The 49,225-nt window shown below is 36.1% G+C and carries 46 protein-coding genes and 1 pseudogene; 10 read left to right on the top strand and 37 right to left on the bottom strand.

From position 1 onward, the window contains the following. Positions 1 to 511: 511 nt before the first annotated feature. On the bottom strand, positions 512 to 1,819 hold the full coding sequence (serS, locus tag AAA915_RS04620) for a serine--tRNA ligase (RefSeq protein WP_338200239.1): 1,308 nt from the start codon (positions 1,817 to 1,819) through the stop codon (positions 512 to 514). Positions 1,820 to 1,880: 61 nt separating this feature from the next. Here serS and AAA915_RS04615 point away from each other — a divergent pair, with 61 nt between their 5' ends. Beyond that, on the top strand, positions 1,881 to 2,048 hold the full coding sequence (locus AAA915_RS04615) for a hypothetical protein (protein ID WP_338200237.1): 168 nt from the start codon (positions 1,881 to 1,883) through the stop codon (positions 2,046 to 2,048). Between the two features lie 94 nt (positions 2,049 to 2,142). Here the strand turns inward: AAA915_RS04615 and AAA915_RS04610 are convergent, their stop codons facing one another. After that, positions 2,143 to 2,685, bottom strand: a complete 543-nt coding sequence (locus AAA915_RS04610) for a GNAT family N-acetyltransferase (protein WP_338200235.1) — start codon at positions 2,683 to 2,685, stop codon at positions 2,143 to 2,145. After that, on the bottom strand, positions 2,685 to 3,290 hold the full coding sequence (locus AAA915_RS04605) for a TVP38/TMEM64 family protein (protein ID WP_338200233.1): 606 nt from the start codon (positions 3,288 to 3,290) through the stop codon (positions 2,685 to 2,687). Before AAA915_RS04605 ends, AAA915_RS04610 begins: the two co-directional genes overlap by 1 nt. A 195-nt stretch (positions 3,291 to 3,485) precedes the next feature. Between AAA915_RS04605 and AAA915_RS04600 the strand changes: the two genes are divergently transcribed. Next, positions 3,486 to 4,265: an alpha/beta hydrolase fold domain-containing protein gene (locus AAA915_RS04600; protein ID WP_338200231.1), complete on the top strand. Its 780-nt coding sequence runs from the start codon at positions 3,486 to 3,488 to the stop codon at positions 4,263 to 4,265. Positions 4,266 to 4,385: 120 nt separating this feature from the next. Beyond that, positions 4,386 to 5,762: an NAD-dependent succinate-semialdehyde dehydrogenase gene (locus tag AAA915_RS04595; protein ID WP_338200230.1), complete on the top strand. Its 1,377-nt coding sequence runs from the start codon at positions 4,386 to 4,388 to the stop codon at positions 5,760 to 5,762. Positions 5,763 to 5,845: 83 nt separating this feature from the next. Here the strand turns inward: AAA915_RS04595 and AAA915_RS04590 are convergent, their stop codons facing one another. The 18 genes from AAA915_RS04590 to AAA915_RS04505 form a co-directional block, all read right to left on the bottom strand. Beyond that, a complete protein-coding gene (locus tag AAA915_RS04590) occupies positions 5,846 to 6,856 on the bottom strand; it encodes a zinc ribbon domain-containing protein (protein ID WP_338200228.1) in 1,011 nt (336 codons plus the stop codon). 98 nt (positions 6,857 to 6,954) lie between these two features. Continuing rightward, positions 6,955 to 8,514: an ATP-binding cassette domain-containing protein gene (locus AAA915_RS04585; RefSeq protein WP_338200226.1), complete on the bottom strand. Its 1,560-nt coding sequence runs from the start codon at positions 8,512 to 8,514 to the stop codon at positions 6,955 to 6,957. Between the two features lie 305 nt (positions 8,515 to 8,819). Next, positions 8,820 to 11,852, bottom strand: coding sequence for an MMPL family transporter (locus AAA915_RS04580; protein ID WP_338200224.1), 3,033 nt, complete (start codon positions 11,850 to 11,852; stop codon positions 8,820 to 8,822). Beyond that, complete coding sequence (locus AAA915_RS04575) at positions 11,845 to 12,432, bottom strand: TetR/AcrR family transcriptional regulator (RefSeq protein ID WP_338200222.1); 588 nt, start codon at positions 12,430 to 12,432, stop codon at positions 11,845 to 11,847. Before AAA915_RS04575 ends, AAA915_RS04580 begins: the two co-directional genes overlap by 8 nt. Before the next feature lie 161 nt (positions 12,433 to 12,593). Then, positions 12,594 to 13,517 (bottom strand): serine hydrolase, encoded by a 924-nt coding sequence (locus AAA915_RS04570; RefSeq protein ID WP_338200220.1) that lies wholly within the window; start codon positions 13,515 to 13,517, stop codon positions 12,594 to 12,596. 14 nt (positions 13,518 to 13,531) lie between these two features. After that, positions 13,532 to 14,449: a magnesium transporter CorA family protein gene (locus tag AAA915_RS04565; protein WP_338200218.1), complete on the bottom strand. Its 918-nt coding sequence runs from the start codon at positions 14,447 to 14,449 to the stop codon at positions 13,532 to 13,534. 136 nt (positions 14,450 to 14,585) lie between these two features. Continuing rightward, complete coding sequence (locus AAA915_RS04560; RefSeq protein WP_338200216.1) at positions 14,586 to 15,890, bottom strand: extracellular solute-binding protein; 1,305 nt, start codon at positions 15,888 to 15,890, stop codon at positions 14,586 to 14,588. A 265-nt stretch (positions 15,891 to 16,155) separates the two neighbouring features. Continuing rightward, on the bottom strand, positions 16,156 to 17,466 hold the full coding sequence (locus tag AAA915_RS04555; protein WP_338200214.1) for an extracellular solute-binding protein: 1,311 nt from the start codon (positions 17,464 to 17,466) through the stop codon (positions 16,156 to 16,158). A gap of 50 nt (positions 17,467 to 17,516) precedes the next feature. After that, entirely contained in the window at positions 17,517 to 18,812 is a 1,296-nt protein-coding gene (locus AAA915_RS04550; RefSeq protein WP_338200212.1) for an MBL fold metallo-hydrolase, read from the bottom strand. Beyond that, positions 18,796 to 19,620 carry a carbohydrate ABC transporter permease gene (locus AAA915_RS04545; protein ID WP_174794921.1) on the bottom strand — a complete coding sequence of 275 codons (825 nt, stop codon included), beginning with the start codon at positions 19,618 to 19,620 and terminating at the stop codon, positions 18,796 to 18,798. Before AAA915_RS04545 ends, AAA915_RS04550 begins: the two co-directional genes overlap by 17 nt. Continuing rightward, a complete protein-coding gene (locus AAA915_RS04540; protein ID WP_338200209.1) occupies positions 19,621 to 20,487 on the bottom strand; it encodes a carbohydrate ABC transporter permease in 867 nt (288 codons plus the stop codon). Continuing rightward, entirely contained in the window at positions 20,487 to 21,572 is a 1,086-nt protein-coding gene (locus AAA915_RS04535) for an ABC transporter ATP-binding protein (protein WP_338200207.1), read from the bottom strand. The genes AAA915_RS04540 and AAA915_RS04535 overlap by 1 nt, the downstream gene beginning before the upstream one ends. A gap of 332 nt (positions 21,573 to 21,904) precedes the next feature. Then, positions 21,905 to 22,777 carry a DNA/RNA non-specific endonuclease gene (locus AAA915_RS04530; protein WP_338200205.1) on the bottom strand — a complete coding sequence of 291 codons (873 nt, stop codon included), beginning with the start codon at positions 22,775 to 22,777 and terminating at the stop codon, positions 21,905 to 21,907. 105 nt (positions 22,778 to 22,882) lie between these two features. After that, positions 22,883 to 23,836 (bottom strand): exonuclease domain-containing protein, encoded by a 954-nt coding sequence (locus AAA915_RS04525; RefSeq protein ID WP_338200203.1) that lies wholly within the window; start codon positions 23,834 to 23,836, stop codon positions 22,883 to 22,885. A 10-nt stretch (positions 23,837 to 23,846) separates the two neighbouring features. Further along, positions 23,847 to 24,668 carry an SIR2 family NAD-dependent protein deacylase gene (locus tag AAA915_RS04520; RefSeq protein WP_338200201.1) on the bottom strand — a complete coding sequence of 274 codons (822 nt, stop codon included), beginning with the start codon at positions 24,666 to 24,668 and terminating at the stop codon, positions 23,847 to 23,849. 13 nt (positions 24,669 to 24,681) lie between these two features. Beyond that, positions 24,682 to 25,317, bottom strand: coding sequence for a DUF421 domain-containing protein (locus AAA915_RS04515; RefSeq protein WP_294605815.1), 636 nt, complete (start codon positions 25,315 to 25,317; stop codon positions 24,682 to 24,684). A gap of 12 nt (positions 25,318 to 25,329) precedes the next feature. Continuing rightward, positions 25,330 to 25,779, bottom strand: coding sequence for a DUF3290 domain-containing protein (locus tag AAA915_RS04510; protein ID WP_338200198.1), 450 nt, complete (start codon positions 25,777 to 25,779; stop codon positions 25,330 to 25,332). A 225-nt stretch (positions 25,780 to 26,004) separates the two neighbouring features. After that, positions 26,005 to 26,754, bottom strand: coding sequence for a PAS domain-containing protein (locus AAA915_RS04505; protein ID WP_338200197.1), 750 nt, complete (start codon positions 26,752 to 26,754; stop codon positions 26,005 to 26,007). 161 nt (positions 26,755 to 26,915) lie between these two features. Here AAA915_RS04505 and AAA915_RS04500 point away from each other — a divergent pair, with 161 nt between their 5' ends. Both AAA915_RS04500 and AAA915_RS04495 read left to right on the top strand, forming a co-directional pair. Further along, complete coding sequence (locus AAA915_RS04500) at positions 26,916 to 27,830, top strand: proline-specific peptidase family protein (protein ID WP_338200195.1); 915 nt, start codon at positions 26,916 to 26,918, stop codon at positions 27,828 to 27,830. A 459-nt stretch (positions 27,831 to 28,289) separates the two neighbouring features. Further along, positions 28,290 to 29,537: a glycosyltransferase family 2 protein gene (locus tag AAA915_RS04495; RefSeq protein WP_338200193.1), complete on the top strand. Its 1,248-nt coding sequence runs from the start codon at positions 28,290 to 28,292 to the stop codon at positions 29,535 to 29,537. Between the two features lie 97 nt (positions 29,538 to 29,634). On the opposite strand, the gene AAA915_RS04490 is transcribed toward AAA915_RS04495, so the two are convergent. Together AAA915_RS04490 and AAA915_RS04485 are read right to left on the bottom strand one after the other, a co-directional pair. Beyond that, positions 29,635 to 30,870, bottom strand: a complete 1,236-nt coding sequence (locus AAA915_RS04490; RefSeq protein WP_338200191.1) for an MFS transporter — start codon at positions 30,868 to 30,870, stop codon at positions 29,635 to 29,637. 202 nt (positions 30,871 to 31,072) lie between these two features. Beyond that, complete coding sequence (locus AAA915_RS04485; protein ID WP_338200189.1) at positions 31,073 to 31,981, bottom strand: L-lactate dehydrogenase; 909 nt, start codon at positions 31,979 to 31,981, stop codon at positions 31,073 to 31,075. A 192-nt stretch (positions 31,982 to 32,173) separates the two neighbouring features. Here AAA915_RS04485 and AAA915_RS04480 point away from each other — a divergent pair, with 192 nt between their 5' ends. Further along, positions 32,174 to 33,115, top strand: coding sequence for an aldo/keto reductase (locus AAA915_RS04480; RefSeq protein ID WP_338200187.1), 942 nt, complete (start codon positions 32,174 to 32,176; stop codon positions 33,113 to 33,115). Between the two features lie 136 nt (positions 33,116 to 33,251). On the opposite strand, the gene rpoN is transcribed toward AAA915_RS04480, so the two are convergent. Then, complete coding sequence (rpoN, locus tag AAA915_RS04475) at positions 33,252 to 34,523, bottom strand: RNA polymerase factor sigma-54 (RefSeq protein WP_338200185.1); 1,272 nt, start codon at positions 34,521 to 34,523, stop codon at positions 33,252 to 33,254. A 524-nt stretch (positions 34,524 to 35,047) separates the two neighbouring features. On the opposite strand from rpoN, the gene AAA915_RS04470 reads away from it, so the two are divergent. From AAA915_RS04470 to AAA915_RS04455, 4 genes are all read left to right on the top strand, one after another. Further along, a complete protein-coding gene (locus AAA915_RS04470) occupies positions 35,048 to 35,971 on the top strand; it encodes an ABC transporter substrate binding protein (protein ID WP_420915110.1) in 924 nt (307 codons plus the stop codon). A gap of 460 nt (positions 35,972 to 36,431) precedes the next feature. Further along, the gene (locus AAA915_RS04465; protein ID WP_122037247.1) at positions 36,432 to 37,400 is read left to right on the top strand and encodes an ABC transporter substrate-binding protein; all 969 of its coding nucleotides are present in this window, start codon (positions 36,432 to 36,434) and stop codon (positions 37,398 to 37,400) included. Positions 37,401 to 37,430: 30 nt separating this feature from the next. Then, positions 37,431 to 38,348, top strand: a complete 918-nt coding sequence (locus AAA915_RS04460; protein WP_338200180.1) for an ABC transporter permease — start codon at positions 37,431 to 37,433, stop codon at positions 38,346 to 38,348. Further along, a complete protein-coding gene (locus AAA915_RS04455) occupies positions 38,326 to 39,129 on the top strand; it encodes an ABC transporter ATP-binding protein (protein ID WP_338200178.1) in 804 nt (267 codons plus the stop codon). The genes AAA915_RS04460 and AAA915_RS04455 overlap by 23 nt, the downstream gene beginning before the upstream one ends. 203 nt (positions 39,130 to 39,332) lie before the next feature. Here AAA915_RS04455 and AAA915_RS04450 read toward each other — a convergent pair whose 3' ends face one another. The 13 genes and pseudogenes from AAA915_RS04450 to AAA915_RS04395 form a co-directional block, all read right to left on the bottom strand. After that, entirely contained in the window at positions 39,333 to 39,602 is a 270-nt protein-coding gene (locus AAA915_RS04450) for a hypothetical protein (RefSeq protein WP_338200176.1), read from the bottom strand. A gap of 25 nt (positions 39,603 to 39,627) precedes the next feature. After that, positions 39,628 to 40,923 carry a PTS sugar transporter subunit IIC gene (locus AAA915_RS04445; protein WP_338200174.1) on the bottom strand — a complete coding sequence of 432 codons (1,296 nt, stop codon included), beginning with the start codon at positions 40,921 to 40,923 and terminating at the stop codon, positions 39,628 to 39,630. A 40-nt stretch (positions 40,924 to 40,963) separates the two neighbouring features. After that, positions 40,964 to 41,248 (bottom strand): annotated as a pseudogene (locus tag AAA915_RS09225) (DUF871 domain-containing protein); the annotation flags it as partial. Further along, positions 41,238 to 41,447, bottom strand: a complete 210-nt coding sequence (locus AAA915_RS09220; protein ID WP_420915109.1) for a MupG family TIM beta-alpha barrel fold protein — start codon at positions 41,445 to 41,447, stop codon at positions 41,238 to 41,240. The pseudogene AAA915_RS09225 and the gene AAA915_RS09220, both read right to left, overlap by 11 nt. Before the next feature lie 61 nt (positions 41,448 to 41,508). Continuing rightward, positions 41,509 to 42,249: a 2-dehydro-3-deoxy-phosphogluconate aldolase gene (gene dagF / locus AAA915_RS04435; protein WP_338200172.1), complete on the bottom strand. Its 741-nt coding sequence runs from the start codon at positions 42,247 to 42,249 to the stop codon at positions 41,509 to 41,511. Then, positions 42,250 to 43,347: a DgaE family pyridoxal phosphate-dependent ammonia lyase gene (locus tag AAA915_RS04430; RefSeq protein WP_338200170.1), complete on the bottom strand. Its 1,098-nt coding sequence runs from the start codon at positions 43,345 to 43,347 to the stop codon at positions 42,250 to 42,252. A gap of 1 nt (position 43,348) precedes the next feature. Next, positions 43,349 to 44,467, bottom strand: coding sequence for an amidohydrolase/deacetylase family metallohydrolase (locus AAA915_RS04425; protein WP_338200168.1), 1,119 nt, complete (start codon positions 44,465 to 44,467; stop codon positions 43,349 to 43,351). Positions 44,468 to 44,479: 12 nt separating this feature from the next. Then, a complete protein-coding gene (locus AAA915_RS04420) occupies positions 44,480 to 45,163 on the bottom strand; it encodes a DUF4310 family protein (RefSeq protein ID WP_338200166.1) in 684 nt (227 codons plus the stop codon). 25 nt (positions 45,164 to 45,188) lie between these two features. Beyond that, complete coding sequence (locus AAA915_RS04415) at positions 45,189 to 45,962, bottom strand: DUF4311 domain-containing protein (protein ID WP_338200164.1); 774 nt, start codon at positions 45,960 to 45,962, stop codon at positions 45,189 to 45,191. A 2-nt stretch (positions 45,963 to 45,964) separates the two neighbouring features. Further along, the gene (locus tag AAA915_RS04410; protein ID WP_338200162.1) at positions 45,965 to 46,315 is read right to left on the bottom strand and encodes a DUF4312 family protein; all 351 of its coding nucleotides are present in this window, start codon (positions 46,313 to 46,315) and stop codon (positions 45,965 to 45,967) included. 8 nt (positions 46,316 to 46,323) lie between these two features. Then, the gene (locus AAA915_RS04405) at positions 46,324 to 46,686 is read right to left on the bottom strand and encodes an SFCGS family glycine-rich protein (RefSeq protein WP_338200160.1); all 363 of its coding nucleotides are present in this window, start codon (positions 46,684 to 46,686) and stop codon (positions 46,324 to 46,326) included. 13 nt (positions 46,687 to 46,699) lie between these two features. Beyond that, a complete protein-coding gene (locus AAA915_RS04400; RefSeq protein WP_338200158.1) occupies positions 46,700 to 47,050 on the bottom strand; it encodes a PRD domain-containing protein in 351 nt (116 codons plus the stop codon). A gap of 16 nt (positions 47,051 to 47,066) precedes the next feature. Next, a complete protein-coding gene (locus AAA915_RS04395; RefSeq protein WP_338200156.1) occupies positions 47,067 to 48,926 on the bottom strand; it encodes a BglG family transcription antiterminator in 1,860 nt (619 codons plus the stop codon). Positions 48,927 to 49,225 lie beyond the last annotated feature (299 nt).

Below are 49,225 nucleotides of genomic sequence, written 5' to 3'. Positions count from 1 at the left end.
CTTGCGAAATTGACTTCGCTCTTTTGTTTTGGGTTCTTGATAACCCGCACATTTTTGCGAAAACATTGTTCAGTTTTCAAGGTACTACCTGCTGCTCTAAAGCAGCTTTTTTATTTTGCCAGATTCAAGCGCTTTTGTCAAGCACTTTTTTCTGACTCGTTTTGCCGTCTTACCGGACAGCGTTTATTATCTTACTAAAACATCTGACTTTTGTCAACTGCTTTTGCTTGATTTTGTTTTGAACTCGTTACTTGTCGTAACTCGCTCAAACACAAGTAATACCTTACTCTTTTTATCTTAATTCGTCAACTCAATCATTTTGTTCGTTATTTAAGTAAATTAGTAATCAAATTAGTTTTGTCTAATATCTGATACTGCAATTTTTCGCTTTTATGACTAGACCAATTTACTAATTATTCGTAATTTGATCATTTTTTCAAGTATTGCAGCAAAAAAATTTTCCCAAAAAAAGCGCAAGTTTATTAAACTCACGCAAAAAATAATTGTTTCTCTAAATTAGAGTTTCTTCTTTAGTAATTTTTGTCATTCCGTTCATATAAGGAACCAAAACTTCTGGTACAGTAACTGTGCCATCTTCATTTTGATAGTTTTCTAAAATTGCGGCAACAGTTCTACCAACAGCCAAACCTGAGCCATTAAGAGTATGTGCTAAATGCAATTTGCCACCTTCATCGCGGTAACGAATTTGTGCACGACGAGCCTGGAAGTCAGTACAGTTCGAGCAACTGGAAATTTCACGATATTTATCTTGTGCTGGCATCCAGACTTCCAAATCATAAGTTTTGGCACTAGTAAAACTGGCATCCCCAGTAGATAAAGCAACTACATGATATGGTAAATCTAGTTTTTGCAGTAAGTGTTCAGCGTTATGAGTCAGCTTTTCTAATTCATCCCATGAATCTTCCTGCTTACAAATTTTTACCATTTCGACTTTTCTAAACTCATGCATTCTAATTAAACCACGAGTATCACGACCAGCTGAACCAGCTTCGCTTCTAAATGCTGGAGACAATGCTGTAACATTGATCGGCAATTTATCACCATGAATAATTTCATCACGGAAGTAATTAACAAGAGGTACTTCAGCAGTTGGAATCAAAGTTAGGTCCCTTGGCTTGTCTGGATTATCATTATCAACAATGGTATAAACATCTTCGCGGAACTTAGGGAATTGTCCTGTACCTTGCATTGATTCATCATTAACTAAATATGGCGGAATTATTTCGGTATATCCTTCCTTAGTGTTTTCATCAAGGAAGAAGTTAAAAACAGCGCGTTCGAGTAAAGCACCGGCACCCTTATAATAGACAAAACGGGCACCTGAAACTTTAGCACCTCTGTCCCAATCCAAGATATCTAAATCTGTACCGATGTCCCAGTGTGCTTTAGGCTTAAAGTCTAATTTAGTTGGCTCATGCCATTTACGAACTTCTTCATTATAACTTTCATCAGGTCCGATTGGGTCAGAATCATCGGGAAAGTTAGGCAGTCTCAACAAAATATAATTTTGCTTTTCAGTTAATTTGGCAACCTTATCATCAAGTTCCTTAATTTCCTGTCCAACTTCACGCATTTTTTGAACTGCAGCAGAAGCATCTTCTTTATTCCTTTTTATTTCAGCAATTTCTTTTGAAACAGTATTACGTTCCGCTTTTAACTGCTCGCTGCGGTTCAACTCTTCACGCCGGTCAGCGTCAATTTTGACTAATTCATCCAATTCTTCCGGCTTAACGCCACGTCTACCAAGTTTATCTTTGGCCCAATCAAGATTCTCACGAATCACCTTAATATCCAGCATCTTTTTACCTCCACAAAAAAAGCCAACTCATCCCATCAAATTGGGACGAATTGGCTCATACATGGCTTCGCGGTACCACCCAGTTTCAGCTAAATTTAGCTGCACTTCATTAAGAGTCGGCGATAACGATGCCGCGTGCCGTGTAACTATTAATTACCCACATAAATGGAATCTGGAAACGACCTCTATTCGCTTGCACCACTATGCGAACTCTCTTAATCAGTCTTAGGATTCCGTGTTTGGATATTATTTTAAGCTATTATGCATTTTTTAGCAAATAAGTTTTAATGTTTTTTAGATTTATTTTAGTAAAAATGTTGCTTTTAAAATTTAAACTTTTGTTCAATATCAAACCATTCTGATTTTTTTAACAGGAAAAATTTTTCTTGATATTTAAAAAGACTACTTACTCTACTCATATCCACCGAATAAATCAGCTTAAAGCCTAACCGAGCAAGTAAATTCTGTGAGCGGGCATTATTTTGGTAAGTTCCGGCCCAGATTTCCGACTGATCAAGCTTTTTGAATGCATAATCAAAAAGTATTTTTAAAGATTCCGTCATATACCCGTGACCGGAAAAGTCTTTATCAAGCAAGAAACCAACTTCTTTAGTGTGCAGCAGTTCTTCTTCGTTAGTCCCCCTATTATATAGTTCAACTAAACCAATTAACTGCCGTGAATTTTTCAAACAAATGCCATAACTATATTTTCTGGCAGCATACTGTCCTGCAGCAACTTTAGCTTCTGCTAAATTTTGATAATGACCAAAGCCGGCTAGACGCTGATAATATTCATCTTGGCCCCATTTAAGTAAAGTTGACGCATCGGCTAGATTAAACGGCCGTAAATAAATGCGACTGACCATTAGTGGCCAACCAGTTTGAGCAACCAGTCCATGCCAAAATCAAGTGCGAAGCTATAAGCAAGAATAGTCCAGGGCTTACCCAATATAATTATCCAAAAATAAGTCCAGAACTTCATATCAGTTAAACCAGCTAAAAGACAGAGAACATCATCTGGTGCCATTGGTGCAACAATACAGACCGCAAAAAACCAGTTAAATTTACGCTGATTTTTGGTCCACTTCATATATTTATCAAGAGTTTTTTCAGAAACGATATGGAGAATAAACGGTCTGCCATAAAAACGCGCTAAAAAGAAGTTAATAATCGAGCCAACACAGATTCCGACATAGTTATAAATAAAGCCGGCTATTGGTCCAAAGAAGATAACTCCGCCCAGAAGTGAGACTCCACCAGGAATAATAGGAATAACTACTTGAATTATTTGGATTAAAACAAAAATAATTGGTCCGATTATTCTCTTATTAGCCAAATATGCTTTCATTTTAGCTTGACTAGTAAATATTCCTATTTTGTACCAATAAATACACAAAAGAATAATGATAATCCCACTGACAATAGTCAGAATATTGATTAATCTTCGACTAGCTTTAGCAGACAGATGCATAACTTACCTCCAATGTTAAGCCTCATTTTACCAAAAAATATGCAGCGTGATTAGTTTTTAATTCATTAAATACTAATATTTAAATAATTTAAATATTTCGCTTATAAAAATAAAAGGAAGCTAGTTTTAAAGCAAATACAGCTTTCAGTTAAAGTATAATAGATACTAACAATATAATTTTTGGAGGAAAACTTAATGACCCAAATTATCACTGACGTTACTTATGATAAACAAAGAAAATTGCAAACAGATATTTACCAACCAGATAACAGTAATTCGAATGATATATTGTTGTTTTGGCATGGAGGAGGCTGGTTTCGGGGAGACAAAAGCAGCTTCAAAGACTTATGCAGTAAAATTGCTGACCGAGGCTTTACAGTTTTTGCACCTAATTATTCCCTTGCACCACAACATCTTTTTCCGCTTGCACACCAAGATAGCATTAACTTTGTTGAATGGTTGTTAAAAACTAACTTTGTAAATAATAAAAAGCTCAACATTACCCAAATTGGCGCCAGCAGCGGTGGCACAATGGCACTTAATATTGCAGGTAAATATGGCTTCCCTACTGTGACTTGGTCGGCTCCTGTTAGTTATTCAGCTTGGATGGAAGACCATCAAGATGTAACCCCTACAATTGATGGACGCAAAGAACTGGGCTTATCTGATTTACATGATATCAATAATGCTTTTTATAAATATTTCACTTTGGCTTATGCAGGCTCGGAAAATGAAGAAACATTAAAAAAGATGGATGCTAAATCTTATGATTACACTAATTTACACCAGTTATTAATGATTAATTCTGCGGATGAGCTATCACCTATTTCATACTTACTCGATTTTATTAACTATTTAGCACAAAATAATCACGCAGTTGACTTAAAAATAATATCTGGCACCAAACACGCGATGTCTTATGCTAATCAATATTTAGAATGTTCACTAAACTATCTTCTGCAGGCAATAAAATAATTTTTTATTATTTACTTACTAATTATTAGTAAAATATTCTGTATGTGATATAATAATTGATGAAAACGTTTTATATTTTTGATAAGCTTATCCTACAAATATTTTTAAGGAGATAACATTATGGCTAAATATCAATCTATTAATCCTTACACTAATGAAAATTTTGCCAGCTACGACAACCCGACAGCTGAACAAATAGAAGATGCACTAAATTTAACTAACGCACTTTACCAAAAATGGCGTCATGAAGAGCCTGAAACTCGAACAGCAACATTGCACAAAGTTGCAGATGGTTTACGCGAGCATAAAAAAGAAATGGCTGAAATCATGACCCGTGAAATGGGTAAAATGATTGGCGAATCTGAAGGTGAAGTTGATCTTTGCGCCTCTATTTGTGATTACTTTGCTGATAAGGGTCCTGAATTGTTAAAACCTGAACCAATTGATTCTCAATTAGGTGATGCATATTACCTAAAGCAAGCTACTGGCGTTGTAATGGCATGTGAGCCTTGGAATTTCCCACTTTATCAAGTTATCAGAGTATTTGCACCTAACTTTATTGTTGGTAATCCTATCATTCTGAAACATGCCCATAATGTTCCTGGCTCTGCAGCTTTGATTGCTAAAATCATTAAACAGGCTGGAGCACCCGAAGGCAGTCTGATTAATATGTATCCAAGTTATGATCAACTTGACCAAATGATTGCTGATCCAAGAATTCAAGGAGTAGCTCTAACAGGTTCAGAACGTGGTGGCTCTTCTGTTGCAGAAAATGCTGGCAAAAATCTAAAGAAATCGACTATGGAACTTGGAGGTAACGATGCCTTCATCATTCTTGACGATGCTGATCCTGCAGTTTTGAAGCAGGCTCTTAGTTCAGCCAGAACCTATAACGACGGACAGGTATGTACTTCTTCCAAACGGATTATTGTTGTTAAGTCGCGTTATGAAGAAACATTGCAAGAATTAAAGAAGGTCTTTTCTAGCTTAAAAGCAGGAGATCCGCTTGATCCAGCTACTACCTTGCCACCAATGAATTCACAAGCTGCTAAGGAAAAACTGACTAAACAAGTAGATGGCGCTATTGCAGCAGGAGCAAAAGTGTTCTACCAATATCCTGAAATTGATTCAGATGGTGCCTTCTTCCGTCCAACTATTCTAACCAATGTTGACCGTGACAATCCTGCATTTGACCAAGAGTTCTTTGGTCCAGTTGCTATCATTTACGAAGTAGAAGATGAAGATGCTGCTATTGCTTTAGCTAACGATTCCAGTTATGGTCTAGGTTCCTCCGTTATCAGTTCCGACATTAAACGTGCACAAAATGTAGCTGCACAAATTGAAACTGGTATGACAGTAATCAACGGCACATGGATCAGTTCTGGTGAGTTACCATTCGGTGGTGTCAAGAAATCAGGCTATGGTCGTGAACTTAGTGACTTAGGTTTGATGGCTTTTGTCAACCAGCACTTAGTAATTTCTATGCCGACAAAATAATCAGTATAAGAGCATAAATTAAAAAAACTGATGAGTAGCGTTTATATTAAACGTTAATTCATCAGCTTTTTAGTTGTCACTCTTTAACGGTGGCGTAAAAGATTGTATCCTGTTAGCCCCGTCGTCATTACGCTGGCTAAAATCAAGAAATATGTTGACGCACCGATTGATACCGCATATAAGAGTAGTTGACTAGTGATGCTATGCAAAATTCCCCGGTTTGATAGTGTACTGTTAGACATTCTATAAATAAGGTAAATGAGAAAAACAGTTTCAATTAGAGAAAGGATAAATGCAATTGTCCTATTCTTTTTAGTATCCCTCAAAGTATTGTATATAATAAATAATGGAATCAGAACCATGACTAGCCAAATTACACAAAGCACAACTCCAGAAAGTAATGTGGCATTGGAAGAAAAAAGTCTGCCAGCAAGTCCGAAAGTGACTCGTGTAATTGACATTTTTTGACCGTAAGTCATATCTAAGACAGATGCACCAGACCCGGTAAATAAAACTATTAAGTTTATAACTGCTAGTAAAACGACTAAAAGCTGGACAAAGGTAAAATGCTTGTTTACCTGAATGTTTTCTTTATGTCTGCTACCTTTCTGGGCCAATCTGCTTTTCGCTTTAACTTTTTCTTTCGACTCCGCCACATTATTAAACATATTAGACCCGAGTTGATTTACTTTTTCTGTTAGCCGTAGATCCACAGTATAGCGCTCTATCTTTTCTGCACGACTACAAACAAAGTAGAGCCAAACGAGCAGCGCAAAAAAGCAAATCCAGCCAAAACTACGGGAAAAACTCATGATAATTAATAGTGCAATTCCCAACAGAAAAACAATCATGCTGTTAACATGAATCCATTGCAGCATGCGCTCAATAACTGAATTTTGTTTTTCTGGATAAAATTCTTGCCGGTAGACTTTACGACTGGCAATTTTTTTAGCGGTTTTTTCATCTTCAAAATGAGCTTTTTCGTGCTGGTCTGTGAAAAAAGTTTCACGATATTTTTGTAAATCAAAGTGACAATTAGGACAGGTAACATCCGCATCAGTAACGGGACGACCACAGTTTGGACAAGTAGTCATAAGAAACTTCCTTTAATCAATAATTATAATAAGTTAATCATAAAACAAAAATAGCGATAAGGAAAACGTCTTTATCGTTATTTTAATACAATATTTTTTTACTGTAATTTTTGAATTTGTTCTTTAACCTGCTTTATCTGAGCAATTGAAGCCTGCGAATCAAGCATTAAGCGATCCAATTTAAATTTGAGCAATTCTAATTCATTATTATTGCTACTTGCAGGCTTCTTTTTCTGTGCTGCGGAAGTTATTAAACGTCCGTTTTTGATTTGCCATTTTTTAACTTTGAGTTGTTTAATAAACGCCTGATCATGTGATACCAGTATCATAGCAAATGGATAGGCAATAACAAATTCAGCCAGTGCATTAATCGATGCAATATCTAAAAAATTAGTCGGTTCATCGAGCAGCAATAAATTATATTGACCAGTAATTATTTTAGCTAGGTTGAAACAGACGAGCTGACCGCCACTAAGATCACTTATTTTATGCTCGCCATACTGACGTAAATGCAAATCGCCCAAAACTTGCATAGTTGAACTATGATCAAACATACTGGTAGCAAAAAGAGAATCAAATAAACTTTCATCAGTTTGGCTTGTCATAATGTTTTGGTTAAAATACCCTATTTTAATTTTAGGATTATAAAAACCAGCCAACTGTTTGTTCTTGATTTTTTCCAGAAAAACAGATTTACCAACCCCATTTTGTCCAGTTAAAACTACTTTCGCCATATAATCGAGGTTAACTTGTTGCTCAATGGTAAAGAGCTTTTGTCCATAAGCATTAACTGGTTGCTTCTCTAGCCGTAATGCTTTGCTTTTAGAAGAAATAGAGAGGTCAGTTATTGCGCTATTGCCATTTTTCAGGGTAATTGCATGATAAACTTGCGGCTTTTTTAGTTCTCCTTTTTCCTTATTGATACGGTTAGCGAGACTTTTACTAGCTCTGATAACATTATTTGCAGCTTTTTGCTTGCCCAGCGACTTTGAACGCCAATCAGATGAAGAAAGTCCTTTTTTATTATGAGAAAAAGTCCTAGCCTTATTGACATACTGATTATAACTTTTCTTTAACTGTTCAATATGCTTTTTCTTTTGTTCATATCTGGTTTCAGCTCGTTTTTGCTCATCTTGGCGAAAACAGCAAAACTCCTCATAAGTCCCTGAAAAATTTTTGATTTCTTTATTTTGAATATACCAAACTGAATCACAGACGCTATTTAAAAAGTTCTGGTCATGGCTGATAATTAAGCAGGCAATTCTGCTTTTACTTAATAACTTTATTAGCCATTGTTGCTCTTCAATATCCAAATTAGAAGTAGGTTCATCCAAAAGTAGTAAGCCGTTAGGCATATTTTTTAACTTAGCAATTGCTTCTCTGAGAACCAATTTTTCTCTTTGACCGCCACTCTTATCACCGGCATCAAGTAGTTGCGGGACATAAGCAAAATTACAGTTTCTAGTAATTTCACCTTTAATTGTAAACATATCTGTTAATTTTTCTTGAGCAAGGATTCGCATTAATGTGGTTTTACCAGCACCATTGTTACCAATCAAACCAATTTTTTGCCCAGAATTGATGCTCAAATTTGAGACCGTCAGCAGTGTAGAAGCTGCTACGCCAATTTGTAAATAATCTATTTTAATTAATTCCACTATAAGACCTCAATGTGTACACGTAATTCATAAAATAAGTTGCAATATTAAGTTGCTAAATTATTTTCCTGTTAAAGTGAATTGCTCTACGTTGAGTTAAAGAAGTGGTTATTGCTTTAAAACTGCAACTAGAGCTTATTGATTATTTACTTGTCTTGACATTCCAGTATTCCATGCTTTCTACTTAAAATTTTATTAAAAAACATTATACTATAACTAATCAGCTTTTGTAAACCCGCTAAAAAGTGTATCAAAAAAGGTTGAAGTCCTCTAAATGAAAATTTCAACCTCTTAATTAATTGCAATTAGTTTTTAGCACGTTTATTTTTGTGCCAATGAACACCTTCATAAGTCAGTTTAACAGCAGCTGACAAAGTAATCGGCATAATAAATACTAAAATTAGCAAACCAATAATCACCGCTAGCGCAACTTCAATCAGAGTCGGAATTCCTGAAGGAATTAACGCAGCAAAAGTACCACCTAAAATAATAGCAGCTGAAACTACAACTGTTCCAATTATTCCACACGCTTTAAGCATCCTTTGACTCGGGCTGCCGCCTTCAAGTTCACGATAACGTGTCATTAAGAAGATACTGTAATCAACACCCAAGGCAATTAACATAATAAAGCCGAAGAATGGCGTGTTCCAAGTAAGCATGGTTTTCCCTAAAGTAGCTTTAACTACCCACTCTGTAATTGACAAAGAGCAGAAGTAAGCAATTAAAAGCGTACCTAAGATGTAAACAGGTTGCAAAAGCGAACGAGTTACAAAAATCAGGGCAATACCAATTCCAATCAGCATTATGGCAGCAGTTCTAATAAAGTCTCTATTGGCAATGTCTTTAATGTCAGCAATGTTAGAACTTTCGCCACCCATAGCTACTGTTGCATTCTTAAGACGAGTACCTGCAAAAGACTTTTTAGCCATTAGACTTAGATCCTGCGCCTTCTTAGTTGCTTTAAGACTACTTGGATTTGACTTGAAAACAATCATCAACATGGCTGACTTCTTGTCAGGACTCAAATAATTCTTAATCGAAGTTTGGAAAGTATCATTTTTAATAAATTCTTGTGGAATATAGAAAGTATCTGCAGCTGAAGAACTTGCTAACCCATTAAGATAAGCTGCTCCTTGACCAAGTCCGTTATTTACTTGGTCCACACCATTTGTAATTTTAGGTGTGCTTGAAGCTAACTTACCAGCACCAGAGTTCAGTTGGCCAACGCTAGAATTCAATTGTCCAATACCGGAGCTCAGTTGACCTGTACTGGAATTAAGCTGGCCAATCCCTGAAGTTAACTGACCTGCACTGGAATTAAGTTGGCCAATGCCACCGTTCAAAGTAGCGGCCCCATTGTTTAACTGGCCAGAAGCGGTAGCTAATCTGCCGACACCGGACTGAAGCTGACCCATTTGACCAGATACATCTGGCATTGAGGCTGAGGCTTCTGCCCAAGATTTTTCAAGAGCAGCTCCTGCGGCCTGCATTGCCGCCATCTTTTGCTGCTGGGTCAGGCCTGGAATACTGCCAATACTTTTGGCCAAATTAGCCTTATAACTCTTTTCTAAAGCAGCTTTGGTATTTTTCTGGGCACTTGCAATACCAGCACTACCACTTTTAAGCTGAGAATTTAATTGGTTTAAGCCACTAGTCATTTGCTGTGTACCATTTTGCAAGCGACTTGCACCACCTTGCAATTGACCAGTACCATTTTGCAGTTGACTGGCACCATTTTGCAGTCTGCCAGTTCCGCTTTGTAATTGACTGGCACCGTCAGCTAACTTGCCAGTTCCGCTTTGCAGTTGACTAGTACCATCAGCTAATTTACTTGCACCCGCGGTAAGCTTCTTACTTGCACTGCTCAATTTGCCTAAACCGGCACGTGCCTGATCAACTCCCTGATTGACAGTATCTAATTGATTCTTAACGTAAAGTTGATCAATGCTTTCACCATAAGGTTGGGTAACAGAAGTAACAAAAGCTACATCGCCTGATGCTTGGAGCTGTCTAGTTAATTGATCAATTAGACGTAAGTCAGCCTCATTATCAAGTTTATGATCACTCTTAATATAAAGAGTTGATGGTTCGGCCATTCCCTTTGAAAAGTGGTCTTCAACAACGAGCATCCCTGCTTTAGCAGGCACGCTGTTATCAATCTCATCCGTGTCATCATAATTCAAGTGACCGGTATACATCAGACCAAAAGGAAGTACGACCACAGCTAACACAATTAAATAAATAATCGGGTGGGCAAGTGTACCTTTTGAAATACCATGCCATAATTTATCTTCATGTTCACCAGTAAATTTCTTCACCGGCCAGAACATTTTTTCTCCCAAAACAGCCATGAAGAACGGGTTGAGTGTCAAAAGTACTATTAATAAAACAGCAACGCCGACTGCAACACCCACAGCTGATTGATAAATTGAAAAGTTAGCTAAGCTAAGAGCTGAGAAGCCAATTAAAATGGAAGAACCAGAATAAAGAATTGTTTTGCCAGCAACCTTTAAGGCACTGTTCATCGCTTCGTAGCGATTCATCCCTTTACCCAGATCTTCTTTAAATTTATCATACAAGAGAATGTTATAGTCTGTACCAATTCCGAACAACACAATAATCATAAAGACCTGTGTAAAGTTAGAAAACGGGAAGTTCTGGTATTTAACTAGGTTAGTAACGATCGCAAATGATGTAATAAAGGAAACGCCAACCGTTAGTAATGAGATCAAAGGCACAATTGGTGACCTGAAGACAATTACTAACACGATGAAAATAAAGATAACAGTTATTACCTCTGTTTTCTTGATCCCTTCTTGAATTGCATTTGAAAAAGCATTTTGTAAAACATCTGCACCAGTGACATAAGTTCTAATACCAGCTGTTTTAACTGCTTTAGTTAGCTGCGATTCAACATCATTAATAGGTCCGTGCTTTTTAGCAACATTTAACTGCATTATCCATGTGGTATTATCCTTTGATTGCAGTTTTTTCTTAGTCGCAATATTATCATCAGGACCTAAGACCATTTTAATACCGTAATGACCTTGATTATCTTTCAGCTTAGCAATAGTTTCATTAATGGCATCCTTATCATCAGATGTCAATTTGCCTTTTTGCTTATTAAAGACCACGGCAATTTGATAGGTGTCTTTTTGCTTAGGACCCCAGTCATTTTGAATTGACTTTGCAACTTCACTTTGAACATCTGACGGTAAGGAAATATTTGAGTGCTCACGGGTTAACCCTGTAACGTCCGGCAAAGCCACAACAGAAATAATTAAAATTAAAATCCATGCAATTAACGAGAAAATATGATTTTTTACTAGTTTATGCACTCTGATTTTCCTTTCTATTTTTTTGCAATAATTTCTTAGGCTGAACCAATTGAATAATTAGTTCATGATAACCCTGGTCAGCCTCTTCACTAGTTTCTTCTGTAAAAGAATCAGACACATCTAAAAAAACGTATCCTAATACTGCTCCAATTAAGGAATGGAGCGAAACCGTGCTGTCACTTTTTAAATTTAGTTTGTCAGCCAAAGCTATTATCTTTAAAATTTCTTGAGTAATAGCATCGTCTTTTTTGTATTCGTTCAAGTGATAAAGAATACTAATTAAGGCGGGATCGTCCAGAATAAAGTCACGGACGATGTCGGCAAATTTAAGTAAAGCCTCTTCACCTGAAATTCCAATCAAATTATCAACTAATTTTTTACCTAAAATTTTAATTCTGCTTGCACCTACAAGCGACAACAATTGCTTTCGGCCTGAAACATAGTGATAGAGTGACTGCGAACGCACGCCTAACTCCTTAGCTAGGTTCGGCAGAGTGGTCGCGGAAAGTCCTTTTCGTCCAATCAGCTCCGTCGCCTTCGCAATCACCTTATCTAAATCAAGGCTTCTTTTTTTAATCATTTTCACCCCTCCTTTTGACAGCATAGTGAATAATATAGCACTACAACGTGAAGAATACAATCTACAAGGTGTAAATTATTTAAAAAAACAAAAAAAGCCCCAAAACCTTTAGTTAACGGGACTTAAAAGTTAAAGAATTAGTAAAGCTCGCATTAATATTGTTATTTAAAAAAGCTATTAACTACTTTACCTAACTTAACAAAATTATGATCATTACTACTCCACACACTAACGCAGTAGGCATTACCTTTAGATTGGACCAGCGCTACGTTTGCTTTACTGTCACCGATGGCATATATCAGGCCTTTATGATCACGGACAATCTTGGGCTTAATTTTAGCAGCGCTTAACGTACCCAAAACCTGATTGGAGTATTGTCTGCTTAAAACTTGATCATGGTAAAGACTCACCATGATTTTGTTTAAATCGTTGGCAGTAGTTAAAGCTGCAGGTGATTTAGAAAATTTATTTTTTATTACTGTATCCTTAACACCAGTTTTTTTAATAACTGCATTTACCTTTTGGGGTTTAACAGTACGAAGAAGAGCATTAGCCGCTGTTTGGTCACCTTGCATCATTAATTGTTTTAAATAAGACGCATTGTAAGCAATTCCCTTTTGCAAGAGTTTTTCTCCTTTAGCGCGGTCAGCTTTTTTTATTTTGATGGCTTTATTGGCAATGGACTTACCATGTTGCTCTTGATAAGTCATTGCAATCAGCAAAAATAAACGGCTAATAGAATTTACCCCATGATGTTGACTGGTATTAGAAACACGGGCAAATTTATTATTAGTAAGATCTTGCACGCAGACTTGATAACTCTGCTCTTTTCCCATTGCCTGGGCAATACTTTCTGCCCATTTTTTCTCACTACCAGAGGCAATTTTAATATGATTTGGATATTCAACGTTAGCAACTTTGGGTTCACGAACTGACTTTTGTCCCTTTTTATTTCTCACAACCTGTTCTTGCTTTTCACCAACAATTTTTAAACTGCTATTCTCCACTCTTTTGAGGTTAGCAGAATATAGCATAAAAGCAATTAAAGCCGAAATTAATGAGCCTACTAAAACTTTGTTTTTCATATAAATGCCTCAGTTTAAAAGAAATGATGTCGTTTCATTAATACAATTAGCCAGACCATCAGAAAAATTGTGATCAGGATAATTGCAATCCAGTCAGAGGAACTATGACCAACTGGAAGACTGACATTCATACCGTAAAAACCAGTTAAGATAGTGGGAACAGTTAGAACCAAGGACCAAACCGTTAAGAACTTCATAGTATCATTCAGGTTATTGTTCATCATATTATTGGAAGTTGCTGATAAAGTTTGCGTAACCTGCTGCGAAATTTTCACCATTTCTGCTGACTGATTCGATTCAATCAAGACATCATCTAAGCGCTCACGACCAGGCTTAGTAAAATCTAATTTAGACATTTTTAAACTGTGTAACATCATTAAATTAGTCTGAATTGAACTAGATAAATACACCAGACTTTTTTCAATATTGGATAACTCTACTAAATCTTTATTATTAATATCACCAGACAGCTTTTGGTCCAAACTATTGCGTTCAGTGTCAAGCTGCGTAACCGCCCGTTGAAAATACTGTGATAAATACAACAAAAACTTCATTAATAATTCCGTGACATCTTGTGCAAGTGATAATTCTCGTCTTGTTGCAGTGTCGTTAAATTCATCAAAGACATAGCTGGTTGATTGCGTATGGAAAGTAAAGATGTTCTGACCCGATATTAAAAAAGTCACAGGATGTGCTGTAAAATGCTTAATCGCTTTAGTAGGCCAAATAGGTACATCATAAACAAGCAAATTAATGTGCGTGTGCGTATCATAGTCATAGTGCGGTCGTTCATGTCTGTCTGAAATATATGTAATCATATCAGGAGTGAAATTAAAATCTACTTGCAGCTTGTTACTGTCCTCTTCACTCAAATTACTGATGTCGTACCATTTATAATTGGTTTCCACCGGAAACTTTTGCTCTCTAATCACTTTTTCACCCCTGGCCGCTATATTTAGTTGGTATTACTACCAGCTCTCTTACGCCATTATTATCTTACCATTCAAGTGAAAAACGACAAATAAAAAAACAGGCTAAGGCCTGTTTTTTTAATATTTTATCACTTTACTATTGTTTCCAAGCTGCATCAAACTTGTTTTTACCTGTCGTAATAGCTTTTTCCACGTTACGGTTCTTTTGAGCAGCTGACAAAATTGATTGCATAATAGGAGTCAGTTGACTATATGTTGCACTGGAATCCTTGATTACAGGAACACTGTAGAGTGAATTGGAATTGAGAATATCCTCTAATTTTGCCGGCAGCTTAAAGTCCTTGTTTGCCTTATAGTCGTCAGATTTAGTAGCTGTTTCATTAACTGGAATATAACCAGTTTCCTTAGCCCATTTAATCTGTCCGTCTTTAGAAGACAAGTATTTCATAAATTTGAAAGCAGCTGCCTTTTGCATAGCACTGGCGTGGCTGAACATATAAATATCGGTCCCTTGCGACATCGTGTACTTACTTGGACGAGCTGCAACTTCATAAGTGAAGCCTTTTTTAGCCGCCTGTTTAATCCAGGTCTCTGTTGAAGAAGAGGTCACAAACATAGCCAATTTTTGATTGGTAAACGGGATATAAAGATATTTATCTGAACCAGGCATTCTGAAGTAGCCCGCCTTTTCTCCATTTATAAAGTAATTAAGCAACTTCCTGGATTTAGTACCGGTAAAATCAATTTTGCTGGAGAAATTCTCGCCTTGATTTTTCATACCTAAAACGTAGTAGTTATCCAAATCATCAAAACCAGCACCAACTACCTGATGATTGCTCTTTTGATAAATAGTTTTAGCTGCATCTTTAACCTCACTCATAGTTGTAGGTACTTTGGAAATTCCATATTGCTTAAACATCTTGGGGTTATATATTAAAACTTCAATTGACTTGTTAAACGGAATACCATATTGGGTGCCTTTGATTTGTGCACCATTCAGCATGTCCTGTTTAATACCTGATGCGGCAACACTGCCCCAACCTACATCTTTATTATCAATGTATGGTTTAAGGTCTACCAGCATCTTATTTTTGGCTGCACTTTCAAGCCAACCAGGGTAAGCTTGAGTGATAGTCGGCAAATTCTTAGGTGATTGTAAAGTTGAAGTAATTTTTGATTGCAGATTATCATAATCACCTTGTTGTTCTAGCTTAATTTTAATTTTAGGATTTTTGTTTTCAAAATCCTGGGCCAAACTTTTTAAAGTTTTCTCCTGAGCTCCCTGCATCCCGTGCCAAAAAACAACTGTAGTTTTCTTAGTTACTTTGGGAATTTTGCTTGAACTTGATGACGATGAATTACTGTTATTTGAACAAGCAGCAGTTCCAACTAAAGCCAAGCCCGCGACTGCCAGAGCCGCCAGCTTTTTACCGAAATTCATAATTTTATTTTTTCCTCCAGAATATTTTTACGTGTTCACTAGTGATACTGTGAGCATTAATTCTCACTAATTGTATAGCAGTTATAGATTAATTACAATAAATTAACCAAAAAAATTCGTCTTTATTTGTATATTTAGCCTTATTTAATGATATAGTTCATTACATTACGAACATTTGTTAAGCAATTACAATTATTTTTATCGCGAACAAAAAATGAGCTTGTCCTAAAAGACAAGCTCAAAAATAAAAATTGCTATTTAGTTTTTATTGCTTCCAAGCAGCATCAAATTTTGCTTTACCTGCTTTAATAGCGTTATCAACATTTTGCTTCTTTTGAGCAGCAGCTAAGATATTTTGCATAACTGGGTTCAAATTGCCATATGCGGCACCAGCATTTTTGATAATTGGCACACTGTATAGGTTAGCCATTGCATCTTCAAGTTTAGCCGGCAATTTAAGTTTCTTGGAATTCTTGTATTCAGCTGAATCAGCAGCAGCTTGATTGACTGGAATGTAACCAGTAGCATTAGCCCATGTAAGTTGACTTGCTTTTGAAGTTAAAAACTTGATGTAGGTAAATGCGGCAGACTTTTGGTCAGCTGAGGCATGCTTAAACATGTAAATATCAGTTCCTTGCGACATAGTGTATTTACCAGGACGAGGTGCAACGTCATAAGTAAACTTGTTGCCTACACCTTGCTTAACAAAGCCTTCTCCAGCAGAAGTACCAATGTACATTGCTACCTTCTGGTTAGCAAAAGGTCCAGATAGATAATGTTCTGAACCTGCTACTCTGAAGTAGCCAGCCTTAATACCATCTGCATAAAAATTAATAACTTTCTTTGAAGTGTCGCCAGCAAAGTCAATTTTACTTGAGAAGTCAACGCCTTCATTCTTCATTCCTAAAGTGTAGTAGTTTGATAATGAATCAAAACCAGCACCAACGACTTTATGATTACTCTTTTTGTAGATGATTTGTGAGTCTTTCTTCAACTCATCCATAGTAGCTGGGGCTTTTTTAATACCATATTTCTTAAGCAAATCTGCATTATAGGTCAAAACTTCGATTGACTTGTTGAAAGGAATACCATATTGTTTACCATTAATCTTAGCACCATCAAGAAGTGCACTCTTGATATTAGAAGCTTCGCTACTGCCCCAACCAACTTCTTTACTATTAATGTATGGCTTTAAATCAACCAGCATATTTTTGTTGGCAGCATTAAAGAGCCAGTCAGGATATGCCTGAGTAATGGTTGGCAGGTTGTTAGGCGACTGCAAAGTTGAATTAATTTTAGCTTGTAAGTCGTTATAAGCGCCTTGATTCTCCAACTTAACCTTGATCTTAGGATTTTTATTTTCAAATTCCTGTGTCAATTTCTTTAATGTAGCTTGTTGCACACCTGTCATACCATGCCAAAAGACAATGTTAGTTGTCTTTTTGACTTTAGCAATTTTTTCTGAACTTGAAGATGAGGAAGAATTAGAATTGCTTCCGCCATTTGAACAAGCTGCAGTACCAACAAGAGTTAAGCCAATAGCAAACGCAGCGGCCAACTTTTTACTAAACTTCATTTGGTTAAAACCTCCCAAATATAAAAACTAAACAACATTTTTATGATTAATCAAAGCGTAACTGTTTGATTGCGCTTTGGTAAAATCCTTTTACCATAAGGGTTCTCTACCAGCTCCGGATGCAATGTGTGCACAGGAATTAGTGTTGGTGGTTGAACCAAATCAATAATTTGTCTTAGTTCTTTTTCGTCAGCGTGACCAGAACAACGCAACATCTGAACTTCAATATTTTGCTTCTCAAACTTTTGCAAAAATGGCTGATAAGCAGGATCAAAATCCCCTAATGGCTCAGCATTAGAATGAATATACAAGCCACCCTTTTGCAAATGCTCAAAATCAGCAACTGCTTGCCAGAGGAATTCGTGATCATCATTTAGCAGTTCTTCGTATTGAACAGCCAATTCTGGTTTCAAATCAGCGAATTTTTGCTCCCCTGGCAAGTAGTAATATGGCAAGTCCTTATTTAAACTTTCCTTGAGCAAGTGAGCTCTTGCGGCATGTAAAACAACTCGGCGCGGTGAATCAGAAATGACCCGCAGTAACCGTTCTACATTGGTCGGATAAGTATTGAAAGTGATTTGCCGGTTAGGATTATCTTTTTGCAACTGGACAAATTTTGCGGTTAACTCATCCTCATTTTTAGGACCGGTGAATTCTTCACTATTTTCGTCATGCTTTTCTTCCGGCCAGGAAAAGCCGGTTGCCTCAGTGATCAAAACGTCACATTCTTTTGCAGCTGTCAAAAATTCTTTGACCCAATCAGGATGATAACCATGTAAGCGGATGTCACCGGTATAAGCAATTGCTAAATGAGGTGTCTTAACAATAAGTCCAGTCGCGCCATAGGCGTCATGATCACTAGGCCAAACAGTCATCATAATATCACCTACTGCTATTGGCTTTTGATATTGAGCTGCAATAATCGGACGAGTATAGCTCGGCTCATGCTTAGCAGCTGGGAGCAGAAAGTCCCCTTTTTCGTTCAAAGCCGGCAACATCTTAGCGGTTAGTGGTCCAGCATATAAAGGTATTTCTGGTGCCAAAAAATTCAGAGCTTTGCTGTGATCCAGATGAAGGTGCGATATATAAGCAGCCGCGTGTTCCCAATGTTCATGATCAATCGGCTTACCAGTTAGCTCAGGATCATAAAAGTTAGGTACATCCCCAATCAAGTGGTTATCAACTAAAGTCTGGTATTTTTCATCAGGCAAATTTAATTCCGGTCTATAGACCTCACCTAAGTCAAACAAGACATGAGATTTGTCATAAGCCACTTCAATCATTGGCCCGCCAATGGTATTTAAGCCGTTGTAAAAAGTGATGGTAGTTTTAGCCTTTAAGGTCATTACGCACTACCCCCTTAATGATCTGTTTTCTAAAGATTAAATACAAAATTAAAATTGGTAAAACAGTTAAAGTTGCAGCAGCTAATTGCAGTTGCGTCTCACTACCGGCGTCAGAAGCAAAGGCTGACAAACCGTTATTAAGAAGACGCATCGTATCTTCATTGGTGACCAGCAATGGCCAGAGAAATGAATTCCAGCCAGAAATAAAACTAAGTAAACCGACAGTAAACAAACCACCTTTTGACATTGGCACTAAAATTTTCCAAATGTAATCCCAGTCGCTGGCACCGTCAATCATGGCCGCTTTATATATCGTATCTGAAATTGAACCAAAATAACTCTGCAAGTAGTACATGTAGAAAATGGAAGTCAAGAATGGTAAAACCAATCCTACATAAGTGTTAAGTAAACCCATATGAGCAATTGTGTTGTAGTTGGTGAAAATAATTGCTTCACCTGGCACCATCAATAAAGACAACAGTACTAATTGAATTAAGCCTTTACCTTTAAAACGCAGGTTCACCATGGCAAAAGCGCCCAGCAAAGAGTTAAACAAACTAACAATCGTGGTCACGCTGGCTGTTAAAACCGTGTTAAAAAAGTAGCGCCCAAATGGGGCACGAGCAAAAACTTTGGCATAGTTGGACCATTCAAAATGGTGTGGAATTAATGTTGGCGGAATCGAAGTCGTTTCTTGAAAACTCATTAAGCCGCCCAAAATCATATAAATAAAAGGAAAAACGGTAATGATGGCAAAGATAAACAAAATAATGTAACTGAATAAAACCCCAATGCGAATTCGTTTCATTTAATATTCTCCTATCTTCTTCATCATCTTGCGTTGCAGGAATGTTGCAAACAGAATTATCAGGAATAAGACTACTGTTGCCGCCATAGCAACACCGGGAGTACCGACAATTTGGAACTTATTGTAAATATAGAACACTGCAGTCGTTCCCGAATTACCTACTCCGGCCTGACCGTTAAAGAGAGCATAGACAGAAGTATAAATCTTAAAGGCTCCAATAACGTTCATTGTTAACAGAAAAGCTATAGTAGGAACAAGCTCGGGCATGGTAATCCGCCAAAACTTATCACGACCATTGGCACCAAACATATCTGCTATGGTGTAAAAATTAGGATCAATATTACGCAACGCGCCCATTAATATGACGATATTAAATGCTAAAGATGACCAAATACCAAAGATAATGATGGTCGTTAAAGACATTGCCGGATCATCAATCCAGTCGGGAGCTGGTAAATGCAGACACCGGAGCACGAAGTTTAACATACCGTAATCACCGTTAAAGATATAACGAAAAACTATACCAATGGCAATTGTCGAGGTGACATAAGGCATAAAAAACGTAGTTTCAAAGAATGATTTATGTTTTACTTTGTCAAAAATAATCCACGCCAGCATGATCGAAATAGCTAAACCAACAGGTACAGAAATAATGGCATAGAGCACAGTATTTTTAATCGCTAACCAAAACTCGGGGTCTTTAAAAATATACTGATAGTTGCCAAAGCCGTTCCAACGCAGGTCAATTAACGAGCCACTCTGAAAGCTCATCCCAAAAGCACGTAAAATGGGATAGATACTAAATAACGTGACAAAGATAATAGTTGGTGCTAAAAAAAGCCAAGCCTTCTTTTGATTAGTCTTCATTAGTAAACTCGCTCTCCTTCAGGCGTAAATAGAAATACCCTATTAAATCGCATTTTGAGTTTAATTTGATCGCCCCTCTTAATTGGAGTCTCCAGATTAATTAGTGAACGGACTTGCTGATCATCAAATGTAAATTTCAAAATACGTTCACGTCCAATTAATTCAATATCGTCGACCTTGGTCTCAAACAGACCATCAGGATCGGGCACAATATTTTCGGGTCGCACAGACAAGATATACTCGCCGTCTGGAATTTCACGCTTAAAACGTGACTGCTCCAGATCAGCAAGATTAATCGTAAATTGGCTTGACTTTAATTCATTTGCAGTTTTAGTTATTTTAAAGTTATCAATTACAGGATTACCAACAAAATTGGCTACAAAATAATTATTAGGTTCCAGATAAAAGTTTTGTCCTAAATCATCTTGTTGTATAACACCGTCATTAAACAGAATGATTTTATCTCCAATAGATAAAGCTTCTTCCTGATCATGAGTTACGAATAAGGTGGTAATACCAACAGACTTAACTAATGAACGAATCTCCTCGCGAATTTTAAGGCGCAATCTGGCATCCAAATTGCTCAATGGTTCGTCCATCAATAAAATTTGTGGTTCTTGTACCAAGGCACGTGCAATTGCTACACGTTGTTGCTGACCACCAGATAAATTACCAGGTTTTTGGTCAGCTAATTCAGTAATTTGAGTTAACTCCATATATTTGGTAGCAATCTTTTTGGCTTCCGCCTTTGACTTTTTATTAGCTCCTACAATTAGCGGAAACATGACGTTTTGCAAAACAGTCATATGAGGATATAAGGCATAGTTCTGAAAAACGTAGCCAATATGACGGTCCTTGGGTGCTACTTTGACAACCGACTTACCGTTAAATAAAATATCTCCCTCTGTGGGATTTAGTAAACCGGCCAAGATATTCAAAATAGTTGTTTTACCACATCCAGATGGTCCTAACAGACACACCAAATCTCCCTTTTTAACAGAAAAACTAACATTTTTTATCGCTTCATGACCGTTGTCATAAACTTTCCGCAGGTTTTTCACTTCAACAAATTTATTGTTATCCATTAACTCGCACCACTATAATCTTTATTTCTTCTTTTTCTACTCTCTTAATTTTAAGATAAAAATCTTGAGAACACAACCTAATTTGCTTAATTAAAATTCGTAATTTTCTTATCATATGACCGCTTTAGAGCTAAATATTCGTAATTATTTTACAAATTGCTAATTATTATTAACAAATAACTTTTATTGTTCCTTTTTAATTACTTTGCTGCAAACAGAATAAGCGGCAGTAAATCTTGCTGCCACTTTAGTTAATCTCTATATATATTAATTATTATTTTATCCGAACATTTGGCTATTTTTAAAGGAGAAATTTTGACTTGAAAGCTATGCTAATAGTTTTCTTTAACATAAATTTCATGATTGACTTTAGCCCGACCATTATTATAGTTAAAGGAATAACCTGGCTGGACGTTAAATAAATAAACGTTAAAATCCAGTGTGCCATCAGTTGACACAGCCTGTAAATTAATACCCCGTGCCATTAATTCATTACCCCGAAATATGGGTGTAGCCTGATAAATTACTTTTTTATTTTGCCTTAAAGCTACACGAATACGGCTCTCAAACATTGTCTGGATCCTCTGATTTGAAAAAGCAGACTGGGTGAACAGATTTTTCGGATTATTTTGGTCGCCTGAAAGATTACGCGGATTAAAATTGCCTTCAAGATCAATACCTGCCGAAACCGAATAAGCTATGAGGTGACCACGATTATAAATTTGTGTACCGTTACGCCGGTTATAATGCCAACCCGTAGGTTCGACAAATTGGCGCACCCTTAAACTATCATTTGCTACATTGCGTTTTTGCAAAAAAGCCGTGTTGGAGTGGGAAGTACGATTTAAGCTGTCCAAATCAGAATAAATGACCCGGTTAACGCGCCAGGCATTTTTAATTAAAGTTGAATGGTCATTATTAACTGTAATATAAGAAGAACTACCACTTTTAAAATCTAAATTAGCCAATTTTTGATAGTCCTGGTTGGACAGCCCACCATAAACTTTAGCAGCAGGCTTGGCTTTTTCTATTTTATTATCCTTTTGCTGGTCATTACGAGTTACTCTATCCATCGTTTGATGGCCACTAGGATCTGACCCACCTCTAGTTGAAACAAACCAGAATAAAAATAGGATAATAATGACTATTGCCCAAAAATCTGCATTAGTTGTTTTAGTGTTTCGTCTGCTCCTCCTGCGTGCCATTCACATTGCTCCTTAGTTAATAATAATTAAGTATAGCTAATCGAACTGTTGTTTGCAACAGGGAACAATAAAAAAGCAAGGTTGAACAATTTCCTTGCTTAAATTTTAACTTCTGGCCCATTCATCAAGCATATTTAAAAAATAGCTTTCAGATAGCCGTTTAATCTTGCTGCCAGCATGATTATATTCTTTGGCCTTAAGAGTTTCCGGATTACTTTTACTAAAAAAGCCGTCATCACTCATAATTAAATAGTCTGTATCCGGCTTAACACCGGTTTGGGCTATACCGTTCATATTATTTACCATTTTAACGGCTTCTGCGCTATCCATTTCTACTTCAGGAGCAAAGGCGATCTTTTTATTATTAACCGGATTGCGAAAGCCCAATTCCCAAACCTCCAGTTCTTTTTGCAGTAAATCGATATTTTTGAGCTTACCTTGTGCTTCTTGCAAAAGCTCAGGAGTAAAATGCTGGCGAAAATCATCATAGACTTTTTTAGTATCAAGGGAATCATCTAAGCCATGATGCTGTTCAACTTGTGCAATACCAGCTCGCTGAATGCAGTCAAGCAGCCGGTTATGTTGCATGGGGTAATAGACACGGGCCAGACGTAATACGTCGACATAATTGTTATTTAGCTTAGGCAAATGAAATTTTTGTGCCAAATCATATAAGAAGTTCAAGTCAAAATTGACGTTATAGCCAATGATAATATCATCACCAATAAATGAGCGAAAAGCTGTCATTGCTTCCTTTACCGGTATTCCCTCTTTAAGAAGCAGCTCTTCAGTAATACCATTTAGCTTGGTGATAAAACTAGGTACGCGGTTCGACCGGGGATAAACAACCAATTGGCTAAACTCAGCCACTACTTTGTTATTGCGGACTTTAACTGCACCCAGTTCAGTTACATGATCGCGGTAGGGATTTAAGCCTGTGGTTTCGATATCAAGCATAGTGTAGTCGGAAATAAAGTCGGGCCATTCCTGACCTTTGCCCCGTATTTTATTCTGAACGCCAGAAACATGGAGCACACCATTTTTTACATAAATACTCATTGAGAATCAGTTACTCCGTTACAAGATTATTAATTAAACTAATTGTATCTGCATTTGTACCGGCACTGCGCTCCTGAATTTCCGGTAACAATGTCTCCTGCGGATAATCTGCAGCTACATAAGACCATTGTGGGTATTCTGCAACCAAATGTTCAATTGGTTCACGCAGCTGCGGACTGGTTTCGTCAACTCCCAATTCCAAAAAGACAGTCTTTTTATCTTCATTACCTGTTAAAAACCAGCGAAAACGGGAATTGGCAACAGTATCGGGATAAAAATGGTCATTAAGCGGCAGATGTATTTCCAATGGCTGACCACATACCTCACATTTTGGTACTAATTTTTCGATAGCAGCGCCTGGTTGGGCTGCAAAAATTTTTTCAGCTGCAGTCTGAATGTTTGCAAGACCATGATTGATCCCACTCGAACATTGTGCTTTAGTCCAATCACCAAACACGTTAAAAATACGGCTTTCGTCAAAACCGGCAGTTTCGAAAAAGTGACCAAATGCTGAAGTGGCAACAAAATACTGTCTATGACTAAGAAAATGCAATAGACTTTTTAATGCACTACTTGGGCAATAATCAAAGGAGTATTTTTGAATAAGGCTTGACCACAATTGCCATTTCTCAGACCATGAGGGAATATGTTGATCAAGTGCGTATCCGACTGAATGAACGTCATATTTTTGAACAATGCTGGGAAAATCACGCTCAAAATCTGCTTGACCTAAAAGGTCAAGTCCCTCAGCTTTTGCCAACCCATTACCGGCAACTACAACCACAGCCTCCGCGTTTTGGACTAACTGCTTTGCCTTATTCAAATTTTCCATTTAGTTCTCTTTTCTATTTTTGACTGTAGCCAGTAAACGAAACCTGGCCATCTTCAAATTCTCCTAAGAAAATATCACTAGGGTCATTATAGCCAGCTTGTTTGATCTGCTCTTTTAACCATTTTTCATCCTTATTAATAGATTCAAGCACATCTTGGTTGATTTGACCATCATTAATTAAAGGAAAACGGACATTTTTCTCATCTTTTTTAATAACTGTTAGTTGTCCGTTCTTTTCAAAGATACAGTTTTTCACTTGGTCAACAGAATAAATGCCTTGACTGCGTAACTTGAACATTAATTCATTAGCTGACAGCCCGGCAGACAAGCAATTACGAGGTAGTACCTGACCGTTTTTAACTATTTGAATTGGTTTGCCATCAATCAGGCCGCGAATAAAGTTGCTGTGCTCCCGTGCAAATTTCAAGATAAAGACAACCAGAGTCCAAACGATCAAAACGAGTAGGAATTGCAAGACGGAAATATTGGCATTGTAGATAACGCCACCAATAATACCACCCAGAACATAGTTTTGCAGTTGATCCAAAGCGGTCGTGGGAGCGATATTGCTTTTGCCAAACACATTTATTTGAAAAATTAAAGTTAACACACCTAATACGAATTTAATAAAAAGCTGCGTATAATTCATTATTATTTCCTCCTAATTCTTTACGTCGACCGTGTGGTTAATCACATGAGCCTGCTTTAAAGAATATGAATTGTTATCATCATTTAATTCCAGCTGATAGTCAATATCTTTTGAGTCAACCCTGACGATTAGTCCGTTTTGCAGTGTAGTAGAACTGACCATTACATCTGAAACCGGTACTTTGTGGTCTTTAGCAACTGATTTAATAAATGGTGCAATTTGCTCAGACTGAGATTTCACTACGTTTGTTTGCACGTATTTTTCGTATTGTGTACCCATAAATAAAAGTAAAAATAAAAGTGCAATGATCCCTAAATCCCGGTAGCGAGTATCGAATCTGTGTCTGAGATACAAAACTGTGAATGCGATCATTGTTAAAGCCGCAATTGCAATCAATATGTAGAGAATGGTTTTACTTGTATTTTGATTTTGCTCAATATATTTAAGTGTGTAAAAAGTCATAACATAATTACCTCTATTAAAAATAATTTATTCTAGTTTTTATAAGTTAATAGCAATATCAAAACCACATATTAACTAAATTAAATTTTATCAAATATAGCTAAAAGTGTTCGCTTCCTCCCTAACAGCTTACCTAAACTATGTTTATAAGCCTACATATTATCAGTATAACAAAAAAATAGTTAGAACCTGTCTAACTACTACTTATAAATATTTAATTTAAACTTAGTTTTGGGATGCACCTGTTGCTGTGTCCGGCTCAGTTTCTTTTTTGATCTCTTCTTTTGCGGCAGCTTCGGCTTTAGTTGAAGCTCCAGTTTGAGCATCTGGATCAGAATTGCGTCTGTACGTAGCTCCCGTTGTAGCATCAGGATCAACTACCAACTTTTGTCCGGTTGTTTCACAGAAGTATTTTACAAGTGGATAAAGATCCTGTACCCATTCGTAAATACCAGCATAATTACCTTCGTCGTCTTCAACACGTTTGTAATAATGTAAAACAAGTTGTTTAAGGTTTCCTGTTGGTACTGGCATATAAACAGCATCATGCCCTGCTTCCTTCGTGCGCAGAGCATGAACAACTTTTTTAGCTTCAGGAATGACATCGCGAACATCAGGATGAACTTCTCCCATGGTGTCTCCTACTTGTGCGGGCACTCTTTTAGCCTTCATCTTGGTGTTAGGATCAACCGGACGGTTATACCATAAGAATTGGTTATTATCATCTACAAAAGTTAGTTCGCCTATTGTGTTACGCAACATCCAGTTAATTTGATTGACTGTTAATAACCCACTGTCAAGCTTGACATAGTCGTCGCCAGTTGCAGCGTGAGTCTTTTCTGCTGCTTTATCAAGCCAATCAGGATCCTCTTTTTTTAATCCCTCAACTGTATAACGACTTTTGCCTGTAGCAGCAAAATCTTCTTTTAAATATTCTTCAGGGTTCATATCTTTTAACCATTTGGGTTCAGCCATTTTCATTCTCCTTTATTATTATCTACAATAGTAAACTAATTGTATCACGGAAGCGCTTATTTTCAGTCGTCTATTTAATTTTTTTCATCTGAGATTTACTTTTCTTTCTATAAGAATGAGCTAAAATAGATGGTGAAAGATAAAGTATCAAGGAGAAAAATATGAAAACTGGCACAAAGATTATTACATTAGATAATGGTTATCATTTGTGGACGAATACTCAAGGTCACGGAAACATTCACTTGCTGGCTTTACACGGTGGTCCTGGAGGCAACCATGAATACTGGGAGGATACTGCTGAACAACTGAAAAAACAAGGGTTGGACGTACAGGTAACGATGTATGATCAACTAGGGTCTCTTTATTCCGATCAACCAGATTATTCTGACCCTGCTATTGCTAAAAAATATTTGACCTACGAGTATTTTCTAGATGAAGTTGATGAAGTACGGCAAAAACTGGGTTTAGATAATTTTTACCTCATCGGTCAAAGTTGGGGTGGCCTTTTAGTACAAGAATACGCTGTCAAATACGGTCAACACTTAAAAGGCGCAATTATCTCTTCAATGGTTGATGACATTGATGATTACGTTGAAGCTGTCAATCGCCGGCGCCAAGAGGTGTTGCCCCAAACTGAAATTGACTTTATGCACGAATGTGAAAAGAATAATGATTACGACAACAAGCGTTACCAAGAAGATGTCAATATTCTAAATATTAACTTCGTTGACCGTAAACAACCTTCTAAGCTATACCATCTAAAAGATATTGGCGGTACCGCCGTTTACCAAGCATTTCAAGGTGACAATGAATTTGTAATCACCGGAAAATTAAAAGAGTGGCATTTTAGAGATCAACTTAAAAATATTAAGGTGCCGACACTGTTAACCTTTGGTGAAAATGAAACAATGCCAATTGCTACCGCTAAAATTATGCAAAAAGAGATTCCTAATTCTCGCTTAGTAACAACTCCTGATGGTGGTCATCACCACATGGTTGATAATCCTGCTGTTTATTACAAACATTTAGCTGACTTTATTCGCCAAGTGGAAGAAAACACCTTTAAAGGAGAATAATATTATTTCCCGAATCAAATATAAACGCAAAGAAGACAAGCAAATAACTGCTTGTTTTTTACATGCAGTAATAAAGATTTAAATTACATCAATTTCAGAAAATGATTCTTTAAAAGATTTAGTGATTAATTTCGCTAGAGCCGTAGCAAAATTTAAATAACAGTATAAAATAAAAATCCTATTTTTTAATAACAATAACATTATCAAATCTATTTATTATATTATTATTATTAGTTTGATAAGTAAAAGCAATTAGACCAAAAATTGCTAAACTGAATTTTATTTTAATCAAGCTTATAGCTTTAACTATAGGCTTTAGCAATAAAGGTATACGTATTGCTTTATCAAATATTATTTTTAACAAACATATAAGATAATATTTTAAGTATAGACCAATTCATGTTATTATAAATTGAAAACGTTTTGATAGTATCCAAAAAATAACTGGAGGGAGATAAAATGAAATTATTGATAGCCATTATGCTAATTTTAGGTGGCTGTTCATACATTCTTGATCTATTATGGACGATTTGCCTGACATTTAGCAGACGTGTTCGACAGGATAGGTACGGCGAGCGCTGCCGCGATTTTGATACTATGTTTTTGTTAATCCCTGCGATGAATGAATTTCAAACTCTAAGCAAAAATATACCAAAATTATTAGATGTGCAAAAACAATGTGACGATTTTATCAAACTCAAGCTAGTATTTATTGATGATGATTCAAGCGATGGGACCACTACCCTACTACAAAAGTATGCTTCTCATCCTGATGTCATGGTTGTACATCGCACTAAACCTAATGCACAGCAAGGAAAAGGCCCGGCACTAGAATATACAGTCAAACGCATTGCAAAAATGAATTACCCCGAAGACAAAACAATTATTGGCGTAATAGATGCTGATAGTATTCCAGGAAAAAATTACTTAAAGGAAGTTGTATATGCTTTTAACCATTCCCACTATGATTTAGTGCAAACACGCGTGAATATTTATAATTTGCAACAAAATATTGCGGTGATGCAAAATTTTGAATTCACTGTTTATAATTCCCTTTTGCAAATGGCAAGAACTAGTTGGGGCTCAGCTTTAGCTTCAGGTAATGGTCAATTTATGACTTTAAAAATGACTAATGACGTTGGCTGGTCATCATCATTACTCGAAGATTGCGAGTTTTCAATCAAAGGCCTATTTAAAGGGTATCGTGGCACCTTTATAAACAAAGTAAGTATTGCACAAGAAGGCGTTACTGAATATAAGAAACTAGTTCGCCAACGCACACGTTGGTGCCAAGGCGGATTTCAGTGTTTGAATAAATATGGCAAGCAGATAATTAAATCATCTTCCATTCCATCAATGTTTAAAGTCTTTGTAATAGCTTTTTTGACTATTCCCGCAATTTCCCTTTTAGTTACGCCAGCCGCAGGAATTTCACTAATAATATTACTAATTTATATGAAAACTAACGTCTGGGCTAGTTTAGCAGTTATTGGCGTTTTGCTTTTCGTTGAAGTCTTAACAAACATTTTGTTAATTATAAAACAATGGCGACAAGCCAGGCTTGACTTCCCTCTAAGTTTCTCTTATATGGTCAGAATCATTATCATGTTCGATATCTACAGATGGTCTCTGGCAATCGTACCCTATAAAGCTATAATACGGGCTATGTCTGGAGATGAATCATGGTCAAAAACTGCTCATGATTAATATTTATCCTAGTGACTCGTACCAACTATGAATGGTTAAATTCTCTTTGTTGATATAATTAGCTCAAAAGAACTGCTTAACAGTTTCTTATTAAGTTTTACTCATTACGTTTCTTTTTAGGCGCAAGCAGATAAGCGCTAAGCGCTGTGACTGCCAAGAGTGCAATTGCAGAAACCCCTACGCCATATCTTGAGCCTATTTTCTTAGCAATAAGCCCTCCTAAAAGATAGCCTAAAGAATTTACTCCGATTAATACTGTTTTATAGATACTTGTAACTCGACCCAGATATTTTTGCTCAACTTGCTGTTGCCTATTCATGATTATACTAATATTGATGATGGATTCCATAATTGCAATAACTGCAATAGCTAAAACTAATACCAATACGTTCTTAGACAAGGCAAAAACAGCACGAAAAAGAGCGCCTGTAAAAATTAGCAGTGTAAACAACAAATTAAAGCCAACTCGTTTATTTAACCAATTAACAACCAAAGTACCTATTAAGGCACTAATAGCTGCAATTGCGGAAACAATTCCGATATTTCCAGAGGAAAGGCCTATTTGCGTGCGTAATATTATGAGACTATCGTTATCAAAATTTGCTGAAGCAATATTAACTAGTGCGGCCAGTATTAATGGATATAAAACAGAGTGAAGACTAAGTGTATAATTCAAGCCCTCTTTTATATCCATTTTTACTGTTTTAAGTGCTGGTTTCAGGTCTGCTAGTCCAGTAAAGGAAGTGTCCTGGGAGCGCAGATTTATCATTTTTTCCAGTAAAAGACTAATTAAATAGAAAAAGGCACAAATAAAAATTAAAATACTGTGCGAAATAAATTGATATAAGATGCCGCCTACGATAGGCAGTGCGAAATTAGCTGCATATTGTATGCCATAAACCAGACTGTTTAATTCAGAGAAATCTTTCTTTTCAACCAAAAAAGAAACAAAGGTAATTTCTGATACTGTATTAAGTGTATTGGTGACGCTGACAACGAGTGAAACTGCATAGATAACAAAAATTATACACTCTGTTGTTAAGTGCAATGCAATCGCAGTAGCAAAAACTAGATAACTGACAAGTCGAATTAAATCACTGAAAATTAGAATTTTTTTGACATCGAATTTATCTGTGATTGCGCCTGCAGGGAGGCCAAGAACCAAAAAAGGCAGGGTTTGAATTACAGAGATTATTGACAAATGGATTCCATTTTTAGTGATATCAAGTACCATCAATGGTAACACAAAGGCCATTAACGCACTGCCGAAGTTATCAGTAATTACTGATAGAAGATATAGTCTGTTGTTTCTACTTTTTAGTATGTTTTTCATATGAATAAGCTTACCTTTTTAATGGGAGTTTAGTTTATATCTGCATAGTGGAATGAAATATAAGGAGAAAGAATATAATTATCTATTCTTTCTCCTTAAAACCACTCATTACTATAAGAATACCCCTTATAACAATAGAATTCATCATATTTTTCATAAAAAAAGGTGGTCAAAGGACCACCTTTTTAATAAATAAGATAAATTACTTATTGGCTTTTTCTTTAATTGTTGCAGCAGAAGACTGTAACTTCTTTTCTTCTTCATCTGTAAGTGTCAATTCAACGGTTTGAATAATACCATCACGACCAACAATTGCAGGATAAGACAGGTAAGTACCATATTTTTCCTGGTAATTTGAAACTGGCATTTCAGTATGGGCATCGCTTTGAATAGTTTCTACCAAACGAGTCACAGCCGCTGAAATTCCATAATTAGTATATTGCTTACCCTTATATACTGTTTGACCACCAAACTTAATCTCGTCATTTAAGTCTTCAAGCTTTAAGTGCTTTGCTTTAGCTACTTCGGTAATTGGCTTTTCCAAAACTTTGACTGTTGACCAAGCAGTAAATTGTGAGTTACCGTGTTCACCCAAGTTAAAGCCTTCCACTGAACGAGGATCGACATTCATGCGCTCACCAACAGCACGCTTCATGCGGGCTGTGTCTAACAGAGTACCTGTGCCAATGACGTGTTTACGCGGTAAACCAGTTAATTCCTGATACATATTAGTAATTGCATCTACTGGATTGGTAATAGCAAGCAAAATACCGTTGAAGCCACTTTTCTTAATTGACTCCGCAATATCCCCAATCCGCTCACGGTTATAGTTCAATTCGGCAAAACGTTCACCGCCTGCTTCCAACTCAATATTTCCAAAAGCACTAATTACAATATCTGCATCTTTGAGGGCCGAATAATCATTGATAGTAATAGTAGTGTGGTGCTTCAAATTTGCCATGGCATCTTGAAAATCAAGCTGATCCGCTCTAACCTTTGCTTCATTAACATCAATCATAACAAGATCATCAACCAATCCCGTTAATATCAGCTGTTGTGCTACCGTACTGCCAACGTGGCCGTCTCCGATAATTCCAATCTTATTACTCATAATTTTCCCTCCTACTGTTTTTAAAAATATTAAAAAATTATGTAAGATCTATTATATACAAAATTATGATAAAAATAAATTATTTTTTAAAAAAATATTAGTTTTTAGTTATCATTGCTAAATGTAAATTAAAACTACACTTTTTAAAAATTATAGGTAAAGAAAGCGTATACTAAAGAAAGGAGGTACATTATGAGACAAATTAAAATTGGTAATACTAACTTCACTGGTTCGGCCATTGCACTGGGAATTATGCGCATGAACAAACTGAGTGTTGATGAAGCTGTTAAAACGTTGGAAACTGCCCACGAAGCTGGAATTAATTATATTGATTCAGCTGATATTTATGGTCATGGCAAATCTGAAGAAATCTTCGGAGCAGCCTTTCAAAAGTCATCGTTAACTCGGGATGATTTTTATATTCAATCTAAAACCGGTATTTACGAAAATCCTAAATTGGACTATAAGACAACCAGGTATGATTTTTCTAAAAAGTATTTGATTAATGCAGTAGATGGTATTCTTTCCCGGATGAAAATTGACTATCTAGACAGCTTGCTGCTTCACAGACCAGATGCTTTAATGGATCCGGCTGAAGTTGGCGCTGCCTTTGACGAATTACAAAGAGACGGCAAAGTGCGGCACTTTGGAGTTTCAAACTTTAATCCGATGCAAGTTGACTTATTACAAGCGGGAGTCAGCCAAAGATTGTTGATTAATCAATTGCAATTAAGTGTGATGCACACAGGTCCGATTGATTTCAATATTCACACTAATATGACGGATGAGCGCAGCATTGACCACGACCGGGGCGTTTTAGACTATTCACGTTTACACAACATGACTGTTCAGGCCTGGTCACCTTTCCAGTACGGTCAAATTGCGGGCAATTTTATTGGTAATCCTAAGTTTCCAGAGGTCAACGAAGCTTTACAAAAAGTAGCTGACCAAAAAGGTGTTTCTAAAAATGCAGTTGCGGCTGCTTGGATTTTAAGACATCCGGCAAATACCCAAGTTATTATTGGAACTATGACACCAGCCCACATCATTGATAGTGCTAAAGGAGCAGATATCTCACTTACTGCTCAAGAATGGTATGACATTTACCTGGCTGCAGGGAATGATTTACCGTAAAAGTAATTTATAAATTTTAAAAATCCTGACATAAATAAAGTGCTCCACAATAGTTAGACATTAATCTGGCTATTAGGAGCACTTTTTTCATTACTAAATACTCGACTGGGTTGAAAATTGAAGTTGCTTGCAAAATTTAATCTGTTGGCTTGGCTTTTCTGCTATAGCTATTAGGTATATTAAGTTTTTTGCGGTATTTGGCAATTACACGCCGACTTAAAGTCACATCATGTTTGGCAAATATTTCTACCAGCTGTTGATCACTTAAAGGAGCGCGGACATCTTCTTTTTTTATAATCTGTTGCAGGTCATATTCTATACGCGCTTGAGACAAATCAGTCGTCACTTCACGCGGAAAAAGCATCTTCAAACTAAAAATCTTGTTCTGACACTGGATATATTTGTCTTTAATGGCTCTACTGATAGTACTCGGTGCCAAATTCAAGGCCTGCGCGGTTTCCTTTAATCCCAACGGCTTTAATTCGCGTCTTTGCATTGTAGTCAAAAAGTCACGTTGAAATTTACCAACATACTTACCCAGCCGCATGATGGTTTTCTGCCGTTCTTCAATTGCGTTTTTCAGTTCAAGATAATGCTCTTTTTGTTCAGAAAAATATTTGGTTGCAGCAGATTGCTCTTTTAACTCATGATATGCTTTTTCGTCAAAAACCATTTCTGGTATTTGGGTTTGAAAGCTTTCAACTGTTAAGCGCCCGTCCGTTACCCGATAAATCAAATCCGGAAATAAATACTGTGTATTATTTTCAACGACATAATCGCTAGCTGGGGTAGGATCCAGTGTTTGTATGCTGGCCAGTGCATCATTTAATTCGGATATTGAAAACTTAGAGTTAGGCCACTCTTTTGGATCGGCCAGCATTTCCAGCTGATTATCAAGTAAAATTTGCAGAGCTACAGGATTAAAATCTGCTTTTTGCTTTGCTTGTTGCAATAGACATTCATTTAGATCCGCAGCACCTATACCACAAGGATCAAGACTTTGCAGTAAATCTTTAGCCCTTGTCAATTTCTCCAGTGAAAACTCTGTTTGTTCTGCAATTTTAGCTAAGTTTATCCTTAAGTACCCATCTTTATCAAGCAGATAAATTAAAACTTTAACCGCACTTTTTTCCCAATTGTGCCAGTCGCTTAAATTAACCTGCATCAATAAATGATCGATTAGATTCTCACCTTCAGGCGCCCGCAACCATTCCAAATTTTGCATTTCACCTTTGGGTTCACGCAAAGACACAAACGGGTTGTTTAGGCTCAACTCCTTCATGGCATTAATTAAGTCATAGGTACTGTATGAGAGGACAGTTAGATTTTGCTTTAATTTAGGCGACAAGAAAAGCCGTGTTACTAACTGCTCTTTCGGTTTTAATACCATCTTCTGCAATCGTGTCATCGGCTATTACCCCCGTTATTTTAAATATAATTATAGCAAAAGAATTAAATTAAAATGCGTTTTTAATTTTAAAATCTGCTATATTGCATTAATTATTTTTATTTGCTGGTAATACAGTACTTGTATGCCTATAATTTTTTTATTCTCCTTCTTCAGTGTTAAAAACAAAATTAGTTCTTGACTTTAATTTTTTATTTTTTTATAATCTTGTTATCAAAGTTGGAGGTAATTTTAATGGTTACATTTAGTAAACAACTAAATAATCGTTATTATCTTAGCTACTATAGATAAGAGTTTGAGTTCATCTAGGTGAATTCAAACGAAACTAAGTTTGAATTTATCTATGATGGCTAGGACTCTTTTAGTATGGTTAGCCACATAGCTTTCTAAGTGGCTAACCACAATCCAATTATTTGTTGGCAATTTAATTTCTGTGTACCCGCTTAGAAGTAAGTGGGTATTTTTTATGGAGGCACAAGATGCGTTTTAGAAAACTGATTACAGGAATTACAATTGTTGGATTGATGGCTTTAGGAGGCTGCAGCAGTAAAAAAGCCAGTAAAGGTCCAGACGTGAAACATGTGGGTGTTTTGCAAGTAGTGCAGCACCCTTCTCTTGATAAAGCATACAAGGGTTTTAAAAAGGGTTTGAAGGAAAGTGGCTTTGTAGAGGGTAAAAATCTTAAGATTGATTACCAGAACGCTCAAAATAATCAAGATAATTTGAAGAGTATGAGTGAAAAACTAGTCAACGAAAAATCAGATTTGATCTTAGGGATTGCTACGCCGGCGGCGCAAAGTGTAGCAAATGCAACGCAGAAAATTCCAACCGTTGTCACTGCTGTTACTGATTTAAAAGCTGCTAAATTGGTTAATTCCGATGAGAAACCGGGTAGAAATATCACGGGCACAACAGACATGGTTTCAATTAAAAGACAAATTAAACTGTTGTTATCAATTGTACCTAAGGCAAAAACTATTGGGATCATGTACAATGCCGGTGAATCAAATTCTAAAATACAGGCTGATTTAGCAACTGCGGCATTGAAAAAAGCAGGAGTTAAGGTACTGATCAAAACTGCAAATACTACCAATGATGTCCAGCAAGTAACTGAAACTCTGGCATCTAAGGTAGATGGCATTTTTGTTCCAACTGACAATACTTTTGATTCTGCCGCTTCAGTAGTTGGTAAAGTTGTTAAGGAAAAGAAGGTTCCTCTGGTAGCGAGTTCCGTTGATCAAGTCAAAACTGGTGGCCTAGCCTCAATCGGTATTGATTACGAATTATTGGGTGAACAAACAGGAAAAATGGCTGCTAAAATTTTATCCGGCAAAGCTAAACCTGCAAACATGCCGGTCGAAAAAGCACACGACATGAAATTAGTTGTGAACAGAAGTATGGCTAAAGCACTTGGAATTGATCCTAAATCAATTAAAGCACCAAAATAAATTTGAAACAGACTGCCACAAGGGCAGTTTTTTCATGTAAAACAATATATATGCTTAGAATTTTTACCCAAGATAATTTTTAAAAAATCTGCTTAGGTTGAACATCTATTACAATTAAATTTTATTATTCCTTGACTTTTTCTTCTTTATTTTTTATAATCTTCTCATTAAGGTTGGAGGTTGATCTTAATGAAATATTATATTAAACACGTCTCACAACTGAATAATCGTTATTACTTTAGCTATTTTAGATAGGGTTTGGGTTCATCTAGATGAATTCAAACCAGATTCAAGTTTTGAATTTATCTATGATGGCTAAAGTCCTTTAGTTGCGGTTAGCCACATAGCTTTCTAAGTGGTTAATCACAAATAATTATTAATGAAAATAATGCTTGTACACCCACTTAGAAATAAGTGGGTGTTTTTACGTTATGAAGATTAGATATACGGAGGAAGAAAAATGCGAATTAAAAAATTAGTTATGGGAATGGCCTTAACCGGTCTACTGCTCTTAAGTGGTTGCAATAACAAAAAGTCAGGCAGTACAGCTACTGTCAAACATGTCGGTATACTGCAAGTAGTGCAACATCCTTCATTAGATGAAGCTAACAAAGGCTTTAAAGAAGGTCTGAAAGAGAAAGGCTATGTTGAAGGCAAAAATCTAAAAATCGATTACCAAAATGCGCAAAATAGTCAAGACAATTTGAAGAGCATGAGTGAAAAACTGGTCAACGAAAAATCAGATTTAATCTTAGGTATTGCCACCCCAGCAGCACAAAGTGTAGCAAATGCTACAGAGGATATCCCAATTGTAGTGACTGCCGTGACTGATTTAAAAGCTGCTAAACTAGTAAATTCAGATGCTAAACCTGGCAGAAATGTCACAGGAACTACTGATATGGTTTCAATTGATAAACAAATCAAATTACTTTTATCAATCGTACCTAAGGCCAAAACAATTGGCATTATGTACAATGCAGGCGAAGCCAATTCTAAAATTCAAGCTGATTTAGCTGTAAAGGCGCTTAAAAAAGCTGGCGTCAAAGTTTTAATTAAGACGGCCAACACTACAAATGATGTGCAACAAGTCACTGAAACTTTAGCCGGAAAAGTACAAGGAATTTACGTACCAACAGACAATACTTTTGCCTCTGCTTCTTCAATTATTGGTAAGGTTGTTAAGGAAAAGAAAATCCCACTGGTAGCCGGTTCAACGGACCAAGTTAAAACTGGCGGCTTGGCTTCTATTGGAATAGACTACGAGGCACTGGGTAAACAAACCGGTAAAATGGCTGCTAAGATTTTAGATGGTAAAGCTAAACCTAAAGACATGCCTGTTGAAAGAGCAACTGATTTGAAATTGGTGGTTAACAAGAAAATGGCAAAGGCACTTGGAATTGACCCTGCTTCAATTAAAGCACCTAAATAAATTAAAGAAAGGCAGCGTGAATCAATAGTTATGTTGAATACATTTTGGGAGTTATTACTTTCGTCTACTTCTCAAGGATTACTCTGGTCATTAATGGCAATCGGTGTTTATTTAACTTTTCGGATATTAGATCTGGCCGACATGACGGCTGAAGGCAGTTTTCCTTTAGGGGGAGCTGTTGCGACGATGTGTATTATTAAAGGAATTAATCCGATTTTGGCAACTATTGCCGCATTTATTGGCGGTTTGATTGCGGGACTAGTTACTGGTATTTTGAACACTAAATTGCGTATTCCTTCATTATTAGCAGGAATTATTACAATGACTGGGTTGTACTCCATTACTTCCAGAGTAATGCAAAACGCTGCCAATGTTTCATTGCTAGGCAAAGATACGGTTTTTACAATTGCGCAAAATTGGGGCTTAAGTCGTAACAATGCTGTAATTGCAATGGGACTGATAATTGCACTTTTAGTTATTATGCTACTCGTCGTTTTCTTTAAAACTGAAATTGGCCTAGCTATGAGAGCTACTGGCGACAATCCGCAAATGAGTGCTGCCAACGGCATTAAAACACAAGGAATGAAAATTTTAGGTTATATGATTTCTAATGGCTGCATTGCCTTGTCAGGTGGACTTTTAGCACAAAATAACGGCTTTGCCGACCTTAACTCCGGTGTTGGAACTCTTGTTATCGGACTAGCTTCAATTATTATTGCAGAAGTACTTATTCGCAATCTGTCAATTGGTGGTCGTTTACTTACTTTAGTTGTAGGTGCCATCATTTATAGACTGATTTTAGCCTTGGTATTCCAGATGAATGTAGAACCGTCTGACGCAAAATTAGCTTCAGCTTTAGTTTTAGTTGTGTGCTTAACTTTGCCGAATTTCCATTTACCACGCAATCTTAAAGGAGGAAAGCAAAATGCCAGAAGTACTAAAGATTAAAAATTTACATCAAACTTTTGAACAGGGAACTGTCAATGAAAACCGGGTTTTACGCGGAATTGACCTTAATTTAGAAGCCGGAGATTTCGTGACTATCATTGGTAGTAATGGTGCTGGTAAGTCTACCCTGCTCAATAGTATTGCCGGAACGCTGCCCATTCAAGAAGGACAAATTATTCTAAAAGGTACCGATATTACAAAACTGCCTGTTACTAAAAGAGCAAAAAATATTAGTCGCGTTTTTCAAGATCCTAAAATGGGAACTGCGGTCAGATTAACTGTGGAAGAAAATTTGGCTTTAGCCATGAAGCGCGGACAGCACCGGGGGTTTCGTCCTGGTGTTAAAAGTCAGGACAGAAAATTTTTCAAAAAGCAGCTTGCTCAACTTAATTTAAATCTAGAAAACCGTTTAGAAACAGAAATTGGTTTACTTTCAGGTGGTCAAAGACAAGCCATTACACTTTTGATGGCAACGCTGCAACGGCCAGATTTGATTTTATTGGATGAACATACTGCGGCTCTTGATCCGCAAACTTCAATAACGGTCATGCAATTGACTGAAAAATTGATATCTGAACAGCATTTGACAGCATTTATGGTCACTCATAACATGGAAGATGCTATCCGCTACGGCAATCGTTTGATCATGTTGCATCAAGGTCGTGTAGCAATCGATTTGGCTGGTGAAGATAAGCAAAATTTAACTGTGCCTAAACTAATGGAATTATTCCAAAAACATGTAGGTGCGGGCCTTGAAGATGATGCGATTTTGCTGGCATAGCATAAAAATATTAGTCAAAAGAAGCTGTTAAAAAGCCCAGGAATTTGGATAAATTCTTGGGCTTTTTATGGTTATCTTGAAAAGTGACAAGATTAACTAAAAATATGAGCTAGTTTTTTATAAAAAAAGACTAATTATCTAAATCATTAGATATTAGCCCTTAATATTATTTATTTTAATAGATATTGTATAGTTTTATTATTCTATATTTTTCTCCCCTTTTCCATGTCTTGAAAAACAAGACGATATTTTTCTGAAATAATGGAACATTCAAAAACAGTAATTAAAGCAATTAATATCCAGCTTACTTTTAAGGCCATGCATAAAATTGTCCCCAAGCCGATAGCAGTTATGCCATATAAAACTATCTTTCCTGCGCTATATTCGTTAATGAATTTTCTGACGCGATCAACCTTAAAAACTACTACCTGACAAGCTATAAAATATACAGCTAATAAAATTATATATATCATTATTATTTCACTTAACCTTAGTTAATTAGCTTTGCACAGTATCATTCTCTTTTTCCAATTGCTGTTTTTCAAACACTTTGAAAAATGGATAGTAGATGATGATGTAGATAATAAAGTTAACCACTGACAGTATCAAAGCATTCCAACTCCAATTTGTACTCATGATTGCTGCAATTGGTGCGGGAATAGTAAACGGCAATCTGACCATCATCATTGGTACCAAGTGAGAAGTAGTTGCAAAATAAGAAATGGTAGTTGTTACGAGTGGAGCAAAAATAAATGGAATACCAAGAATCGGATTTAACACAATTGGGGCACCAAATATAATTGGCTCGTTAATATTGAATAAACCAGGTAAAATAGATAACTTACCTAAATCTTTTAAATACTTCGATTTAGAAAACATAAAAAGTACTACTAGGGCAAGTGTACCCCCAGCTCCACCAATCCAAACAAACCACTGTAAAAATTGTTCAGTAAAAATTGTGGATAAGTGAGTTGCTGCTACACCAGCATGAAATTGATTCATATTGGTAGCAATTGACATTTCCCAGAATGGTCTGACAATTGGATCCATAATAGCTGCGCCATGAATACCAAGTGTCCAAAAGCCACAGATAAAGAATACAGTAGTTAAACCACCGGCCAAACTGTTGCCAACTAAAAATCCTTTTAGCGGCATTAAAATATTGGAAATAAAAGTGGCGATATTGAAATTAAATATATCTCTTATAACCCAAAATAATATTAAAATGACCGCTGCTGGAAAAAGTGCCACAAAAGAATTGGAAACTTCAGGCGGTACACCTTCAGGCATTTTAATTGTGATGTTTTTCTTTTCTAAAAAGTGGTAAATTTCGACAGAAATCAAGGCAGTTGCAATCGCTGCAAATAACGAAGACGCACTTAAATTGGCTATATTAATGTATCGTCCTGCCGTAATCACATTTTTAACATCTGCATTTACTTTAACCGGCTGTACTGTTGCCACTAAAAATGCGAGTACAGCTAATATGCCACTAGATAAAGTATCCATTTTATAGCTTTCAGCAAGAGCAGAAGCAATACCAAAAGTAGCATATAATGACAGAATTCCTACCGTAAAGCGAAAAGGGATATCAAGAATTGCTTGATAAGGTGCCAAGAAATTAGCGACTGCTGGTATGGGCATATTACTCAGAATGGTAAAGAAAGAGCCAACAATAGTTAATGGTAAAGTAGCAATAATACCTTTACGAATAGCTGTCATATGTCTTTGTTGACCCATTTTATTAGCTACAGGTAGAATTTTTGCTTCCAAAAAATTGACAAAATTATTCATTTATTTTTACCTCATATTTATATTTTTACTTATAGAATTTTTAACAGATAAACTTAAATTTTGACCAAGATTTAATAAATGGTAATAGTGAAAGTTCATCAATATTAATGTGTCCAACGAAATTTTTACGATTATCCTTATGTGGCTTTAAAACAATCTGTAGCTCATTCTTATACTTTCCAAACTCATTATTGCCTATGACTACATCCCCTTTTTGAAACTCTATTTCATTGTCATGGGGCGAATTGGAAAAACTATGATACTTTTTTCTAACTTCTGTTGACCTGATTACCTGCTCATTAACATCCCCTCGTCTAACATGTTGATTTTAATAAGAGGTCATCATATGAAATCCCTAAAAGGTTAAATATTGCTGGCGAAACATCCAAAATCACTTCATAATTAAGTTCTTTTGCCAACTTAGTTAGCTTTTGATATTTAGCAATTACTTCTTCCTTCTTGCCAGTAATTTCAAGCAAACTCATAAAAATTTTGGAAAATCCGAATTCACTTGCTTTTTTGATATAGGCCTTATCACTGGCAAAATCGCTATTCCTAGTTTTCGTTTCATTTTAGTGCCTGTTTTTATGCAAGTTTTCTTTTAACAATTTCAAACAATTTTGCTACATCATCTGGCTTAGTAAGTCCGGTATCTTTGTCAATAATTGATGAGTATACATGTGGTAATATTCTAGTCACGCCAGCATCTAAAGCAATATCCAAAATTGTCTCAAAGTTTTCTAAATCTATGCCACCAGTTGGTTCAAGGCTAAAATCATTTGCAGCGCAAGCTTTAGCAATATATTCGTATTCCGCCTTATGTGCTAAGCCTTTCATTGGAAAGAACTTAAATGAACTACCACCCATATCCTTTAACAAGGCAATAGCCGTGGTAACCGGCACTTCTGTTGCCATTTCTTTAGAGCTGAGCGGACCTGTTGCAATATTGACGTAACCAACCATACCTGTTGGTGAAACCAAACCATTAATGATAGTCTGGTCTTGACTTAATAAAGCCCGAGAATAACCGACCCCCGTAAAAACCTGGTTGACATGTTGCGGTTGAATTACCTGAGATACTTCACTAACCATCTTACTTTGGTTAGGATCACCTGCACCTAAACCAACCGAAATGGCATTATTTACTGCTGCTTGATACTTTTTCAAATCAGCAATACAGCTGTCATTATCAGGATAGTTTTTAGTTAAGACGCCACAAACAACATGACCGTCAGCCGCTTCATATACTTCTTTAGCATTGGCAACACTTCCGGCTAAAACATTTAACGCTACTCTTCCTTTATAATAATTTGGTACTAATTCCATTTACTCCATAATCTCCTTTAATCTTTCAACTATTAAATTCATTTCTTCTGAATTGAGCGCTCTGATGTCAAACTCAATTATTCCTTCATTAGCACGATATTCCCGAGTATAGATAGCGGGATCATTATTTTTCAATTCTTTAACTACTTGAATTGCACTTTTTGATGCATCAGCATTCATTTTAATAGCGGCACGATAAATTTCTCTTCCTGCTTGATCTTGTGCTTCTGTAACTGTAAGCCCAGGAATTGAGCTCAGCTTTTCTAGAAATGGTGCAAGACGCTTACGCATATGTGTGCCATTCTCTGGGCCTGAACTAATATATTCTTCAATTGCTCCTACCAATCCCAAAAGATTGTCTTTACCAATTTTCATCGCTCTGCCTATTCCTGAACTTTGCATACGGATCCAGTCGATGTATTTTGCTTTACCAAATACTAGGCCTGAAGCTGGTCCTTCAATTGCTTTTGCACCACTAAAAAGAATGATATCTACGTCTAGTGCCAGATATTTTTTCAGATCTTCTTCTGCTGCAGCATCTAAAATCAAAGGCAAATTATGTTTATGAGCAATTTCAACTGCCTGTTTAACAGTAAGCATGCTTTTTTGTACTGCATGGTGGCTTTTCACGTAGAAAATAGCTGCAGTATCTTCATCAATCATCATTTCCACATGTTCTGGTGAGCACATATTAGCGTAGCCTGCTTCAACTACATTGCCTCCACCCAAAGTAATCATTTCTTCTTCTGGAGCACCATAATCTACATTTTGTCCTTTAGGGATGACAATATTTCTGGCTTTAAACCTAGTTGAATATGGATGATAAACATGGTACTGGCTTCCCTGACCAATAACCCCTGCAACAGCTAAAGCGATCCCGGCAGACGCTGAGTTCACAATGACTGCGTCTTCCGCTCCAATCAATTTAGCCACATATTTTCCGCTCTTTTTAACTAAATCTGACATTTCAAAAAAGTGTTTGTCACCAAATTCTTGCGCTTCAATTCCTGCATTACTTGTTTTTGAAACACCTAAAATTGTCATTTTACCGCTGGCATTTATTACATGCTTTAAGTTCAATTTCTGATAATAATCCATTTTATTCTCCAATCTGATAAGTCTTACCCATAACGACAACCATTTTAGGACAAATATGTTGATTAAATTGACGATGATTATGATTCGAATCTGTGAGTGTAACCTCTTTATTTTTTTCTAAATCAAAAATAGTCAAATCAGCATCGTATCCCGGCTTTAACTGTCCTTTGTTAATCAAGTTAAAATTATTTGCTGGAGCCGCAGTTACTTTATTAATCACATCACTAAGCGAATAACCATACATTAAAAACTTGTCCAAAGTTGTGGCCATGTTATACACAGGACCATTTATACGGTTGCGGTTATAGATATCAGTACTAATAGAATATGGAATTAAGCCGGCAGCATTTGCAATATCAAAAGTATTGAAGTTAAAGCTATCAGTACCATGGCCAACATCAAAGGTTACGCCTCTGCGATAAGCTTCCCAGACAAATTGACGAATATTGTCTGATTCATCAAGTATGCCATTTGGTTTGCCGTTATAGCCATGAGTTAAAATATCGTTATCGTCCATTAGGCCTAAAACTTCTTTTAATTGTGGTGGGTTAGCGCCAACATGTACCATAATCGGGAAATTACCACCTAAATTTTTTTGGAATGTTTTAGCTTTTTGTAAAGGCACTACACCATTGTTGATAACTACAGAATGACTTTCTCTTACTTTGATACCAACAATAAAATCACGGTATTTTTGAATAGCTTCCATTAGAGGATCTTTTTGAACAGTATTAATGTCACCCAGTTCATTTTGTGCCAATATCCCTGTTTGACCAACGTTAATCATTGCATAAACATTGGTAATTTTATTTCTTGTTATATGATAAAAATCACCAATATTCTCTGCTCCGGTAGAACCGGCATCAATTACGGTAGTGACACCAGATTTATAACCGTCTTCATCAGGATCATCATAATAAAGCGTCAATTTTTCATAACAATGAACATGATCATCTATCCATCCTGCTGAAACATACTTTCCTTGAAGATCAATTGCTTTACTAGCTTCAATTCCATCTAGGCAATGACCGACAGCAACAATTTTTTCACCTAAAACACCAATTTCGATTGGAGAACCATCAGCAATACTTTTACCATTTTTCAAATATAAATCTATCATCTTTCACCTCAACTAAACTTTCACAGGGAAGAACAATCCAGCAATCATAGCTCCGATAATTGCGCCGCCAGTGATTGGCTTCTTCCACGCATAAAATATTACTGCACCAATAACTGCACCTAAACCAATAGGAATTGATGCTTGACAGGCAGAAATTATGATTAATGGGCCTAAAAATCTTCCTGTATCGTTACCTGCGCCCATCATAATGTCAGCGCCAAAAGTTGAGTTAGATTGTTTTAAAGTAAAATGTCTAATAGCATAAATAACAAAACCAATCAAAATCCCGATGATAGCACCGGTTAATAGAGCCAGCGGAAAGCTCTTAATTGGTTCTTTAATATTCATACTGAGTAATATAGCTGGAATACCTAAACCAACACCAGTTAAAATTGAGCCGCCTAAATCTAAAATTCCGTCTAACGAACCTTCCAAAACTCTGGCAAAAAGAAAGCTGGCTCCAAATGCTGCACAAGCACCATACGAGCCTCCAGTCATCCCTGCTTTCAACATAGCAACAAATGCAACTTCATTAAATGCACCAGTGCCATAGTTAAAATACATTGAAGTCCCAGCGAATACTCCAGCTGACATTAAGCCAACAATAATTGGGAAACTCCAATCGGCATACCAAAAACTTTTAGTATTCTTTAAATCTAATTCTTTTTCTTCTAAAGTTTCATCACTTTTATCCATGTTTTTGCCTCTTTTCAACTAAGTTTTAGCCACCAAAAACTGAGTGAATTTGCTTTAACCAAGCAGGAACTCCCATATTCAGTTGCTTGATCAATGTCAAATCTATTCCTCTGAAAAATGCACTCAAAATAAACAAGACAATTGTAGTAATCAGAATAATTTTAGTAATCTTATTCCAACCACTTTCATCTACTCCTTTACCAACTAAAATTCCCAAAACTACCCCTGGAACAGCATTACCCATAATCAACTGGGCAACACCACCAAAGACTGTTCCGAAAATTCCAGATCTTTTCCCACCATCAATTGCCGCCAACCAAAAGATGACGGGCATAACAGTGTTAATTAATAATGTTGCAGCTGGAACTAAAACCTTTACGGCCGTAATTTGAAGTGATTGTGGCAAAGCGGAACTCGTTAAGTTAAGAAAAGCCACAATTAAAGCTCCTACAATTGCACCGGCTATACCCATTTTCTTGGCATCATGCATCTGTTTTTCATCGTGGTTTTTCAACATCAAAATTGCAGCGGCCCAATTTGGTATTACTCGGTGAGTAACATCCTGCGTAAAGGACCCAGCTGCCACAGTTGAAGCCCAGGCGTTAAAGAAGAAGCCTAATCCAAACGAAAAGTGTGATGCGGGGTCTCCTTCACTGGCATTCATTTCACCTAGTGTTCTAAATGCTCCTAAAGCTTGGACAGTTGGAGCATTAAACATTCTGGCTGCCCCTACCCCAACTGCTAATCCAACAAGAGTACCAATGATTAAGGATTCAATTAAAATTATCAAAATATGCATTTTTATACTCCTTTAGTTACTCTGTTAATAAGTGGGTTGTCAGTCGTTGCTACTTTCTGACAGTCTATTTCATTAACACAAATGTACTCTACATGAACCAAAACTCTAAGTTGAACCTCATATGACTTGCGTATTCTGGGGAAAAAGAAAAACAAAAAATGTTCTTTTTCATCTATTTCTTTAAAATCTTCTACTTCAAAAGATTTTGGTTCTATCTTAAAAATTAAATTATCTTCTGTTGCGCTTAAATTTCTGGCTATTTTGTTTATTGCATTGGCAAATGCCTCTTTCTTACTCTTAGCCTTTCCATTCACTACAATGTTTCTATCTTCTGCTTGAATTACATTTTTCATTTGAGCACCTAAAACTTGTCGGGATATTTTTTATTAATTGCTTCAACGAGTTTTTCTCCTAATTCTTCTTTATCCATAAAACCAAAACCAAGAACCTTTTTACCGTCATTAATAGCAGTAATCCCTTGAGTAATTGATCTCATACCATGTCTTTCTGGATAACCGTATTTATTATTGGCAATTAAAGCGCCGGCTCCGCCACTACCACAAAAAGAAATGCCAAAATCAGCTTTCTCTTTATTCATGACATCTCCTAATTTCATGTCCGCACCAATTCCAGGAACTAAAACAGCCTTGGCACCTGCTTTTTCAATGCCTTTAGCAACATTACTTCCTTTTCCCATTCGGTCAGCAACTACAATTTTTAACATATTAAATTCTCCTTTAATCTAATTTCATATTTTCAAAGTGAATTGACAAAACATACTTTTCTGATTCAGCTATTTTGCCAACATTATTATCAATAAAATCCACAACTTGCTGAGACATCTCCAACGATTGCTGTGATACCTTGGCAAAAATTTTCTTATCTACTTTTTCTAATTTTTCTTCATTCTTTGCTCTATTAACCATTTCAAATAAATGATTACCTAAAATTTGAGTTTCTAAGTCGCTCGGTTGCAGCTTATTTTGATGTATTAAAGAAACTACATATACCATTACCTGCCTTAATTCATCTTTATAATTACTTTTTGCAATATATTTTTGGAATTCTTTATATAACTCTACTTTCATCTAAATTACCATTTCTTTATTTCAACAACGTATAACGTAAAATTGCTATTATTTCATTAATATTAATGTGTAAGCCTAAATCTAAGTAAATCTTGCACAGTCGACTGATGTCAGATTTTGAAAATTTATTTAATTGTTTATCAGTTGGCTTAGAATCATATTGCTTATCAAAGTAAATCCGTTCTGTTGCTAATTGCACATGAATCATAAATGCTTTTTCATATTTTTTACTGATGCGATCCCCTAAATATTCACTGACATTGATATAGGCTTCTATGCTTAAAGAAAGTATTTTCTCTACATTATTAATACTTTGTTCTTCCTTAATAGCATTCTTCAAATCTTTATCATTTTTGACAGTATTCTGTTTGAGCAAAAAAGAAACTTCCCGTTCAATTTTCAACATATCCTGCTCATTAGGGATAGGATTAACCTGTATGATTTTAGTTGAAGCTATTTTTTTCAAAGGGAAAATACTAATTACGAGATCAGGTTTTGTTTCATATATTTTTGTGCGGTAATTAATCACCGAAGCAAAGCCGGCACTTGTAATGTACGGAATTCTGCTTTGAATTACTTTTTTTAAAAGTTTCGTTGCACCTAAACCGGTTGAACAAACGTAAAGTGCACTGACTTGTGGTATTTTTTGCATATCACTAATTGAAACCAAGAAATGAAGAGAAACCAAAGTCACAAAAGTATCACTGTTAATGAGTGGACTTTTAGAAATATATTTGTCTAATGCTGCTTTAACTGTGTCAAACAATGTGCTAAACCGACTCTTTACCTCTGCCGTAAAAGGAGTATAGTCATTAAAATGTTGATAATTACTATTCAACTCACTCATCAAATGTTGAGTTAACGAGTCTTGTAACTGTAAATCATTTTCCAAAGGCAAAACCATTTTTTGTGATACATAAGATATAATCTCCTTTACAGCCTCACTAGTTTCCACATCTTTTTCCAAGACTTTTACTCCAAAAATAAAGTATTTTTCTTCGTCTTTTGTTGGCTTAATGCCAAAAATTTCACTTACAAATTTGTAGATCTGAGCATAATGCTTTTGAGTCTGATTAAGTCTTTTATCATAGCTTGGAAGATTTAAAATTCGGTGACGAGAATTTTCCAAAATAATGATTGTTAACCGGTTAATCATTGACTTAGCAATACTCAAATCCATGCTGGTATTAAAAGCATCTTTTAGGTTTAAAATGTCACTCAATATTAAAGAAATATAATTAATTAACTTATTTATGTTTTTAGGTAAATTCGTATTACCAACTGAACTTGTGCTTATTTTAGAAATCAAATCAATCAAATTATTGGCACCAAATGAATATCTATCAATTTGCTTTTGTAAGATATATTCCATTAACGCACGAATATTAATTTCATCTCCAGTTAAGAAGTAACCGTAATAATTTTTTCCTTCTAAAAGCAAATTAAATCTTTTAGCTTCTGACTTGGCATTGTTTATGTCTGCTAAAAAGGTATTAGCAGACACGCCAAGCATTTTAGTCATTGTTTTACCGGTTATAAATTCCTCAGCGAAAACCAAACTGGTCAAAATCTTCCATTTTCTTTGGGTTGGACTTAAATACTGCGAAATTACTTCCTCACTTGAAAAAGATTGCAATGAGTTAATTGCATTTGTTCGATTAAAATCACTAGCAAAACTTATCCATATTCCCTTACCAGGCTTCGAATTATATTTACAACCAGGCTGCTTATTTATCCATTTTGCTATTTTCTTTAGATCGTTTCTTAAAGTTCTAATCGAAACTTTATATCTAGCAGATAAATCCTTAACTTTATAAGTTTGCGGGTTATTTAATAAGTTCGTTGCAATGTTAATTTGCCTAGAAATTAGAGTCATTTTGCTTACTCCTTTCTATATTTAAATTATATGAAAGCGGTGTTATAAAAAGAACTCCAAATTAATTCAACACTGTTGGTGCAAAGAATTGAACAACAAAAATGCTCATAGAATTTTATTCTGTGAGCATCAATCAAAATATAAATATTGTTGTGTATGTGTGTTTAAATCTGCAAGAATGTATATAAAACAATTTTCACTTTGTTATTAGTCAAATAAAAAAGGTAAATCTTGTTTCGAATTAAAACAACGATTTACCAATTTATAAAAATACTTTTTTAAGCTACCAATCAATGATT

Source organism: Lactobacillus rizhaonensis (assembly GCF_036246345.1).
In the GTDB taxonomy this organism is placed as follows: domain Bacteria; phylum Bacillota; class Bacilli; order Lactobacillales; family Lactobacillaceae; genus Lactobacillus; species Lactobacillus rizhaonensis.
This window is presented reverse-complemented; position numbering and strand designations above follow the sequence as displayed.

Bases quoted from the DNA above. Each gene is read 5' to 3' on its own strand.
- serS (WP_338200239.1), bottom strand. From the start codon at position 1,819: ATGCTGGATATTAAGGTGATTCGTGAGAATCTTGATTGGGCCAAAGAT.
- AAA915_RS04615 (WP_338200237.1), top strand. From the start codon at position 1,881: ATGGCTTCGCGGTACCACCCAGTTTCAGCTAAATTTAGCTGCACTTCA.
- AAA915_RS04610 (WP_338200235.1), bottom strand. From the start codon at position 2,685: ATGGTCAGTCGCATTTATTTACGGCCGTTTAATCTAGCCGATGCGTCA.
- AAA915_RS04605 (WP_338200233.1), bottom strand. From the start codon at position 3,290: ATGCATCTGTCTGCTAAAGCTAGTCGAAGATTAATCAATATTCTGACT.
- AAA915_RS04600 (WP_338200231.1), top strand. From the start codon at position 3,486: ATGACCCAAATTATCACTGACGTTACTTATGATAAACAAAGAAAATTG.
- AAA915_RS04595 (WP_338200230.1), top strand. From the start codon at position 4,386: ATGGCTAAATATCAATCTATTAATCCTTACACTAATGAAAATTTTGCC.
- AAA915_RS04590 (WP_338200228.1), bottom strand. From the start codon at position 6,856: ATGACTACTTGTCCAAACTGTGGTCGTCCCGTTACTGATGCGGATGTT.
- AAA915_RS04575 (WP_338200222.1), bottom strand. From the start codon at position 12,432: ATGATTAAAAAAAGAAGCCTTGATTTAGATAAGGTGATTGCGAAGGCG.
- AAA915_RS04570 (WP_338200220.1), bottom strand. From the start codon at position 13,517: ATGAAAAACAAAGTTTTAGTAGGCTCATTAATTTCGGCTTTAATTGCT.
- AAA915_RS04560 (WP_338200216.1), bottom strand. From the start codon at position 15,890: ATGAATTTCGGTAAAAAGCTGGCGGCTCTGGCAGTCGCGGGCTTGGCT.
- AAA915_RS04555 (WP_338200214.1), bottom strand. From the start codon at position 17,466: ATGAAGTTTAGTAAAAAGTTGGCCGCTGCGTTTGCTATTGGCTTAACT.
- AAA915_RS04550 (WP_338200212.1), bottom strand. From the start codon at position 18,812: ATGACCTTAAAGGCTAAAACTACCATCACTTTTTACAACGGCTTAAAT.
- AAA915_RS04545 (WP_174794921.1), bottom strand. From the start codon at position 19,620: ATGAAACGAATTCGCATTGGGGTTTTATTCAGTTACATTATTTTGTTT.
- AAA915_RS04540 (WP_338200209.1), bottom strand. From the start codon at position 20,487: ATGAAGACTAATCAAAAGAAGGCTTGGCTTTTTTTAGCACCAACTATT.
- AAA915_RS04535 (WP_338200207.1), bottom strand. From the start codon at position 21,572: ATGGATAACAATAAATTTGTTGAAGTGAAAAACCTGCGGAAAGTTTAT.
- AAA915_RS04530 (WP_338200205.1), bottom strand. From the start codon at position 22,777: ATGGCACGCAGGAGGAGCAGACGAAACACTAAAACAACTAATGCAGAT.
- AAA915_RS04525 (WP_338200203.1), bottom strand. From the start codon at position 23,836: ATGAGTATTTATGTAAAAAATGGTGTGCTCCATGTTTCTGGCGTTCAG.
- AAA915_RS04520 (WP_338200201.1), bottom strand. From the start codon at position 24,668: ATGGAAAATTTGAATAAGGCAAAGCAGTTAGTCCAAAACGCGGAGGCT.
- AAA915_RS04515 (WP_294605815.1), bottom strand. From the start codon at position 25,317: ATGAATTATACGCAGCTTTTTATTAAATTCGTATTAGGTGTGTTAACT.
- AAA915_RS04510 (WP_338200198.1), bottom strand. From the start codon at position 25,779: ATGACTTTTTACACACTTAAATATATTGAGCAAAATCAAAATACAAGT.
- AAA915_RS04505 (WP_338200197.1), bottom strand. From the start codon at position 26,754: ATGGCTGAACCCAAATGGTTAAAAGATATGAACCCTGAAGAATATTTA.
- AAA915_RS04500 (WP_338200195.1), top strand. From the start codon at position 26,916: ATGAAAACTGGCACAAAGATTATTACATTAGATAATGGTTATCATTTG.
- AAA915_RS04495 (WP_338200193.1), top strand. From the start codon at position 28,290: ATGAAATTATTGATAGCCATTATGCTAATTTTAGGTGGCTGTTCATAC.
- AAA915_RS04490 (WP_338200191.1), bottom strand. From the start codon at position 30,870: ATGAAAAACATACTAAAAAGTAGAAACAACAGACTATATCTTCTATCA.
- AAA915_RS04485 (WP_338200189.1), bottom strand. From the start codon at position 31,981: ATGAGTAATAAGATTGGAATTATCGGAGACGGCCACGTTGGCAGTACG.
- AAA915_RS04480 (WP_338200187.1), top strand. From the start codon at position 32,174: ATGAGACAAATTAAAATTGGTAATACTAACTTCACTGGTTCGGCCATT.
- rpoN (WP_338200185.1), bottom strand. From the start codon at position 34,523: ATGACACGATTGCAGAAGATGGTATTAAAACCGAAAGAGCAGTTAGTA.
- AAA915_RS04470 (WP_420915110.1), top strand. From the start codon at position 35,048: ATGGCTTTAGGAGGCTGCAGCAGTAAAAAAGCCAGTAAAGGTCCAGAC.
- AAA915_RS04465 (WP_122037247.1), top strand. From the start codon at position 36,432: ATGCGAATTAAAAAATTAGTTATGGGAATGGCCTTAACCGGTCTACTG.
- AAA915_RS04460 (WP_338200180.1), top strand. From the start codon at position 37,431: ATGTTGAATACATTTTGGGAGTTATTACTTTCGTCTACTTCTCAAGGA.
- AAA915_RS04455 (WP_338200178.1), top strand. From the start codon at position 38,326: ATGCCAGAAGTACTAAAGATTAAAAATTTACATCAAACTTTTGAACAG.
- AAA915_RS04450 (WP_338200176.1), bottom strand. From the start codon at position 39,602: ATGATATATATAATTTTATTAGCTGTATATTTTATAGCTTGTCAGGTA.
- AAA915_RS04445 (WP_338200174.1), bottom strand. From the start codon at position 40,923: ATGAATAATTTTGTCAATTTTTTGGAAGCAAAAATTCTACCTGTAGCT.
- dagF (WP_338200172.1), bottom strand. From the start codon at position 42,249: ATGGAATTAGTACCAAATTATTATAAAGGAAGAGTAGCGTTAAATGTT.
- AAA915_RS04430 (WP_338200170.1), bottom strand. From the start codon at position 43,347: ATGGATTATTATCAGAAATTGAACTTAAAGCATGTAATAAATGCCAGC.
- AAA915_RS04425 (WP_338200168.1), bottom strand. From the start codon at position 44,467: ATGATAGATTTATATTTGAAAAATGGTAAAAGTATTGCTGATGGTTCT.
- AAA915_RS04420 (WP_338200166.1), bottom strand. From the start codon at position 45,163: ATGGATAAAAGTGATGAAACTTTAGAAGAAAAAGAATTAGATTTAAAG.
- AAA915_RS04415 (WP_338200164.1), bottom strand. From the start codon at position 45,962: ATGCATATTTTGATAATTTTAATTGAATCCTTAATCATTGGTACTCTT.
- AAA915_RS04410 (WP_338200162.1), bottom strand. From the start codon at position 46,315: ATGAAAAATGTAATTCAAGCAGAAGATAGAAACATTGTAGTGAATGGA.
- AAA915_RS04405 (WP_338200160.1), bottom strand. From the start codon at position 46,686: ATGTTAAAAATTGTAGTTGCTGACCGAATGGGAAAAGGAAGTAATGTT.
- AAA915_RS04400 (WP_338200158.1), bottom strand. From the start codon at position 47,050: ATGAAAGTAGAGTTATATAAAGAATTCCAAAAATATATTGCAAAAAGT.
- AAA915_RS04395 (WP_338200156.1), bottom strand. From the start codon at position 48,926: ATGACTCTAATTTCTAGGCAAATTAACATTGCAACGAACTTATTAAAT.